Genomic DNA, 53,952 nt, shown 5'->3' on the forward strand with positions numbered 1-53,952 from the left:
CTGCGGGCCTTCAAGCTGACCGAGATCGCCATCGAGCGGCTCCAGCAGTGCCCGCAGCCCTGGCGCTCGGAGGTGGCCCGGACCCTGGTGGACCACGTGCGCATGCGCGACTGGCTCCACGTGCTGGCGGTGCCACTGCTGCTCCTGGTCGACGCGGAACACCAGCCGCCTGGCCTGGCCCAGCACATCGGCCTGGCCGAATGGCAGCCGCGCGTGGCCACGGGGCGGCTGCAGGACCATGCGGCGCAGTTGGCGGAGCAGGTGGGCCTGCAGCGCTGGGAGCTCGAGATCGACCAGGCGCTGCACGCGCTGGAAAGCCCGCCCGTGCTGGCGGCGGCCAGCGTCGACCCCATCACCTGGACCCTGGAGCACCCCGCGCATCGGCGCGCCGTGCCGCATTCGCGTTCGTTCCTGCGCGAGCGCGACTTCGACCGGCACCTGGTCGAGCTGGCGCACGAGATCACGCACGTGCTGAGCTACCTGGGGCACCTGGGGGGCGCCCTCACCTGCCTGCGCCTGGCCAACCACGACAACGAGGGCACGCTGTGGTCGCTCGCCGTGCAGCCCGGCACGCCGCGCGAGGAGTTGCTGCGCCGCGTGGGCCAGGGGCCGGCGCCGCTGCCGGCGGGCGACGCCGGCCAGCTGATGCGGGCGGAGATCGGCGTCGAGCTGGCCGCCAAGGCGCGCGCCCTGCAGGACGTCTGGACGCCCTGGCTCGAAGGCCTGGCCGTGTTCGGCGAGACGGCGGCCGACCCGGCCGCCGACCCGAGCCGCATCCACCGCGTGGCCGAGGCCCTGCGCGGCATGGTCGACTTCATGGCCCAGGGCGACGGCACGGCCGCGCAGGTGCGTGCCCAGGTCGACGCGCATGTCCGCGAGTTCGAGCAGCGCTGCGCCCAGGCCATCGGCCGGCGCAGCCCCATGCGGCTCGACCAGGTGCTGCGGCACGACGGCAGGCCGTACTTCGCCGGCTACGTGGCCGTGCGCAGCGTGCTGGCCAGCTGGCGCCGCACGCTGGGCACGCCGCTGCATGGCGCCCAGGCATTCGACCTGCTGCTGCACGCCACGCGCTTTTCCACCTCGCCGGCCATTCCCGACCTTGCATTGCCCAGTGAAACATTCGAGCGCGCCGCACGCCACGCCATGGCCGACTGGGTGCGCGGCCTGGCCGATGTGGGCGCAGACGTGCTGGCGCTGTTCCTCGCGCCATCCTCGCCCGACGAAGGCGGCAGCACGCTGGTATGGGAAGGTTTCGCGCTGAGGGCCCCGGCCCCTGGCGACGCGCCGGTCGGCGAGAAGCAGGCAGCCTGGATCAGGGACCGCATGACGCAGGCACTGGCCAGCTGGAACACCCCCGAGGACGCGCAGACGCGCGCGGCCTGGGGCGGCAGCTGCGCCGCCCTGGCCGACAGCTATGCCATGGCCATGGCCGCATACCGCCGCAGCGCCCCCGCCGTGGCCATGCAGCAGCGGCTGGAGACCCTGGTCGACGAGCGCATCACCATGGGCGGCCTGCTGCCGATCGGCCGCACCGACGCGTCGTTCCACTTGGTCGTCGATCCCGATGCGGCCGAGGCCGCGCTGACGCTGCAGCTGCGCACCACCGACGCCCATGTGGAGACGGGCAGGCCGTCGTCGAACCTGCTGTGGCAGCCGATCCCGGTGGACGACGCGCAGGCGGTGGCGCAGCGCCATGCCGACACCGCCGAGCCGCGCATGCAGGTCACCCGCGTCATCGACCTCATGGGACTGGTGGTGCCAGGCCAGCCCACGCACCTGCTCGCGATGCGCTACGGCGACTGGTTCGCCGTGCGCGGCACCACGCCGCAGGCCGATGCCGCGTTGCAGGCCGATGCCGGGCGGGCCGCCCACCTGCGCGCCATGCTGCGCATGCGGCTGCACCCGACGCCGGCCGAACGCATGGTCGGCGAGCAGTTCTTCGCGGAAGACGGCGCGCTGCAACGCACGTTGCACTGGCTCGGCGAACCGGTGCCCTGGCACACCGAGGCCGATCCTGTCGACATGGCCCCTTGGGTTGCGCGGGTGGCCGACCGCACGCGCCGCACGCTGGACACCGGAATGCGGCGCGCCCGCGTTGCCGCGGCCTCGCACGCCATGCTGGCGGCGCTGCTGCCCGGCGCCGCGGCGCTCGCGCGGGGCCTGGTCGACGAGGGCTTCGCGCAGTTCACCGCCGGTGTGCCGCACCTGCGCAGCGACACCATCGACCTGCTGCTGGCAACCGCCCGCGCGCCGCTGGCTGGCACCGCCGCCGATGCGCTGGCGGCCGCGCTGCAGGCCCACGGCGTGCACCTTTTCCAACCCACCCCGGCCGGCTGGGACGTCTGCCCGGCCACCCCTGGACATCCGACATGACAAACCTGCTGGTCCTCGACGACACCATCTTCCAGAACGCGCTGCGCGCCGCGCGCGCCATGGGCAACGACACCCCGTTGCCGGTCGGCGTCCTGAACTCCCCGCTGGGCGACGACGCCAGCTACTGGGTGAACCGGCTCTGGGACGCGGCCGAGACCGCGCTGACGCGTGCCTACCGCGACGGGCGCGCCGCGGCACAGCCCCTGATCGACAAGCTGGCCGTCCAGCTGCAGGAGGCCGGCACCGCCGTCGCCGGCCGGTTCGCCGACATCAGCGCATCGCTCACCGAGAAGCTCAACGCCTACCTGCAGGCCGCCATCGACGGCGCGCTGGCCCGGGTGCGGCCCTTCATCACCATTGGCGGCGAGCGGCTGGCATTGCAGAAGGTCGGCGTGGAGCAGAAGATCAGCCTGTCTGGCTCGCTCAAGGCCTCGCTGGAAAGCCTGTGCGAGTTCGTGGCCGACGGCGAGTTCGCCATCTCGACGGAATACGCCTCGCACGCCGCGGGACCGCGCTGACGCGGCCGGGGATCAGGCCCGCCAATCCCCTTCTTATCGCGCCTTCGCGGCGGCCCCGGTTTTCCACAATGCGGCCCATCCCGAGCCACATCCATGGAATCCAGCAGCCAAGACCGCAACCTGCCCGCGTCCGAGCGCAAGCTCGAACAGGCGCGCAAGGATGGCCAGATCGCCCGTTCGCGCGACCTGGGCAACCTCGCGGTGCTGGGCGTGGGCGCCTTCGCGCTGCTGGCGCTGGCCCCCTGGATGTTCGGCCGCCTGCAGCTGGCGCTGCACCACCAGCTGCGCTTCGGCGCCGACACGCTGCTGCACCCGCTGCAGATGCTGGACCGCCTGCAGAGCATGACGCTGGCCGGCCTCGTGGTGGCGCTGGCGCTGGCCGCCATCGTGCTGGTGGCCGCCGTGGGCAGCACCATCGCGGCCGGCGGCTGGGTCATCACCACCAAGCCGATCACGCCCGACCTGAGCCGCCTGAACCCGCTCAGCGGCTTCGGCAAGATGTTCACCAAGGACAAGGTGGTGGAGACCGGCAAGCTGCTGGCCATCACCGTCGTGCTGGGCATCGTGTCCTGGCTGTACCTCAAGGGCAGCATCGAGACCGTGGCGATGATGGTGCTGCAGCCCTCGCCGCGCTCCATCGTGCTGCTGGGCGACTGGCTGACCAAGGGCGTGTCGCTGCTGCTGCTGGTGATCTTCGCCGTCGCCATGTTCGACGTGCCGATGCAGCTGTTCCTGCACAAGTCGCGGCTCAAGATGTCGCACCAGGAGGTCAAGCAGGAGCACAAGGAATCCGAGGGCAACCCGCAGCTCAAGGGCAAGCTGCGCCAGCGCGCGCGCGAGATCGCCAACCGCCGCAGCATCCAGGCCGTGCCCAAGGCCGATTTCGTGCTCATGAACCCGACCCACTTCGCCGTGGCGCTGCGCTACGACGAGAAGACCATGGCCGCGCCGCAGGTGATCGCCAAGGGCGCCGACCTGCTGGCCTTCCGCATCCGCGAGGTGGCGCAGCTGCACGCGGTGCCGGTGCTGCAGTCGCCCATGCTGGCGCGCGCGCTGTACGCGCATGCGGAGCTGGAGGGCGAGATCCCCTCGGCGCTGTACACGGCCGTGGCCCAGATCCTGGCCTACGTCTACCGCCTGAAGGCGGCGATGCGCGGCGAGGGCCCCATGCCCGAGGAACAGCCCGAACCCTTCGTGCCGCCCGAGCTGGACCCGCTGGGCAAGACGGTGGTGGCCGAGACCAGCGCCGGCGCCGCCGACCCGGACGCGCCGCTGGATGAACTGCGCCCCGTGGAGCCACGCTGATGCCAACCTCCCCGCAAGCCCTGCTCGCCACGCTGCAGCGCCACGGCAGCCATGTGCGCGGCATCGCCGCGCCGGTGCTGGTGGTGGCGATCCTCTCGCTCATGGTGCTGCCGATCCCGCCGTGGATGCTGGACACTTTCTTCACCATCAACATCGCGATGGCGCTGATGGTGATGATGGTGGCGGCCTACATGGTGCGGCCGCTGGATTTCTCGGCCTTCCCGGCCGTGCTGCTGCTGACCACGCTGATGCGGCTGTCGCTGAACGTGGCCTCCACGCGCGTGGTGCTCATGGAGGGCCACACCGGCGCGGGCGCGGCCGGCGCGGTGATCGAGGCTTTCGGCCACTTCCTGATCGGCGGCAACTTCGCGGTCGGCCTGATCGTGTTCCTGGTGCTGGTGGTGATCAACTTCATCGTGATCACCAAGGGCGCCGAGCGCATCGCCGAGGTCTCGGCCCGGTTCACGCTGGACGCCATGCCCGGCAAGCAGATGGCGGTGGACGCCGACCTCAACGCCGGCCTCATCGACGACAAGGAAGCCAAGCGCCGCCGCGCCGAAGTGGCCGAGGAAGCCGAGTTCTTCGGCTCCATGGACGGCGCCAGCAAGTTCGTGCGCGGCGACGCCATCGCCGCCATCCTGATCCTGGTCATCAACATCGTCGGCGGCTTCGCCATCGGCATGCTGCAGCATGGCCTGTCGGCCGGCCAGGCGGCCGACAGCTACATCCTGCTGGCCGTCGGCGACGCGCTGGTGGCGCAGATCCCCGGCCTGTTGATCTCGGTGGCGGCCGCGATGGTGGTCTCGCGCGTGGGCAAGGACAAGGACATCGGCAAGCAGATCGTGGCGCAGATGTTCGACTCGCCGCGCGCGCTGGGCATCACGGCCGGCATCCTGGCGCTGCTGGGCCTGGTGCCCAACATGCCGCACGTGGTGTTCCTGGGCGTGGCCTCGGTGCTGGGCTACCTGGCCTGGCGCATGGCCAACAAGCCCAAGGAGGGCACCTTGGTGGCCGGCCCGCCGCCCGCGCCGCACGACAACGAGGCCAGCTGGGACGACCTGCAGCCCGTGGACCTGCTGGGCCTGGAGCTGGGCTACCGGCTCATCACGCTGGTGGACAAGACCCGCCAGGGCGACCTGCTCAACCGCATCAAGGGCGTGCGCCGCAAGTTCGCGCAGGAGGTGGGCTTCCTGCCGCCGGCCGTGCACGTGCGCGACAACCTGGAGCTCAAGCCCAGCGCCTACCGCATCACGCTGCGCGGCGTGGTCGTCGGCGAGGGCGAGGCCTACCCGGGCATGTACCTGGCCATCAACCCGGGCGGCATCAGCACGCCGCTGATCGGCACCGCGACCACCGACCCCGCCTTCGGCCTGCCGGCCCACTGGATCGACGAGCGCCAGAAGGAAGCCGCCCAATTGGCCGGCTTTACGGTCGTTGATTCGGAGACCGTGATGGCCACCCATTTGTCACACTTGATGCAGGTGCAGGCGGCCCGTCTGCTCAGCCGCACCGAGACCCAGCAACTGGTGGAACACGTGACGCGCCTGGCTCCCAAACTCATCGAGGAAGTGGTACCGAAGATGGTGCCGCTCGCCACGTTCCAGAAGGTGCTGCAGCTGCTGCTGGAGGAATCGGTGCACATCCGCGACATCCGCAGCATCGTCGAATCGCTGGCCGAGCATGCCGGCAGCGTGAGCGATCCCCAGGAACTGGCGCGCCGCGTGCGCATCGCGCTGGCGCCGGCCATCGTGCAGCAGATCTACGGCCCGACCCGCGAGCTCAACGTGATCGCCATCGAACCCGCGCTGGAGCGCCTCCTGGTGCAGGCCCTGGGCAGCGCCGCCGGCCCCTCGCTGGACCCCAGCGTGGCCGAGCTGCTGACCAAGAACGCGGCCGACGTGGCCATGCGCCAGGAGGAACTCGGCGTGCCGGCCTGCCTCCTGGTGCCCGACCAGATCCGCAACGCCATCTCGCGCCTGGTGCGGCGCGTCGCCCCCCGGCTGCAGGTGCTGGGGCACAGCGAAATCCCTGAAACGCATTCCATCCGTATCGGCCCGATCCTCAGAGGTGCAAATTGAACATCCAACGCTTTACCGCCGCGACCTCGCGCGAAGCCCTGGCCAAGGCCCGGATGGCATTCGGTGAGGGCACGCTGATCCTGTCCAACCGCCAGACCGCCACCGGCGTGGAAGTCATGGCCACGGCCGAGGACACCGTCGGCACGCCGCCGGAGCAGGCCGCCGCCGCGCAGCCGCGCTCCACGCCGCGCCGCACGGCCATCGCCGCCGAGAAGACGCCCGTGGCCGAGGATGCCGAGCAGCTGGCCATGAGCACGCTGTCGTTCCAGGACTACGTGCGCGAACGCATGCTGCGCCGCCGCCACGAGGCCATGGAGGCGCCGGCTGCGCCCGCCGCCGCGCCCGCCAGGCCGGCGGCCACGCGCATGGCCGCCCCGTCCAGCGCGCCGATCGTGACCAGGGCCTCCTCGCTGGCCGAACGCGCCGAGCGCGAGGTGCAGACGCTGCGCAAGCCCGCCGCCTCGGCGCAGCTCGCCCAGCTGGCCCAGCGGCTGGAGGCCGCCAACGCGGCGCAGGCCGCCGCCGCTGCGGCCAAGCCGCCCGCCGCCAAGGCCACGCCGCACGCCCTGCCGTTCGTGAAGGAGGTGCTGCGCACGCGCCCGCAGGCCGTGCCCATCGCGCCCGTGGCGGCACCGGCCTCGCAGGGCATCGTCGACGAGCTGCACGCGATGAAGGAGATGATCGAGGAGCGCTTCAGCACGCTGGCCTGGCTGGGACAGGCCAAGCAGGACCCGATCCAGTCCAACCTCATGCTCAAGCTGATCCGCTCGGGCTACTCGCCCAGCCTGGCGCGCGCCTTGCTCGAACGCATGCCGGCCGAGGCATCGGCCGCTGAGGCCGTGCACTGGATCATCGAGGTGCTGCAGCGCAACCTGCACACCGATGCGCAGGCCGCGCCGCTGTATGCCGAAGGCGGCGTGTTCGCGCTGGTGGGCGCCACCGGCGTGGGCAAGACCACCACGGCCGCCAAGCTCGCCGCGCACTGCGTGCAGGTGCACGGCGCGGCCAGCGTCGGCCTGATCACGCTGGACACCTACCGCGTCGGCGCGCACGAGCAGTTGCGCAGCTACGGCCGCATGCTGGGCGTGGTGGCCCACCTGGCGCACGACCGTGCCGCGCTGCAGGACCTGCTGGGCCTGCTGGCCAACAAGAAGATGGTGCTGGTGGACACCACCGGCGTGGCCCCGCGCGACCCGCGCAAGCAAGGCATGCTGGACATGCTGGACCTGCCCGGCGTGCAGCGCCTGCTGGTGGTCAACGCCGGCGGCCAGGGCGACCAGCTCGACGACGTGATGGGCGCCTTCAAGACCGGCGGCGTTCAGCAGACCATCCTGTCCAAGGTGGACGAGGCGGTGAAGCTGGGCCCGGTGCTGGACGCCACCATCCGCCACCAGCTGCTGGTGCGCGGCATCTGCAACGGCCAGCGCGTGCCCGAGGACTTCGAGCGCGCCGACGCGGCCAAGCTGGTCGCAGCTTCCATGCGCAGCAACGTGCGCTCGGCCTACGACCCCAAGGCGGCCGACCTGAGCTTCATCTTCTCCACGGCCGGTGCCGCCCCGCTGCGTGCCGAGCGCGCCCATGCTTGACGCGTTCGCCGACCAGGGCGCCAGCCTGCGCCAGGCCCGCCCGCCGGCTCCGGCGCGGCTCATCACGCTGGTCAGCCAGGGCGAAGAGCGGCACGAGCAGGCCCTGCTGTGGCAGCTGTGCCAGGCGCTGCAAAGCTACGGCTATCCGCCGGTGGTGCTGGACGGCACCAGCCTGGAATCCAACGAACACCCGGGCCTGGTGGACCTGATGCAGCACACGCCCTGGGGCGCGCTGGGCGCGACCGAGGATTCGGACTGGGCCGTGATGCCCGCCGCCGCCGGCCTGCGCGCCTTGGGCCGGGCGCAGCCACGCCCGCTGGACCTGCTGGGATCGCTGTTCCAGGGCTGCGGCGTGCTGGTGGTCTACGCCCGCGCCGAACTGCTGATCCCGGTGCTGGCCGACAGCGCGGCCCAGCCGGTGCTGGCGGTGGCGCCGGGCCGGCACGCGCTGCTGCGCGGCTACCGCACGATCAAGCAGTTCCAGCAACAGGGCCGGCTGGCGCCTACGCTGGTCTCGCTGATCACCTCGTCGCTCAGGAATGCAGACCAATTGGCGCGTACAACCGGCCGAAGTCTGCAAAAATGCGCCCTGACCTTCCTGGGTTGCGAGACCGACATGATCACCGTGCGCAGCGAACCGCAAGCCGATCACCGCAGCGACGACGTGCGCCGGCTGGCGCTGCGCCTGCTGGAGAACGGTGCCGTTCCCTTCATGGCTTGACGCACGAGCCGTCACCGAGATGTACACCGCCAAAGGCCAACTCGACCGCGAGCACATGATCCGGCAGTACGTGCCGCTGGTGCGCCGCCTGGCGCACCACATGATCGCCAAGCTGCCCGCCAACGTGGAACTGGACGACCTGATCCAGGTCGGCATGATCGGCCTGTCCGAGGCGCTGACGCGCTACGAGGCGGCGCAGGGCGTGCAGTTCGAAACGTTTGCGACGCAACGCATCCGCGGCGCGATGATCGACGAGCTGCGCGAAGGCGACTGGATGTCGCGCGGCTCGCGCAAGAGCCAGAAGGACATCGAGCGCGCCGTGCAGCGCGTGGAGCAGCGCCTGGGCCGCAGCGCCAAGGAATCCGAGATCGCGGCCGAACTCGGCATGGCGCTCGGCGAATACCAGGAGCTGTTGAACAAGGTGCGCGGCACCCAGCTCGTGTACCTGGAAGACATGGGCGGCGACGAGGACGCCGAGGGTTTCCTGGACCGCCACACCGGCGACACCGAGGCCGACCCGCTGAACCTGCTGCGCAACGACCGCCTGCGCAGTGCGCTGGTCGAGGCCATCAAGTCGCTGCCCGAGCGCGAGCAGTACATCATGAGCATGTACTACGAGAAGGACCTGAATCTCAAGGAGATCGCCGCCGTGCTGGGCATCACCGAATCGCGCGTGTGCCAGCTGCACAGCCAGTCGGTGGCGCGGCTGCGCGCCAAGATGCGCGCGCACTGACAGCGAAAAACCCGCCGCGGCGGGTTTGCTGCGGGCGCGGCGGAACTCAGGATTGGCGGCGGCGCACCGCCGTCAGGCCCACCAGTGCCAGCCCGACCAGCGCCAGGGATGCGGGCTCCGGCACTTGGCTTGCCAAGGGCTGCACGCGCGCGGGCACGCTGCCCGTGATCATGTCCTGCGCGCCGCTGGCCACCAGCGTCATCACGTAGGCGCCGTCCAGCGCATCCGAGGTGTTGACCGCACCGATGAAGGTGTTGAGCCACGAGGCCGTGCTGCTGTCCGCACCGTAGGCGACGCCGAACTGGCCCGCTGCCCAGTTCCAGCCGCTGGTGTCGTACAGGCTCTCCCAGATGCCGACCTGGATGGCAGCAGCCACCGCGCCGCTGCGCGGGTTCAGCCAGGCGTAGGGGTCGCTGGTGCCGTAGCGCGTGTTGAGCACGCTGTTCACCGCCCCGAGGAAATCGAGCGTGCGGGCCGTGCCGCCGTCCAGGTTCACCGTGTAGTCGACCTTGCGGCCGCCCCAGACGGTTTCGTCCAGGTCGTAGCAGTAGGCGTAGAACTCCGACGCGCCGAGCACGAAGGTGGATGCCTGCACGCCGTTGAGGTTGGACAGCTTGCCGCTGAACATGCCGGCGGCGACGCCCAGCGTGCTCTTGCCATAGCGGATCGCCATGTTGTCGGAGCCGACGGCGAAGATGTTGTCATCGAAGCTCACGCGCACGGTGGCGGCGCCGCACGCCGCGGCGGCAGTGGCGAGGACGGCGAACGAGATCAGTTGCTTGATGGAATGCATGGTGCAAGCCATACAGCAGCATTTGTGCCAGCCGCAATCCAAATAATGGCGTGAACAAGCGCACGATATGTGCAGGCCGCGGCGCAAATCTGCGACATTTCTCACACCGGCATCTGTCGGCCGATTTGACATCTGCGTGGCCCACAAAGCAAAACGCCCCGCACTGCGGGGCGTTCTGCAGCCGAATAGCTTCAGCGCGCCGGGGCCGAGTAGATCTGCGGCGCGGCGCCGCTGAAGCCGGCGCGCCGCCCTGGCGCCTGGTAGGTCGGCTGCCTCTGCGGCAGCACCACGGCCAGGCTGCGCGCCACCACCATGGCGCGGCGCGCCAGTTGGTCGCGCTGCTGCACCAGCGCGCGCGCCAGCCGGGCCAGCCGGTCCGCCACGGCGCGGGGCACGGGCGTGGGCTGGTCGGCCGCGGCATGGGCCAGTTGCACCAGGGCCTGCCGGAACGCGAGCGCGCCGGCCTCATAGGCAGGTGCATCGCCTAGCAGCAGCAAATGGGTCAGGGAGTCGAGCTGGGCCTCGGCCTCGGCCAGCTGGTGGAGAAAGCCCTCAGCCACCATGGCGGTGGCCCCGGTTCAGGGCCGGGCGCGGGCCAGGCCTCAGTGGCCGGTGGTGCGGCCCTTGGGTTGCAGCATTTCCTGCGCATTGGCGAGCATCTTGTCGGCAATGGCCTCGGGATCGATCTGGTAGCTGCCATCGGCGATCGCCGCCTTGACCTCGTCCACCTTGGCCTGGTCGATGTCGCCGGCATCCGCGCGGCGCGTGGCTTCCAGCGTCTTGCCCAGCGTGGACATGCTCACCGAAGTGCCCGGCGCGGCCGCAGGCGTGCGGACAGCGGCCGCCTTCGCCTGGGCGGCGGCTTCCGTCTCTGGCCCGGGCCGCTTGGCCGGGGGGGTGATTCCCGGGTTCGGGTCGGGCGTCTGTCCGATCTTCATTGCACTCTCCATCGCCCCCGTGGAAGGGGCATCGTGCTGATGCTATCGGCAGTTTCCGGAGCGACTTGAGGGCCAACATGCGAATTCCTTGGCAAACCGGGTCACATGGACATTTCGACTGTACGGGCGTCCAGCACGGTGCCCGTGAGGATGCGGCCGTTGTCCATGCGCACGCGTGCCGCCTGGCCGACCACGCCGACCGTCAGGGCCTGGCCGTCCGAACTGATCGAGAAGCCGGAGCCCTGCGCCACCACACGCACCTGGGCACCGGCCTGGAAGGCCAGCGGCGCCCGCACCATCGACTGGCGGATGGCCTGCCCGGGCTGGTAGCTGCGCGTGGTGATCTGGCCCACCCACAGCGCCGGATCGGCCAGCACGGGCGAACGGTCCTCGGCCCAGTCGACCTCGCCCTGCTCGGCGTCTTCGGCCGTCAGCACGGCGCCCTGGGCCACCGGCCCGCGCAGCATCCAGGCCGGCCCGAAGGCCTTGACCGTGATCGGCAGGAACACGCTCCAGCGCGTCGTCCCGTCGACGCAGCGCAGGCCCAGCCGCGTGCGGCCCCACAGCCGTGTGTTGGGCGGCAGGTAGGGTTCGACCTGGGCGCAGGGCGCCAGCTTCAGCCGGCTGTCCAGCGCACCCACGCTGACTTCCATGCGCAGCGGGCCCTTGGCGTCGGCCGGCAACTGGGCCAGCGCCTGGTCCACCCATTGCTGGCTGATCTGTTCGTACTGCGCCCAGGCGGGGGCGCACAGCGCCGCCATCAGCGGCAGCGCGGCCTGGCGCAGCCTTCGTGCAAAGCCCATGGGGACACCTCCTGCAAGCTTGAATGGGACGACCGCAACTGTAGGCAGGCCGCCGCCGCGCGAAACCGCGAACTGCCCGCCAAACACGCCCCTCATCCCGGCTTCGCGCGGGCAGCGGACTTCCACAATTCCCGGCACCCCCTGCTCCGCCCGCACCTGTGGCGGAGCCAACCATTGCACGAGGTGATGCCCATGTTGGACAAATTGACCGGCACGCTGGACTTCCAGGCCCGCGCCCTGCTGCTGCGCTCGGAGCGCCAGCGCACCATCGCGAGCAACATCGCCAACGTGGACACCCCCGGCTTCGTCGCACGCGACTACAAGTTCGGAGACGCGCTCAAGAACGTGATGCACGGCGACAAGGGCTACGTGGTCTCCACCGGCCAGGCCCGCACGCAGGCCGGCCACCTGCCGTTCTCGCGCATCGGCGAACTGTCCGGCAGCAACGACCCCGAACTCGGCTACAGCGTGCAGGCCCAGCCCAACCTGGACCAGAACACGGTGGACCTGGACCGCGAACGCGCCAACTTCGTCGACAACACCGTGCGCTACGAGGCCGCGCTGCGCTTCATCAACGGCCAGGCCAAGACCATGCTGACGGCCATCCAGGGGCAATAAGGAGCCTTGCCATGTCGATGTTCTCGATCTTCGGCGTCTCGGGCAGCGGCATCAGCGCCCAGTCGCAGCGGCTCAACGTGGTGGCGTCCAACCTGGCCAACGTCGATGCCGTGGCCGGCCCGGACGCCCAGCCCTACAAGGCGCGCCAGGTGGTGTTCCAGACCACGCTGATGGGCGCCGACAGCGCCGCCGGCGTGTCCGTGCGCCAGGTCACCGAGAGCAACGCGCCGGCCCGCAAGGTGCTCGACCCGGACCACCCGCTGTCCGACGCCGACGGCTACGTGACGCACTCCAACGTCAACGCGGTCGAGGAGATGGTCAACATGATCTCGGCCTCGCGCTCCTACCAGAACAACGTGGAAGTCATGAACACGGCCAAGACGCTGCTGCTCAAGACGCTGCAGATGGGCCAGTGAGCCCGCGCCCACCAACCGAAAGCACACCATGGCCATCAGCACCGACGTCCTCAACGCCACCAACGGCACCACCACGTCCAGCACGGGCACCACCAGCAGCAAGAGCAAGAACGACTCGAGCGCGCAGGCGGTGCAGGACCGCTTCCTCAAGCTGCTGGTCGCGCAGCTGAACAACCAGGACCCGATGAACCCGCTGGACAACGCGCAGATGACCTCGCAGATCGCGCAGCTCAACACCGTCACGGGCATCGAGAACCTCAATTCCACCGTCGGCAACGTGCTGTCGCAGATGGCCTCGATGCAGGCGCTGCAGGGCGCGGCCATGGTCGGCCGCGAGGTGCTGAACGAGGGCTCCACGCTGCAGGTCAGCGACAAGGTGGGCCGCGGCGCGTTCGATCTCTCGGCGAGCGCCGACAAGGTCAAGGTGGAGGTGCGCACCGCCAGCGGCACCCTCGTCGACACCATCGAAATGAATGCGTTGCCGGCTGGCCGCCACACCATCGAGTGGGATGCATCGAAGTACAGCGGCAGCGAAGCGCTGAACTTCACCGTGACGCCGACCAGCAAGAACACCGTCACCGCCACCGCGCTGCAGCGCTCGCGCGTCGAGTCCGTCAGCAACGAGAACAACGTGCTGACGCTGCAACTGGCCGGCGGCAAGTCGCTGGCCTACAGCAGCGTCAAGGCCATCCTCTGAACCCCCAACGCCTCAGGAGCTTTCCATGGCATTCCAACAAGGTCTCTCCGGTCTGAACGCCGCCAGCAAGAACCTGGACGTGATCGGCCACAACATCGCCAACGCCAACACCACCGGCATGAAGGCCTCGCGCGCCGAGTTCGCCGAGCTGTACGCCAACGCGATGGGCACGGCCGGCGGCATCAACCAGGGCCTGGGCGTGGAGGTCAACACGGTCTCGCAGCAATTCACGCAGGGCAACCTGTCGGTGACCGGCAACTCGCTGGACGTGGCCATCAACGGCAACGGCTTCTTCCAGATCGACCAGCCCAACGGGGTGCGCGCCTACACCCGCGACGGCTCGTTCAAGCTGACCAAGGAAGGCCAGATCGTCACCAACGACAACGGCGCCCTGCTGGGCATCGTTGCCGACGCCAACGGCCTGATCCCGACCGGTGGCGCCATCGGCCCGCTGATGATGCCGGCCGGCGGCCAGATCGACGCCGCCCGCAGCACGAAGCTGGACCTGCGCTTCAACCTGGACGCCAGCGCCACGGTGCCGACCGGCACCGCACCCGCTGCGCTGACGCCGCCGATCGAGACCTACGGCACCTCGGCCGTGGCCTACAACGCGCAGGGCACAGCCGTTCCCATCAGCATCTACTTCACCAAGACCGCCAACAACAGCTGGGACGTGTGGACCGCAGTGGACGGCGGCGCCATGACCAACAGCGGCAGCATGACCTTCGGCAACGACGGCGAGCTGACCTCGTCGCCGACGCTGACGTCGCTGAACCTCACGGAATCGGACGGCACCACGACCTTCCCGGTCGCCATCAACCTGGAGCGCGCGACGCAGTACGGCTCCTCGCGCTTCGGCGTGACGAAGGGGCTGGCCGACGGCCAGACCTCGGGCCAGCTGACCGCCGTCAACATCAACGACAGCGGCGTGGTGCAGGGCGTCTACTCCAACGGCAAGACGCTGGCCGTCGGCCAGATCCAGCTGGCCACCTTCACCAACGCCCAGGGCCTGGCGCCGGTCGGCGGCAACCTGTGGCTGGCCACGGCCGCCTCGGGCATGACGCCCACCGCCACCGGCACGCCGGGCAGCGGCAACCTGGGCGTGGTGCGTGCCGGCACGCTGGAGGACTCCAACGTCGACCTGACCAAGGAGCTCGTGAACATGATGACCGCGCAGCGCACCTACCAGGCCAACGCGCAGACCATCAAGACGCAGGACCAGGTCCTGAACACCATCCTCAACATCCGCTAAGGCTGAGCCATGGACCACATCATCTACACCGCGATGACCGGCGCCCTCGCCGCCTCCGGACGGCAGGCGGTGTTGTCCAACAACCTCGCCAACGTCTCGACGACCGGTTTCCGGGCCGAGCTGTCGAACTTCCGTTCGGTGCCGCTGAACGGCCCGGGCTCCAGCAGCCGGGTGTTCGCGCTGGAGACCACGCGCGGCCACGACGAGAAGGCCGGCCCGGTGCAGCGCACCGGCCGCAACCTGGACGCCATGGCACGCGACAACGCCTGGTTCGCGGTGCAGGGGCTGGACGGCACCGAGGCCTACACGCGCGGCGGCTCCTTCGAGATCACGGCCGCCGGCACGCTCGTCACGCCGACCGGCCTGCCCGTGCTCAGCGACGGCGGCGCGCCCATCGACGTGCCGCCCAATGCCGAGATCACGCTGGGCTCGGACGGCAGCATCACGGCCAAGGTCGGCAACCTGCCGCCCACCAACATGGGCCGGCTCAAGCTGGCCACGCCGACGGCGGAAGACAAGCTCAAGCGCAGCGACGACGGGCTGTTCCGCACCACCTCGGGCGACCCCCTGCCGAGCGATGCGAACGCACGCATGGCCGCCGGAGCGCTCGAAGGCTCGAACGTGAATGCCGTGGAAACCATGGTCGGCATGATCCAGGTGGCGCGCCAGTTCGAAGTCCAGATGCGTCTGTTGCAACTCGCCGAAGCCGGCGACAAGAGCGCCAGCCAGTTGCTGGGCACCCAAGGTTAAGAAAGGTTCGCCATGATCAATTCGCTCTGGATCTCCAAGACCGGCATGGAAGCGCAGCAGACGCAGCTGGACGTCATCTCGCACAACCTGGCCAACGTCTCGACGACCGGCTTCAAGCGCTCCAACGCGGTGTTCGAAGACCTGATCTACCAGAACCTGCGCCAGGTCGGCGCCAACAACACCGAGGCCGAGCAGCTGCCCACCGGCCTGCAGCTGGGCCTGGGCGTACGCACCGTGGCCACCAGCCGGCAGTACTCGCAGGGCTCGCTGCAGCTGACGGAGAACCGCTTCGACGTGGCCATCAACGGCAACGGCTTCTTCAACGTGCAGCTGCCCGACGGCACCGTGGGCTACACGCGCGACGGCAGCTTCGAGGTCGACTCGCAGGGCCGCCTGGTGACCTCCAACGGCCTGCCGGTGGCCAACGGCATCACGATCCCGCCCAACACCGTCAACGTCACGATCAGCGAGACGGGCGTGGTCTCGGTGGTGCTGCCGGGCAACGCGGCGCCGCAGCAGGTGGGCACGATCGCCATGTCCAACTTCGTCAACCCGCCGGGCCTGGAGCCGCGCGGCCAGAACATCTTCACCGAGACCGCCGCTTCGGGCCAGCCCCAGGGCGGCACGCCGGGCACCAACGGCCTGGGCGTGATGCGCCAGAACTACCTGGAGACGTCCAACGTCAACGTGGTGCAGGAGCTGGTGACCATGATCCAGACCCAGCGCGCCTACGAGATGAACTCCAAGGCCGTGCAGACCTCGGACCAGATGCTGCAAAAGCTCGCGCAGCTGTAGGAGCGACCATGGCACGCACCTCCCTCAGGCTCTGGCTGTTGGCGCTGGCGACCTTCGCGCTGGCCGGCTGCGAGACGCTGCAGCAGACCCCCAAGGTCGAATTCCCCGATCCCGCCACGCAACGGCCCGTGGCCATCGCGCCGCAGGCACCGGCCGTGGCGACGGGCGGCCTGTACTCGCAGGTGCGCTACCGGCCGCTGTTCGAGGACCGCCGCCCGCGCATGCTGGGCGACACGCTCACGGTGCAGATCGTCGAGAGCCTGAACGCCAGCCAGACCAGCACCGCCTCGGTCGACAAGACCGGCAGCGTCAGCAGCGGCGTCACCGGCTTCCCGTTCCTGTCGTCCTCGCTGCTGGGCAAGCTCAGCGTGGGCGCCGAGTCGGAAAACAAGTTCGCCGGCAACGGCGGCACCAGCGCGGCCAACACCTTCAGCGGCACCATCACCACCACCGTGGTCGACGTGCTGCCCAACGGCCACCTCGTGGTGCTGGGCGAGAAGCAGATCGGCGTGAACCAGAACGTGGACGTGCTGCGCTTCTCCGGGACGGTGGACCCGCGCGCCGTGCTGCCCGGCAGCATCGTGCCGTCGACCTCCGTGGCCAACGTGCGCGTGGAGTCGCGCGGGCGCGGCCAGCAGCAGGACGCGATGGCAATTGGCTGGCTGGCGCGGTTCTTTTTGAGCGTTCTGCCGTTCTGAGGCTTCGCACAATCGTGGCAGCCCTCTTATCCCGAGCACTGCCATGACCTTCCTGCCACGCCTCCTGCTCCCGCTGCTCGCCGCCCTGGCGCTGCTGGCCATGCCGGCCCAGGCCATGCGCATCAAGGAAGTGGCCTCGGTGCAGGGCGTGCGCAGCAACCAGTTGACGGGCTACGGCCTGGTGGTGGGCCTGGACGGCACCGGCGACCAGACCACGCAGATGCCCTACACCACGCAGAGCCTGTCCAACTACCTGCAGCAGCAGGGCATCGTGCTGCCGGCCAACCAGGCCTCGCAGCTGCAGCTCAAGAACGTGGCGGCGGTGCTGGTCACGGCCGAGCTGCCCGCCTTCGCGCAGCCGGGCCAGGCCATCGACGTGACGGTCTCGTCCATGGGCAATGCCAAGTCGCTCAAGGGCGGCACGCTGATCGTCACGCCGCTGCGCGGTGCCGACGGCGAGGTCTACGCGCTGGCCCAGGGCAACCTGGTGGTGGCCGGTGCCGGCGCTGCCGCCGGCGGCAGCAAGGTGCAGATCAACCACCTGTCGGCCGGCCGCATCCCGGGCGGCGGCCAGGTCGAGCGCAGCGTGCCCACGCCGCTGCAGGACGGCGACCACATCACGCTGGGCCTGGATGCCTCGGACTTCCAGACCGCGCGCCGCGTGGCCAGCGTCATCAACGAGAAGCTGGGCCAGGGCCTGGCGCAGGCGCTGGACGGCCGCACGGTGCAGGTGCGCGCGCCCACCACGCCGCATGCGCGCGTGAACTTCATCGCCGAGCTGGAGGAGCTGCGCTTCGACAAGGCCGTTCCCTCGGCCAAGGTGGTCATCAACTCGCGCACGGGCTCCATCGTGCTGAACCAGGCCGTGACGCTGGGGCCCTGCGCCATCGCGCACGGCAACCTGTCGGTCAGCATCGCCACCACGCCGGTGATCAGCCAGCCGGCGCCGTTCTCGCAGGGGCAGACGGTGGTCACGCAGCAATCGGACATCTCGGTCAAGCAGGAGCCGGGCAAACTGCTGCAGCTGCAGGGCGCGCCCCAGCTGGGCGACGTGGTGCGCGCGCTGAACGCGCTGGGCGCCACGCCGCAGGACCTGCTGGCCATCCTGCAGGCCATCAAGGCCGCGGGCGCCCTCAATGCCGAGCTGGAGGTGATTTGAGATGTCGCTCTCGCCGCTGGTCACCAACAACAACGCGCTCGCCGCCGATGCCCGCTCGCTGGATTCGCTGAAGGCGCAGGCCGGCAAGGACGGCGCCGGCGCCGTCAAGGAAGCGGCCAAGCAGCTCGAATCGCTGTTCATGCGCGAGCTGATCAAGAGCATGCGCGACGCGACCATGAAGTCCGGCCTGTTCGACAGCCCGCAGAGCGAGATCAGCAAGGACCTGCTGGACCAGCAGCTGTCGGTCTCCATGTCCGGCCTGCCGGGCGGGCTGTCCGCGGCCATCGAGCGCCAGCTCTCGCGCCACACGGTGTCCATGGACAACACGCGCGTGCTGCCGCCGTCCGAGGATGCCGGCAAGGTGTCGCGCGCCGGCGCCGGCAGCGGCGGCAGCGCCAAGCACGGCTTCGTGCAGCAGCACCAGGATGCGGCCGAGCGCATCGAGCAGCAGAGCGGCATCCCGGCCAGCTACATGATCGGCCAGGCCGCGCACGAGACGGGCTGGGGCAAGCGCGAGATCAAGCACAGCGACGGCAGCACCTCGTTCAACCTGTTCGGCATCAAGGCCGGCCCGGGCTGGACCGGCAAGGTGGCCGAGGTGACGACCACCGAATACGTGAACGGCGAGGCGCGCAAGGTCAAGGCCAAGTTCCGCGCCTACGACTCCTACGAGGACTCGTTCCGCGACTACGCGCAGATGATCACCAACAGCCCGCGCTACGAGAAGGTGCTCAGCAAGACCGCCTCGCCGCTGGCCTTCGCCACCGAACTCAAGCGCGCCGGCTACGCCACCGACCCGGACTACGCCGGCAAGCTCAGCCGCGTGATCAACAGCACGCTGCAGGTGCAGCGCGCCTTGAACGCCTAGAAGCGGCTGCGGCATGAGCAACATCCTCAACGTCGGCGTCCGCGCGCTGCAGGCCAACCAGGCCGCGCTGTCGACCACCGGCCACAACATCGCCAACAACGCCACCGTGGGCTACTCGCGCCAGGTGGTCAAGCTGGCGACGGTGGAGGGGCAGTATTCCGGCGGCGGCTACATCGGCAAGGGCGTGGAGGTGGCGGCCATCGAGCGCGTCTACGACGCCTACCTGTCGCGCCAGGCTGCGCTGACCAAGTCGGTGTCGGCGCAGGACGTGGCCCGCGCCGAGAAGCTGCTGCAGCTCGAAGGACTGTTCAGCACCGGCACCACGGGCCTGGGCGCATCCGTCAGCGAACTCATGAACGCGTTCTCGGACGTGGCCAGCGCCCCGACCGACCTGACGGCGCGCACCGTGGCGCTGACACGCGCCTCGGAAACGGCCTCCCGCTTCAACGACACGGCCGCGCAACTGGCCAACCTGCAGCGCGGGCTGACCGAGGAACTGCAGAACAGCGTGGCGACCGTGAACACGTTGGCCGCCAGCATCGCCGACGTGAACCGCCAGATCCAGGCGGTGTCCGGCCTGAACGAGTCGCCCAACGACCTGCTGGACCGGCGCGACCAGCTCATCAGCGAGATGAACAAGTACGTCCAGACCACCACGCTGGAGAACAACGACGGCACCGTCAACGTGTTCGTCGCGCAGAGCCAGCCGCTGGTGCTGGGCACGCGGCCGATGGAGCTCAAGGTGGCGAACGACCCGCTGGACGCCACGCGCACCGAACTGCGCCTGGTCAACGGCAACACCGAGCTCAAGCTGCAGGACACGATGCTGGCCGGCGGCTCGCTGTCGGGCCTGATGCGCTTTCAGAACGAAGACCTGGCCGAGGCGCAGAACCTGCTGGGCCGCATGGTGGTGTCGCTCACCACCGTCATCAACGACCAGCACAAGCTGGGCCTGGACCTGGACGGCGACGCCGGCAGCGACCTGTTCACACCGGTGACGATGGCCGACGGTGCGCCCTTCGTCAACAACGCCGGCTCGGCGACCATCGGCATCAGCGTGGCCAACGCGAGCCAGCTGCGCGCGTCCGACTACCGCGTGACCTTCACCACGCCGACCGACTACACGGTGACGCGGCTGTCCGACAACGCCACGGTGGCGGTCGACCCCGGCCCGCCGCCCACCGCGGACGGCCTGGCGCTGAACATCGGGGGCGGCGCGGCGGCCACCGGCGACAGCTTCCTGCTGCGGCCCTATGCCCAGGCCGCCGGCAACATGCACACGCTGTTCGCCTCGCCGCGCGACCTGGCCGTGGCCAGCCCGGTGCAGGCCAACATGGGCACCACCAACACCGGCGGCCTGACCGTGGGCAAGCTGGCCGCGGGCTCGGTGCCGGTGCCGGCGAACGTGACCATCACCTTCACGAGCGGCACCCAGTACACGCGCTCGGACGTGCCCGGAACCTTCGCCTACAGCCCGGGCACGCCGATCACCTACGACGGCAACACGCCGCCCGCCTGGACGCTCACGATGACCGGCGCGCCGCAGGCCGGCGACACGCTGACGGTGGGCGCCATCAACCCGGCCTATGCGCCGCTGGACTCCGGCAACGCCAAGGCCTTGATGGACCTGCGCGACATGAAGCTGTTCGACGGTGCGCCGCTGACGGACGGCTATGCCTCGCTGATCGCCAGCGTGGGCGTGCGGGCGCAGAGCGCGCAGTATTCGGCCGATGTGTCCAAGTCCATCGCCGACGGCATGGAAGCGCAGCGCGCCGGCGTCTCGGGCGTGAACCTGGACGAAGAAGCCGCCAAGCTGATCCAGTACCAGCAGGCCTACCAGGCATCGGCCAAGATGCTGCAGGTGGCGCAGAGCATCTTCGACAGCCTGATCTCGACCATCGCACGCTGAGAGCAGAGAGGCCATGGCCAATACCTTCACCCGCCTGGGCACCGCCAACACCTTCGACGCTGCGCGGCAGACGCTGCAGACGCGCCAGTCCACGCTCGCCGACCTGCAGGCCAAGCTGACCGAGGGCAAGCGCGTGGTGCGCCCCAGCGACGACCCGACCTCGGCCGCGCAGGCCGAGCGCGCGCAGACGCGCATCGCCCGCATCACGGTGGAGCAGCGCGCGCTGGAGACGCAGAAGAGCGCCATCGCGCTCGGCGAATCCACGCTCGGCGATGCGACCACGCTGCTGCAGCAGTTCCGCGACCTGCTGGTGCAGGCCGGCAACGGCGCCAACAGCCCGACCGAGCGCGAGACCATCGCCAAGCAGCTCGTGGGCCTGCGCGACGAGCTGGTCACGCTGGCCAACCGCAAGGACGCCAACGGGCTGCCGCTGTTCCATGGCCTGGGCAGCACGTCCGCGCCGTTCGAGGTCAGTGCCGACGGCACGGTGCCCGACCCCGACTACAGCTTCAACGGCCTGGCGGGCCAGGTCGGTGCCAACGACGTGGCCATCCCCGGCACGCTGGACGGGCGCGCCACCTGGATGGACGTGCCCGAGAGCAACGGCGTGTTCAAGGTCAGCCTGGGCGCGGGCAACACCGGCCGGCTGTACGCGGATGTGGGCCTGGTCAAGGACGCCTCGCTGATGGGCAGCGAGGGCACGGACTTCTCGCTGACCTTCCACGTGGACGCGGCCACCGGCGCCATGCGCTACGACGTCACCAACAACACCACCGGCGTGGTCACCACGGGCCAGCCCTACAAGGAGAACCAGACCATCACGCTGGGCGGCATCTCCATGGTGGTCAAGGGCGTCCCGGCCGAAGGCGACCAGCTGGAGGTCGATGCCACGGTGCCCAGCGAGCGGCCCAGCATCTTCGGCGTGCTCGACCGCGCCATCGCCGGCATGTACGAGCCCGGCAGTTCGATCAAGGGCGCCTCCAGCACCAACGCCAACTTCAACCACGAGCTGGCGATCTCGCTGGCCCAGGTGGACACCAGCCTGGAACGCATCGGCGCCATGCGCGGGCGCGCGGGCGACCTGCTCAACCGCGCGGACCGCATCCACGACACCCAGGAAGACCGCAACGTGCAGGCCGAGGGCGACCGTTCGCGTGCCGAGGACATGGACATGATCCAGGGCCTGTCGGACTTCCAGAACCAGCAGACGAGCTACCAGGTCGCACTGCAGACCTACGCCTCGATCCAGAAACTCTCGCTGTTCGACTTCATCCGGTGACATGAAACCACCCCGTTGGGCTGGCTCACTTCGTGCAGCCAGCCGATACCCCTCAAGGGGCGCACCCGGCGGCCTGGCGGAGCCAGTTCCGCGGCTGCGCTGACATGGCCTGCTCCGCGGCCACTGGACCAGTGGCTTGCCGGCGGGGTCTGTCTTGTGCGGATGGCGTGCCGGCACAATGCACACTTGAGATTTCAGGTCGCGAGGAGACATGACGCAATCGGTCGTCGGCAGCATCACCCTGGGCTACCGCCCGCTCTGGAACCAGGCCCGCGAGCTCCAGGCCGTGCAGCTGTTCGTCGAGGCGGCCCAGGGCGGCGCCATCGACGCCGTGCATTTCGTGGCCGCGCTGCAGGAACTCTCGTCCATGGCCACGCCGCAGCTGCTGCTGTCCATGCAGAACAAGCGCCTGCTGTCCGACATGCTGGCGCATGCGCCGGCCGGCGACTACTGGATCGAGGTGCGTGGCGAGTGGCTGGCCGAGCCTGACATCTACGAGCGCGCCCAGGCCGCCCACGCGCGTGGCCTGCAGCTGGTGTGGCGCGGCGCGCTGGAGGATTGGCCGAAGGCGCCGCTGCAGCCCTGCTTCTTCCTGCGCATGCTGAGCATGTCGCCGCTGACGGCGGCCACGGTGCTGCAGGCCACCGCCGCCGGCCGGCCGGTGGACCTGTCCGTCGCGTCCGGCCAGATCATCGAGGGTGTGCAGAGCCGCGCGCTGGCCGACCTGTGCCTGGACCGTGCCGGCGCGCTGGCGATCGCGGGCTGGCCGTCCGAAGACGTGCTGCACGCGCACCGCCACCAGCCCGTGGCGCCCGACGGCGAGGTGATCCGCCGCGCCGGCAAGGCGGTGGACCAGGACCAGTCGATGGAGCAGATCGAGGCCGTGGTGCGCGAGGAACCGGTGCTGGCCTACCGCTTCCTGTCGTTCACCAACTCGGCCGCCATGGCCGGGCGCGGCGGCATCGACTCCGTGCGCCACGGCCTGATGATGCTGGGCTACGGCGCGCTCGGCCGCTGGCTGGCCGACCAGGGCGCGCACGCCGCCACCGACATCGACCTGCGCCCGGTCAAGGCCCAGATGGTGCTGCGTGCGCGGCTGACCGAACACCTGCTGAACGCCGGCGCCGAAGACAGCCTGCGGCGCGAGGTCTACCTGTGCGGCCTGTTCGCCGAGCTCGACCTGCTGCTGCACGAGCCGCTGGGCGTGGTGCTGAACCGGCTGCCGCTGTCCGAGCGCATCTACGCCGCCGCCGTCAAGCGCAGCGGCCCCTACGCCCCGGCCCTGCAGGCGGCGCGCGCCATGGAGGGCGACGACACGCCCGCGCTGCGCGCGGTCTGCCGCGCCCACGGCATCGGGGTCGAGGAGGCCAACCGGCAGTTGCTGCGGGCGCTGGTGGGGGCGCGGCGCTAGGGGGATGTTCGTGGGGTCGGTCGCCGCCCTGCGGCAAGCGTCAGGCCACTTCCCCGGCTGCCGCGGTGACGACACCGGCACCGCATGCATCGGTTGGCCGGTGCAGCTCTTCGGCGGGGCAAGGGCCGCGTGGCAGAAAAGTACGGCCAATCGAGATTGAACCTGCCCCGTCGGCCGCAGGGTCAATCTTTGCGCACCGGCACCCGCGTCGTCATGTCAACGCGCCGCGCGCATCCACGCGCAGCAGCTCGGCCACCTCGCCCTGCACCAGCCCGCCGCGCACGCCCACCAGCGTGTCGTGCAGGTTCACGGTCGGGTCGCAATGGCCCGGGATCAGCCACACCGTCTGCCCCAGCGCCGGCAATGCCTGGCCGTCGTCGGCGTGCAGCAGGCCGTGCTCGTCGCCGCCGTTGGCATAGCGCCAGGGCGCCTCGCCACCCCCATCGCCGGGATCTGGCCGGTGCACCAGCGGCAGGCCCGAATCGATCGCGTGGCTCTTGTGGCCTGCGTCGCAGACCGCATGCCGCGCACTGCGGCTGACCACCTGGGACTTGACGAACAGCGCATGCTCGAACACCGGTTGCGCGGGGTCGGCCTGGTTGCCGGCGTACTCGGCGTCCATGAACAGGAAGGAGCCCGATTGCAGCTCGCCATAGATGCCGCTGCCGGCCTCGTGCACCATGGTGCCCGTGCCAGCGCCCGTGACCAGCGGCACGGCCAGGCCGGCCGGCGCGAAGGCGGCCAAGGTGTCGCGCACCAGCTGCAGCGCGGCGGCGATGGCGCTGCGTCGCTCGTCTGCGCCGCGCAGGTGCTGCGCCTTGCCGTGGTAGGCCTGCAGGCCCGCGAAGCGCAACGCCGGGACGGCGGCGATGCGCAGCGCCAGCTGCGCCGCCTCGGGGCCGGGCGGCAGGCCGCAGCGGCCCTGGCCCACGTCGATCTCGACGAAGACGTCGATGGCATCCTGCGCACCGGCCAGCGCGGCGGCGAGCCGGTCCACGCCTTCGTGGCTGTCGGCCGCGATCGCCAGCCGGCCGCCACGCTGCTGCAGACTGCGCGCCAGCCGCGCCACGCGCGCGAGCTTGGCCGGCGCGATCACCTCGTTGCTGATGTACAGGTCCTGCACGCCGGCGGCGGCCAGCGCCTCGGCTTCGGAGGTCTTCTGCACGCAGGCACCCACGGCACCGGCCGCCACCAGGCGCTGCGCGAGCGCGGCGCACTTGTGCATCTTGGCGTGGGGGCGCCAGCGCACGCCGTGCTGGCGCGCGAATGCGGCCATGCGCGCGATGTTGCGCTCCATCGCGTCGAGGTCGAGCACCAGTGCGGGCGTGTCGATGGCGGACACCGCGTCGCCGATCTGCGCGGCCTGGGTCATGTGCCGATCTCGTCGAGCGCGGCGTTGTCCAGGTGGGCGGTGTCGGCCCAGCCGACCAGCGTCACGGCCTCGGGCGTCCACAGCAGGCGGTTGATGGCGGCATTGCCCAGCGCCCAGGTGCGCGGCGCCTGCAGTTCCTGGCCGGTGGCGGCGCGGTACAGCACGTCCATCACGCCGCCGTGGCCGACCAGCACGATCTGCCCGCCCGGGTGGCGCGACGCGAGCCGGTTCAGCGTGCCGACGATGCGTTCGCGAAAGCGCAGCAGCGATTCGCCGCCCGCGGGTTCGAAGGCGGGGTCGCGCTTGCGCCAGAGCAGGGCCTCGTCGGGCCAGGCCGCCTCGATCTCGGCGAAGGTGCGGCCCTCGAACGTGCCGAACGCCCGCTCGCGCAGGCCCACGTCGGCCAGCACCGGCAGGCCGGCCACATCGGCCACGGCCTGCGCGGTCTGGTGGGCGCGGCCCAGGTCGCTGGCGTAGATGGCCGCCAGTTGTTCGCCGGCCAGCGCCGCGCCGACGCGGCGCGCCTGCCAGCGGCCGGTGTCGTTGAGCGGGATGTCCAGGTGGCCCTGGATGCGGGTGTCCACGTTCCAGGCGGTTTCGCCGTGGCGGATGGCGATGATGCGGGTGGCGTCCATGCGGAATTCTAGGAGGCCGGCACGCGCGGCCACCACCGGCCACCACCGGCCACCAGCGGCCGCCACCGGGCACCGGCGGCCGTCAACGGCTTCAACGGCCTTCAGCGGCTTTCAACGGGCTCGGCAGCCGCCGGCCCGGGCAACAGCCGCGCCAGCAACGCGGCCACATCGTGCTGCAGGGCCGCGATGGCCGTCGCGTCGCCGGACAGGTGCTTGAGCAAGGCCTGCTGGAACAGCCCGTCGATCGTGGCATAGGCCAGCGCCGGGCTGGGCAGGCCCTGCGTGGCGCCGGCCAGCGCGGCCAGCCGCGCGATGACGTTCCAGACCATCTTCTCCAGGCTGGCCTCGATCACGGCCACGTCGTCGCGGAACGCCGCCTCGAACATGGCCTGCGCGCGCAGGTCGTACCACAGGCGGTGCAGCGGGGCCTCGTCGCGCAGCGTGTCGCCGAGCAGGGCGAGGAACGCCTGCCGCAGCCCGGCGGCATCCTGCGCCTGGGCGACGATGCCGTCGTAGCGCGTGACGCAGCGCGCCTTGTACTGGCGCACGCTGCACAGGATCAGGTCGGTCTTGTCCTGGAAGTAGTAGTGCAGAACCCCGTGGGAGAACGCCGAGTTCTGTGCGATCTCGCGCAGGCTGGTGCGCGCGTAGCCGAGCGCGGCCAGCGTCTGCAGCGTGGCCTCGCCCAACTCGGCGCGGCGTTGCTCGAACTTCTCCAGCGGGACCTTGGGTGTGCGCATGGCGCGCAAAGATAGCACAGCGCTTCAGGTGGAAACCCCATGTTCTTGACACTTGTCCAGTTTTATTCTGACAACTGTCAAGACAACATAGGAGACACGCAATGACGGGCTACACACTGCAGGGCCGCCGCGCCCTGGTCACCGGCGGCGCCCAGGGCCTGGGCGCCGGCATGGCGCAGGCCTTGGCGCGGGCCGGCGCGGCCGTGATGGTGGGCGACCTGCGCGAGGCGCAGGGGCGCGACCTGGCAGGCAGCCTGCGCGCGGCCGGCGGCCAGGCCGGCTTCGTGCGCATGGACGTGACGCAGGAGGCCGACTGGGCCCGCGCCACCGAGGCCACCATCGCCGAACTGGGCGGCTTCGACATCCTCGTCAACAACGCCGGCATCGAGATCACCGCGCTCATCAGCGAGGTCGAGGCCGAGAGCCTGCGCCGCATGTTCGACGTCAACGTGGTCGGCACGCTGCTGGGCATGAAGCACGCGTTCCGCGCGATGCGGCCCGGCGGCGCGGCCGGCCAGGGCGGCGCCATCGTCAACATTTCCTCGGTCGCCGCGACCATCGCATTCCCGGCGATCGCCGGCTACTCGGCCACCAAGTCGGCCGTGGACCGCGCCACGCGCGTGGCGGCCATGGAGTCCGGCAAGCTCGGCTACGGCGTGCGCGTGAACTGCGTCTACCCCGGCCTGGTGCCGACCGAGATGGGCATGCAGCTGGCCGCCGACGTGGTGGCCGCGGGCCTGTTCCCCTCGGCCGAGGAGGCCGTGGGCGGCATCGTCGGACAGACACCGCTGGGCCGCCTGGGCGAGGTGGCAGACATGGCCGATGCCGTGGTGTTCCTGTGCTCCGACGCATCCCGTTTCATCACCGGCATCGGCCTGCCCGTCGACGGCGGCATGGGTATGTAAGAACAACCTCGGAGCAGACAACATGAGCCACAAGAAACCCGTCATCGTCTACGGCGCCTCCGGCTACACCGGCCGCCTCGTCTGCGAATACCTGCGCGAGTACGGCATCCCGTTCATCGCCGCCGGCCGCAGCCAGGAGAAGCTCGAAGAAGCCATGCACGCCCATGTGCCCGGCATCGAGACCGCCGACCACGAGGTGGTGCAGGTCGAGCACAGCACCGAGGCGCTGACCGCGCTGTTCAAGGGCGCATCGGTGGTGCTCAACACCGTCGGGCCGTTCGCCAAGTTCGGCCATGAGGTGGTGCAAGCCTGCCTGGCCAGCGGCTGCCACTACACCGACACCACGGGCGAGCAGGACTGGCTCATCACGCTGGACCAGGAGTACGGCGCCAAGTTCGCCAAGGCCGGCCTGCTGCTGTCGCCGGGCCTGGCGCAGATGTACACCACGGGCGAGATCGCGGCCCAGCTGTGCCTGCAAACGCCTGGCCTGGACACGCTGGACATCGCGGTGTTCTGGGGCGGCAGCCCGACCATCGCCTCGACCCAGACCATCCTGGTCAACGCCGCCACGAGCAAGGCCTTCCACCTGCAGGGCAAGCAATACGTGGAATGGCAGCCCGATGCCGGCCTGTACCAGCTGGCCATCCCGGGCCAGCACGAGATGGCGCTGGCCCTGCCCTGGGGCGGCACCTCGCACCCCGTCTGGTTCAAGCGCGACCCGCGCGTGGCCAACGTCAAGGTGCTGGGCGGCGTGTTCAACAAGCCCTTGATGCTGGGCGTGCCCAAGATCGTCGAGGCCGCGCTCAAGGCCACCGAGGGCATGAACGAGGCCGACCGCTACGCCGCCCTGTCGCAGACCGCCGCCGGGGTGATGAACACGATGCCGCCGCGCGAGAACCCGCGCATCAACAAGTCGGTCGATTCGGTGCATGCCTCCGGGCCGCTGGGCCGCGCGCACTGCGTGATCTACGGCAATTGCAACTACAAGCAGACCGGCTTGCTGCAGGCCTTCGCGGCCAACTGGCTGCTGCAGCAGCCGCCGTTGCGCGCAGGCTTCGCCTCGGGCTGCCAGGCCTTCGGCCACCACGCGCTGCTGGGCGCGCTGCGGCATTTCGGCCTGGTGCAGGCGCCGGTGCTGACGGTCCACGCCTGATCGGCAACGCCATGCGATTGGTCGACTATCTCGACAAGGGTGCGCAACTCGGCGCCGGGGCACCCTGCTTCACCATGGGCGACCAGGACTGGAGCTACGCCCAGGTGCAGGCGCTGAGCCACCGCGTGGGCCACGGCCTGGTGCGCGCCGGCGTGGCGGCCGGCGACAAGGTGGCCGTGCTGTCCGGCAACGACGCCACGGCCTTCGGATGCGTGTTCGGCGTCTCGCGCGCGGCGGCGGTGTGGTGCCCCGTCAACCCGCGCAACGAGATCGCCGAGAACCGCTTCGTGCTGCAGGCCTTCGACTGCGTGGCACTGCTGTTCCACAGCGCCTACGCGCCCATGGTCGCGGCCATGCGCGCCGAGCTGCCGGGCTTGAAGGCGTTGGTCTGCATCGACCGGCCGCTGGCTTTCGCGCCCTCGCTGGCCGACTGGCTGCAGGGCGTGCCGGACGGCCCGCTGGAGCGCACGCCGGTGGACGACCTCGTGATGCTGCCCGGCACCGGCGGCACCACGGGCCAGCCCAAGGGCGTGATGCTGTCCGGCCGCAACCTGGAGGCCATGACGGCGCTCACGCTGATGGGCTATCCGTTCCACGGCCGGCCCACCTACCTGGCGCTGGCGCCGCTCACGCACGCAGCAGGCGTGCTGTGCCTGCCCATGCTGGCGCTGGGCGGGCGCATCGTGATCATGCCCCGGCCCGACCTGGACGACTTCCTGGCACTGGTCGAGCGCCATGGTGTGACCCACACCTTCCTGCCGCCCACGCTGATCTACATGCTGTTGCTGCACCCGGGGCTGGCGCAGGCGAAGCTGGGCTCGCTGCAATGCTTCTGGTACGGCGCCGCGCCCATGGCCACGGCCCGGCTGCAGGAGGCGCTGCAGCGCATCGGCCCGGTGATGGCACAGCTGTTCGGTCAGACCGAGGCGCCGATGATGGTCTCGATGATGGCGCCGCGCGAGCACTTCCACGCCGACGGCAGCATCGCCACCGAGCGACTGGCCTCGGCCGGCCGGCCCGGTCCGCTGGTGCAGGTGGCCATCATGGACGAGGCCGGCCGGCTGCTGCCCACGGGCGGGGTCGGCGAGATCGTGGTGCGCGGCTCGCTGGTCATGCTGGGCTACTACAAGAATCCGCAGGCCACGGCCGAGGTCGGCAAGCACGGCTGGCACCACACGGGCGACATCGGCCGGTTGTCCGAAGACGGCTACCTCTACATCGTCGACCGCGCCAAGGACATGATCATCAGCGGCGGCTTCAACGTCTATTCGGCCGAGGTCGAGCAGGCGCTGCTGCAGCACCCTGCCATCCAGGACAGCGCCGTGGTCGGCCTGCCCGACGACAAGTGGGGCGAGCGCGTGGTCGCCGTGCTGCAGCTGGCGCCGGGCCAGGTGCTGGCACCCGAGGAGGCCCAGGCCTTCGTCAAGGCCCGGCTGGGCAGCGTGAAGGCGCCCAAGCAGGTGGAGGTCTGGCCCGAGCTGCCGCGCTCCAAGGTCGGCAAGGTGCTCAAGAAGGAAGTGCGCGCCGCGCTGCTGGCGCGCCAGGCCGCATAGCGCGGCGGGCTATGCTGCCCGCATGCACAGCATCCCCCTCATCGACATCGCCCCGCTGGCCGGCACCGACACCGCGGCGCGCCGGGCCGTCGCACAGGCGGTCGGCCAGGCCGCCCGCGGGATCGGCTTCTTCGCCATCACGGGCCACGGCGTGCCCGATGCGTGCACGGCGGGCGTGTTCGCGGCCGCGCAGGCGGTGTTCGCGCTGCCGGCGCAGGCCAAGCACGACCTGGCCATCGCGCGCCATGGCCACAACCGCGGCTACGTGGGCCTGGGCGTGGAAGCGTTGGACGAGGCCACGGCACCCGACCTCAAGGAGGCGTACAACCTCGTCTGGACCGACGGGGCCACGCGCCCGCACAACGTCTGGCCGCCCATCGACGGCTGGCGCGCGCAGGCGCAGGCCTATTTCGATGCCGCGCTGGCGGTCGGCCGCCGGCTCCACCGCGCGTTCGCGCTGGACCTGGGCCTGCCCGAAGACTTCTTCGACGACAAGCTCGACCGCCCGCAGGCCACGCTGCGCCTGCTGCACTACCCGGCCTGTTTCGATGCCGACGCGCCCGCGGGCCGGGCCGGCGCCGGGGCCCACACCGACTATGGCAACGTGACGCTGCTGGCCACCGACGGCGTGGCCGGGCTGCAGGTGCAACGGCGGGGCGGCGGCTGGACCGACGTGCCTGCGCTGCCCGGCGCGCTGGTCTGCAACATCGGCGACTGCCTGATGCGCTGGTCCAACGACGTGTACCTGTCCACGCCGCACCGCGTGCTGCCGCCCGCGCGCGAGCGCTACTCCGTGGCCTTCTTCCTGGACCCGAACCCCGATGCGCTGGTCAGCGCCATCCCGGCGTGCGTGCCGGCGGGCACGCTGCCACGCCACCCGCCGGTGACGGCCGGCGAACACCTGCGCCAGCGCCTGGCCGCCACGTACGGGGGCGGGCCGGGCGGCTGATCACTTCTTGATCGGAATCTCGATGTTGACCTGCCGCACGCCGGCCGGCGGCTGCGGAAAGCTGCTCAGCGCGGCATCGAACATGGGCGCCAGCAGGTCGGGGTCGTTGGGCCAGCGCGACTCGTGCACGGCGCGCGTCTCGTAGACCACCTGCTGGTTCGACAGGTCGCGGATCACCACGCTGACCTGGCGCTGGGCGTAGCTGCGGTCCCACATGTCGTAGCGGTAGTTCCAGTACGGGCCCCAGCCATAGAAGCCGGCGCCCCCGGCCCAGCGCCGGCCGTAGTACGGGCCCCAGGGGCCGAAGCGGCTGTACAGCCACGGGTCGACGATCTGGGTGCTGCCCACCACATCGCTGCCAATCAGCACGCTGTAGCGCGCCGCGCCATCGTTGCGCACCCAGCCGGCCTTGGCCAGCGCGGGCTCGGCCGCGGCCTCCAGCTGGGCCTGCGCGCCCACGGCCGACTGCTGCGACGGCAGCCGCTCGAACCGGTAGGTGGCGGGCGCCGGCACGGTGCGCAGCTCGGAAAAGGTCTGCACCTGGTTGTCGACCACGTAGCTCGTGGCGCAGCCGGACAGCAGCACGGTGGCCGCAACGGCCAACGCCATGGCCATCCGTTTGTGGACTCGCATTTCGACGCGCATGTCAAAGCCTCCTCAACGCACTGTCCCGCTCAGAGCCGGACGATCTGCAGCAGCGGTGCGACGGGTGGCGCGATGTCTTCCGCGTCGAACGCCTTGTCGCCCGCGGGATCGGGCACGCCCGTGGTCTTCAGACCCTTGAAGTCGTAGCGGGTTCCGTCCATCAGGTGGGACGGCACGACGTTTTGTAACGCCGTGAACATGTTCTCCACCCGGCCCGGGTACCTCTTCTCCCACTCCTGCAGCATGGCCGCGACCTGCTTGCGCTGCGCGTTCTCCTGGCTGCCGCACAGCGTGCACGGGATGATGGGAAAAGCGCGGTGCGCGGCCCAGCGCACCAGGTCGCGCTCGGGCACGTAGGCCAGCGGGCGGATCACGATGTGGCGGCCGTCGTCGCTGACCAGCTTGGCCGGCATGCCCTTGAGCTTGGCGCCGAAGAACATGTTGAGGAAGAGCGTCTGCAGGATGTCGTCGCGGTGGTGGCCCAGCGCGATCTTGGTCGCGCCCAGCTCGTCGGCCACGCGGTACAGGATGCCCCGGCGCAGCCGGCTGCACAGGCCGCAGGTGGTCTTGCCCTCGGGAATCACACGCTTGACGATGCTGTAGGTGTCCTGCTCCTCGATGTGGAAGGGCACGCCCTGGCTGCGCAGGTATTCGGGCAGCACGTGCTCGGGAAAGCCGGGCTGCTTCTGGTCGAGGTTGACGGCCACGATGTCGAACGAGATCGGGGCGCGCGCGCGCAGCTTGAGCAGGATGTCCAGCATGGCGTAGCTGTCCTTGCCGCCGGACATGCAGACCATGACCTTGTCGCCCTCCTCGACCATGTTGTAGTCGACGATGGCCTGCCCCATCAGGCGGCACAGGCGTTTCTCGAGCTTGTGGGTCTCGCGCTCGATCTTCAGGGAGGGCTCGGGCGAAGGCGCAACGGCAGTGTCTTCGGCGGTCCAGGCGGCAGTCATAGGGTGTCCTCAGGGCAAGGGCGGGATTTTCCGCCAAGCCGGGCCCGGCGCGCTGCGCCGGGGTTTTGCCAGCTGGCTACCACTGGCCGGCTTCGACCCGGATCGCCACTTCGCAGTCCGGGAAGATCTGCAGCTTGGCGATCTTCACGCGCACGCCCAGCACGCCGGGCAGCAGCATCAGGCGCTGGGCCAACTTGCCGATCAGGCTCTCCAGCAGGTTCACATGCTCGGCCGTGCACTCGTCGATGATGATCTGGCGCACCTTGCGGTAGTCCAGCACATGGGTGATGTCGTCGTCGCGCGGGCGCAGCGGCTGGGTGCCCAGGTTGAGCTCGGCGTCGACGAGGATGGGCTGCGGCGCGGTCTTCTCGGTGTCGAGGATGCCCAGATTGGCATCGAAGCGCAGCCCTGTCAGGTGCAGGGTCTGGTTGCCGGCGGCGTTGATGGTCATGGCTGGTCAGCGGGAAGGGACAGGGGCTTGGCGCGGAACACCTCCACGCCGACGGCCTCGCAATCGGGGTAGACGTCCGGCTTGCTGGTGGACAGGTGCACGGCCTGCACGCCCGGGTGCGCCAGCAGGCGCTGGGCCAGGTCGTCGCACAGCGTCTCCTGCAGCACGATGTGGCCCTGGGCGATGCGTTCGGCCACGACGGCGCGCACGAAATCGTAGTCCACCACCTCGTCCAGCCGGTCGTGCGCGGGCGTGGACTGCGCGTACGGCACGTACAGCGCCACGTCGATCCACAGCCGCTGCGGCGCCGACTGCTCGAACGCGTGCGCGCCGATGCGCACCTGCACCTCGTGCCGGCGCAGGAACAGCTTGCGGCAGTGCTGCAGCAGGGCCAGGCCCTCAGCCCCTGCCGTCAGCACCGTGCGCCTCCTTGAACCATTCATCGACGACGAACATCACATCCCGTTCCAGCGGTACCAGATGCTGGCCATTGTCCACACACACCGTGGCCCCGGTGATGGCCGGCGTGCGGGCCAGGAACAGGCAGGTCTGCGCCACGTCGGCCGGATCGATCGGCCGGCGCAGGAGGTTGACGCGGCTGGCCCGCGCGAAGTTGTCGGCGCTCTGCGGCCCGCTCAGGTACATGAGGCCCGGCGCCACGCCGCACACGCGCACGGCCGGGGCCAGGGCCTGGGCCTGCAGCACGACGGCGCGCTCCAGCGCCAGCTTGGACACCGTGTAGGAGAAGTAGTCCGGGTTCAGGTTGCTGACCTTCTGGTCCAGCACGTGCACCACGCAGGCGTCGGGCCGCGGGCGGTGCACCAGCTGGCGCGCCAGTTCGCGGCCCAGCAGCAGCGGCGCGAGCAGGTTCACGTCGAGCTGGCGCCTGGCCCCGGCGGGCTCGAAGTCCAGGCCGGTGTCGGGCTCGAACAGCGATGCGTTGTTGACCACGGCGCGCAGGCCGCCGCCGCGCGCCGCGATCTCCTGCATCATGGCCACCGCCTGCAGCGGGTCCGCCAGGTCGGCCCGCACCGTGTCCACCGACCGGCCGGCCGCGCGCAGCTCTGCCTGCAGGGCCAGGGCCGCCTCGTGCGAGCGCTGGAAGTGGCACCACACATGCCAGCCCGCGTGGGCGAACGCCCGCACCAGCTCCGCGCCCAGGCGCTGGCTGCCGCCAGTCACCAACACTTCATCCGCCATGTTGCGTCAAGCCTTTTGTATGCCGTGGAGGACGCGGGCACGGGCCGCATAATCGGCGCCGCGCCCGACCGGCGCACACGGCCAGCGCATCCGCGCGCCGGCGCTCTCGCACCCTTCGTCCCCATGGCGTCCACATCCGTTCCCGCTGGTTCCCCTGGCGGACTGCTCCAGATTATCCAGCGCAGCATCCTCGGTGCCGGCGGCTGGCTGCCCTTCGACCGTTTCATGGCGCTGGCCCTGTACGCCCCCGGCCTGGGCTACTACGCCAATGCGGGCCGCAAGTTCGGCGCCATGCCCGAGGGCGGCAGCGACTTCGTGACGGCGCCCGAGCTGTCGCCGCTGTTCGGCCGGGCATTGGCCGTGCAGGTGGCCGACATGCTGGAGCACACCGGCACCGACGAGGTCTTGGAATTCGGCGCCGGCACCGGCGCGCTGGCCGCGCAACTGCTGGAGCACCTGGGCAACCGCGTTCGCCGCTACACCATCGTCGACCTGTCGGCCGAGCTGCGTGCGCGCCAGCAGGCCCGCCTGGCCATGCACGCCGGCAGGCTGCACTGGGCCGATGCGCTGCCCGCGCAGATCGACGGCGTACTGGTCGGCAACGAGGTGCTGGACGCCATGCCCGTGCAGCTGCTGCACCGCCTGGGCGGCCAATGGCACGAGCGCGGCGTGGTGCTGCAGGGCGATGCGCTGGCCTGGGACGACCGGCCGACCGCGCTGCGCCCGCCCATCGACATCCCCGGCCCGCACGACTACCTCACCGAGATCCACCCGCAGGGCCAGGCCTTCGTGCGCACGCTGGCCGGCCACGTGCGGCGCGGCGCGGCGCTGCTCGTCGACTACGGATTCCCCGAAGCCGAGTACTACCACCCCCAGCGCAGCACCGGCACGCTGATGTGCCACCAGGCCCACCGTGCCGATGCCGATCCGCTGGCAGACCTGGGCGCCAAGGACATCACCGCCCATGTCGACTTCAGCGGCATCGCCGTGGCGGCGCAGGACGCCGGCTGGGACGTGCTGGGCTACGCCAGCCAGGCCCGCTTCCTGATCAACTGCGGCCTGCCCGCGCTCATGGAAGCGGCGCCGCTGGCCCAGCGCGCGATGGCGCACCGCCTCATCGCCGAGCACGAGATGGGCGAGCTGTTCAAGGTGCTGGCCCTGTCCCGGGGCGTGGAACCTTGGGACGCGCCCGGTTTCGCCCGGGGCGACCGCAGCCATACGCTGTAGACACCATGCTGCGCTGGCTGCTCGTGGTCTTTCTCGCGCTGATGCTGATCAGCTGGCTGCAGCCCTTGCTGGGCAAGCTCGGCTTCGGGAAACTTCCGGGCGACTTGCGCTTCCGACTGTTTGGGCGCGAATGGTTCGTGCCGCTGACCAGCACCCTGCTGCTGAGTGCCGTGGTCAGCCTGATTTCCAAGATTCTTTGAGACAAGTGCACATGAAAGCCTGCATCGACATCGGCGGCACCAAGGTGGCCGTGGGCCTGGCACCGGCCGGCGCCAAGCCCGAAATCATCGCGCGCCAGAGCGAACCCACCGCCAAGACCGGCACGCCGCTGGCCTTGTCGCAACAGATCGAGCGCCTGCTCGATGCGGCCTGCGCCGAAGCCGGGGTCGATCCGGCGCAGGTGCAGTCGGCCGGCGTCTCCTCGGCCGGCCCCTTCGTCAAGCGCGACGGCCGCATCGAACTGGCCACGCCCAACATCTGCGGCGGCCTGGCCGGCCCGGCGCGCGGCCTGCCGAACGACTGGACGAGCGTGCCCGTGGAGGCCCCGTTGGCCCGCCGCTTCGCACGCCTGCGCGTGGAGAACGACTGCGTCGCCGCGCTGGAGGCCGAGCGCCGCTGGGGTGCGCTGCAGGGCGTGGACGACTGCGCCTACGTCACCTGGAGCACCGGCATCGGCGTCGGCCTGTGCGTCGATGGCCGCGTGCTGCGCGGCAAGAACGGCAATGCCGGCCATGCCGGCCACAGCTTCGTGGTCGAGGACACGCACGCGCTGTGCGGCTGCGGCAATGTCGGTGACGTGGAATCTCTGGTGGCCGGCAACGCCATCGCGCGCCGCTTCGGGCACGACGCGGCCCATTGGCTGGGCCGCGCCAGCGCCGGCGATGCCGCCGCGCAGCAGACCGTGGACGGCCTGTGCAGCATATTGGGCCGCATGCTCTACAACCTCGTGGCCACGCTGGACCTGCAACGCATCAGCCTGGGCGGCAGCGTGTTCTGGCACCACCGCGCGTATTTGCTGCCCAAACTGCAGGCGGCCGTCCAGGCGCATTTTCCGGCGCTCACGCAGGGGGTAATCCTTGCGCAGGCCGGATTGCAGGACCAGGTGGGCGATTATGCGGCGCTGGCCTTGGTGCCCGACTGAGGCAAAGCGGCCCGCGCATAATCCCCAGAACGGGGGCGAGAAATTCCGTTTCTGCAGCGGATTGATTTATCCCTATAATCCGCCCGCCTGCCAACGGTTCGGCAGGATTCATGGACGGAAAAGATGACCACCTACAAGGAATTGCTGCAGCAGCGCGAAAATCTCGAGAAGCAGATCGAGGAAGCGCGCCAGCGTGAAAATCAGTCCGCAATCGACAAGGTGCGCGCCCTGGTTGCCGAGTTCGAATTGACGCCCGACGACGTGTTCGGCCGCAAGAGCGCAAAAAGCAGCACCGCCGGCCAGAAGGTCGCCCCCAAGTACCGCGACAAGGCCACCGGCGCCACCTGGACGGGCCGCGGCAAGCCGCCGAAGTGGATCGACGGCAAGAACCGCGAAGAGTTCCTGATCGGCTGATCGCCGCGCGGCCGCGGCGCATGTGCATGCGCCCGGCCGAATCCCGGTCAATCCCGGTCAATGCTGGCCGGTTTCGGCCCATAATGGCCCCGCAGGCTGCCTCAGGCCTGCGCCAGATATTCCTCCAAAGCCGCCACGCGCGCCTTTTGGATTCTTGCCCCGATTTCCGGCCCCTTGCAACCTTGCGCCAAGGCTTCGGCTGAAATCCTGTCGGTCGCCACCGCCAGAACCGATTGCATACATTGCTGCAGGCGCACGCGCTGCGGATAGGCTTGATTTTCCAGCCCCGCCCGGCCACGCGCGTCGCATTCGCAGGCCAGCAAGGCCTGCTCGAATCGGGCGGGCTTGCGGATGGCATCGCAACGTTCGAGAAGCCGCATCAGTGCCGCGGCGCCCAATTCTCCGCTGCGGTGGATATTGCCGTGCTCGCGCGCCACCACATCGGCCAGGTCCCGGCATTCGGTCGGCACGCGCAACCTTTCGGCCAGCCGGTGCAGCAGCTTGGCGCTGCGCTGCTCGTGGCCGTGGTGGCGCGGCAACAGTTCAGCCGGTGTGGTGGCCTTGCCCAGGTCGTGGCACAGGCAGGCAAAGCGCACGGGCAGCGGCGCGTCCAGGCGGGCGGCCATGTCCAGCACCAGCATCAGGTGCACGCCGGTGTCGACTTCGGGATGGTGCTCGGGCCGCTGCGGCACGCCCCACAGCGCATCGACTTCGGGCAGGAGGCGCGCCAGCGCACCGCAGCCGCGCAGCACCCCGAACATGCGCGAGGGCTGCCGCTCCATGAGGCCGCGCCCCAGTTCCTGCCAGACGCGCTCGGGCACCAGCGCGTCGACCTCGCCGTCCTCGACCATCCCGCGCATGAGCAGTTCGGTGGCCGGCGCCACCGTGAAGTCGGCAAAGCGCGCCGCGAAGCGCGCCAGCCGCAGGATGCGCACCGGGTCTTCGCGGAACGCATCGGAGACATGGCGCAGCACGCGCCCCTGCACATCGGCCGCGCCGCCGAAGGGGTCGACCAGGCAGTCCACGCCGTGCGCGTCGGCCGGCTGGGCCATGGCGTTGACGGTCAGGTCGCGGCGCGCCAGGTCCTGCTCCAGCGTCACGTCGGGCGCGGCGTGGAAGGCAAAGCCGTGGTAGCCGCGTGCGGTCTTGCGCTCGGTGCGCGCCAGCGCGTATTCCTCGCGCGTCTGGGGATGCAGGAACACCGGGAAGTCCTTGCCCACGGGCAGGTAGCCGGCGTCCAGCATCTGCTGCGGCGACGCGCCCACCACCACCCAGTCGCGGTCGTTCACGGGCAAGCCCATCAGCGCGTCGCGGACCGCGCCGCCCACCTTGTAGATCTGCATCGCCGCAGTGTAGGCCGCACATCTGGTGACACTTGTTCACCGAACAGAGGTCGTACGCTGCGCGCCCCGCGACGTTGAAACCGCATGGAAGCCACCGACACCGCCACCGCGCTGAACCGCTTCGGCCTGGGCGCTCGCCCTGGCGACAGCCTGTCGGCCGACCCGCATGAGGCGCTGCTGGCGGCCCTGGCCCGGCCCGTGCCCGACGCGCCGGCCTGGGCTGCGCAGCCCGGCCAGGCGGAGCTGCTCGCCGCCGTGCAGGCGCTGCAGGCCGCGCAGCGCCTGCCCGACCCCGAACAGCGGCGCGACGCGGCCACGGCCCAACGCCGCGTGCTGCGCGGCTTCTACGACGCGGCCGTCCACGCGCGCCTGCAGACCGCGCTGGCCAGCCCCGAGCCGTTCACCGAACGCCTCGTGCATTTCTGGTCCAACCACTTCGCGCTGTCGGTCGGCGAAGCCGCCATCACGGGCCTGGCCGGCAACTTCGAGGCCGAGGCCATCCGGCCCCACGTGCTGGGGCGCTTCGAGGACCTGCTGCTCGCCGCCGAACGCCACCCCGCCATGCTGCTCTACCTGAACCAGGCGCAGTCGGCCGGCCCGGGCAGCGCCGTGGCGCTGCGCGCCAACGCGAGGGCCGGCACCGCACGGCGCGGCCTCAACGAGAACCTGGCGCGCGAGATCCTGGAGCTGCACACGCTGGGCGTGCGCAGCGGCTACACGCAGCAGGACGTGGGCGAACTCGCGCTGGCGCTGACGGGCTGGACCGTGGCCGGGCTGCGGCCGGGCCAGGACGGTGCGCAGGCGGGCTTTCGCTTCGATGCGGCGCTGCACGAGCCCGGCGCGCGCCAGGTGCTCGGCCGCACCTACGCGGACGATGGCCTGGCCCAGGGCACGGCCATCCTGCGCGACCTGTCCGGCGCGCCGGCCACGGCGCAGCACCTGGCCACCAAGCTGGCGCGGCATTTCGCGGGCGACGCGCCGCCCGCCCCGCTCGTCGAACGGCTTGCACACGCCTTCCTGCGCAGCGGTGGCGACCTGCCCGCCGTGTACCGCGTGCTCATCGCTTCGCCCGAAGCCTGGGCCGCGCAGCCGCTCAAGTTCAAGACGCCTTGGGAATGGCTGGTCTCGGCGCTGCGGGCGCTGGACCGCCAGGACCTGTCCGGCACGCCTGCCGCCGCCCTGCTCGACAGCCTGGGCCAGCCGGTCTGGCGGCCCGGCGCGCCGGCCGGCTGGGACGACACCGCCGCCACCTGGGCGGCGCCCGATGCGCTGGTGCGCCGCGTGGAGCTGGCCCAGCGCCTGGCCGCGCGCAGCGCCGCGACGCTGGACGCCCGCGCCCTGGCGCCGCAGGTGCTGCCCGGCACGCTGGGGCCCGCCACGCGCGCCGCCCTGGCGCGCGCCGAAAGCCCGGCCTCGGCGCTCGCGCTGCTGCTGGTCTCCCCCGATTTCCTCCGCAGGTGAACCCCATGAACGCCACCCGCACGCCTGACGGCGACCGCACCGCAGGCGAAGCAACTCCGATGCACACCCGCCGCGCCTTGCTGCGCCACGGCGCCCTGGCCGCCACCGCCTGGCTGGCCGCCCCACGGCTGCTGCTGGCCCAGGCCGACACCCCACGCCGCCTGGTGTTCGTGCTGCAGCGCGGCGCCGCCGACGGCCTGCACACCGTGGTGCCCTGCGCCGACCCGGGCTACGCACGCCTGCGCGGCGCGCTGGCCATCGACCCGGCCGAGGCCATCCGGCTGGACGGCAGCTTTGCGCTGCATCCGGCGCTGCAGGACATCGGGCGGCTGTACGCAGAAGGCCAGGCGCTGTGCGCGCACGCCGTCGCATCGCCCTACCGCGCGCGTTCGCATTTCGATGGCCAGAACGTGCTGGAGACGGGCGGCAGCGCGCCATACCAGTTGCGCGACGGGTGGCTGAACCGGCTGCTGGGCCTGCTGCCCCGGCACGGCCAGGAGGCCGTGGCCCTCGCGCCCATGGTGCCGCCGGCCTTGCGCGGCCCGCACGCCGTGGCCTCGTACGCCCCGTCCGGCCTGCCGCCGCCGAAGGACGACCTGCTCACGCGCGTGGCGCAGCTCTACGCGGACGACGCGCAGCTGCACGCGCTGTGGTCCACCGCCATGGACGCGCGCGGCATGGCGGCGGCGACGGACATGGCCGGCGGGCGCGCGCGCCGGGACGCCGCCGCGCTGGGACGGCTGGCCGCCGGCTTCCTGGCCCGCGCCGACGGGCCGCGCATCGCGATGCTGGAGACCGACGGCTGGGACACCCACCAAGGCCAGGCCGGGCGCATGGCCACGCAGCTGCGCGCGCTGGACACCCTGGTGGCCGCACTGCGCGACGGCATGGGCCCGGCCTGGCAGCACACCGTGGTGCTGGTGGCGACCGAGTTCGGCCGCACCGCCGCCGCCAACGGCACCGGCGGCACGGACCATGGCACGGCCAGCGCCGCGCTGCTGCTGGGCGGTGCCGTGCGCGGCGGCCGCGTGCTTGCTGATTGGCCGGGCCTGGCGCCCGCAGACCTGTACGAAGGCCGCGACCTGCGGCCCACGCTCGGCCTGGATGCGCTGTTCGCGGCCACGGCGGCCGAGTGCTTCGGCCTGGACACGGAACGCGTGGCGCGCACGCTGTTCCCCGGCCAGGCCGTCCGCCTGCCCGGGCTGCCGCTGCTGCACGGCTGAGGCCGTACAGTTGCGGGCTTGCCCGCGGCGCCCAAGCCGCCATCTCCTGCCCATGACCTCCCCTCTGCTGATCCTCAAGGCCGGCGCCACCTTTCCTGCACTGGCCCGGACGCTCGGCGATTTCGACGACTGGATCCGTGCCGGCCTGGGCACGCCCGGGCTCGACATCCACGTGGCCGACGCCCGGCGCGACACGCTGCCCGCGCCGCAGACGCTGGCCGGCGTGGTCATCACCGGTTCGCACGCCATGGTGACCGACCGCGAGCCCTGGAGCGAGACGGCCGCCGCCTGGCTGCGCGGAGCCGTGCAGGCCGGCCTGCCGGTGCTGGGCATCTGCTACGGGCACCAGCTGCTGGCACATTGCCTGGGCGGGGAAGTCGGCTACCACGCGGGCGGCATCGAGGTGGGCTCGGTGGCCGTGCAGCTGCAGCCGGCGGCGGGTGCGGATCCGGTGTTCGGCGACCTGCCGCCCGTGTTCGCGGCCCAGGTCGTGCACCGGCAGTCCGTGCACGCGCTGCCCGACGGGGCCGTGCAACTGGCGGGCAACGCCTTCGAGCCCAACCAGGCATTCCGCGTGGGGCCGGCGGCCTGGGGGGTGCAGTTCCACCCCGAGTTCAGCGCCCCGGCCATGCGCGCCTATGTCGAGCGGCTGGCGCCGGAGCTGCGCGACGAGGGGCACGACCCGGCCGCGCTGGCAGCCGGCGTCGTCGACACGCCCGCCGCCGCACGTGTGCTGCGCAACTTCGCGCGCCATGTGCAGGTGACAGCTAGGCCGCAGACTCCAGAAAGCCCAGGAAGCGGCATTCGGCCGCGCTGAGCCCGGCCTTGCGGCGCGGCGCGGTCTCCAGGCAGGCCGGCGGCGGCGCCTCCTGCAGCAACAGCGCCAGCACGGCGGGGTGCACATAGGCCTTGCGGCACACCGCCACGGTGTTGCCGAGCTTGGCCGCCACCTCGGCCAGCAGGGCCTTGGCGGCCATGCGCCGCGCTGCCTGCGATGCTTCGGGCGCACAGGGCCGGCTGCGCGCCAGCGCCAGTGCGTGCACGCTGGCATGCCAGGTGCGGAAATCCTTGGCCGTGAAGTCGCCGCCGCTGGCGGCGCGCAGGTAGGCGTTCACGCCATCGGAATCGATGAGGTGCCGCTCGCCCGCATCGTCCAGGTACTGGAACAGCTCCTGGCCCGGCAACTCCTGGCAGCGGCGCACCACGCGGGCCACACGCGCATCGTCCAGCGCCACCGCATGCTCCACGCCGCTCTTGCCCTTGAAGCGCAGCCGTACGGCGCTGCCGCGCACCTGGGCATGGCGGGCGCGCAGCGTGGTCAGGCCGTACGAGCCGTTCTCGCGCGCGTAGACATCGTTGCCCACGCGCGCGAGCGTGGTGTCCAGCAGCCGCACCACGGCCGCCAGCACGCAGTCGCGCTGCAGCGGGCCCGCCAAGGCGAGGTCGCGCCGCACGGCAGCGCGGATGCGCGGCAGCACCTGGGCGAACGCCTGCAGCCGCGCGTACTTGCCCGCGTCCTGCGCGAGATGCCAGTCGGCGTGGTAGCGGTACTGCTTGCGGCCGCGTGCGTCGCGGCCCGTGGCCTGCAGGTGCCCGTTGGCGCGCGTGCAGATCCAGACCTGCGTATAGGCCGGCGGGATCGCCAGCGCCCGGATGCGCTGCAGGTGCGCCGCATCGGCCAGGCGCGCGCCGTCGGGCCGCTGGTAGCTGAAGCCCTTGCCGCTGCGCCGGCGCGTGATGCCGGGCAGTCCATCGTGCACGTAGACCAGGCCCGCGGGCACGGCGGAATCTGCGGTGAGGACGGCGGTGACGACGGCGGAGGACATGGAACTGCATGCTGCAGCGCCGGGCGTGGGCCGTTTGTCGGAAAGCCCGGTCAAGGCGTGTCGGCGGCGTGCGGCACGGAATGTGCTCGCCAGCGAAATGTGCACAATTTTTATCGAAAAGTGCACAAAGCCGGTGCGCCAACGGTGGCGCGCCATGTCCCACGCCCTCGCTGGAGATCCGCATGGACCTGCTGCACCGTTCCCCCCGCCGGCATGTGCTGGCCGCCCTGGCCACCCTGTGCACCGCATTGGCGCCCCTGCCCTGTGCCTGGGCGCAGGAGGCCGCCGCCTACCCCGACCGCCCGGTCAAGATCGTCGTGCCGTTCCCGCCCGGTGGCGCGGCCGACGTGTACGCGCGCCTGGTGGGCCAGAAGCTGGCCGAGGCCTGGGGCGGCAAGCAGACCGTGGTGATCGACAACCGCGCCGGTGCCGGCGGCGTGATCGGCACCGATGTGGCGGCCAAGGCGCCGGCCGACGGCAGCACCTTCCTGATGGTGACCATCGGCCACGCCGTCAACCCTTTCATGTACAGCAAGCTGCCCTACGACACGCGCGCCGACCTGGTGCCCGTGGGCGTCGTGGCCGTGGTGCCCAGCGTGGTCGTGACCGGCCCGGCCCTCAAGGGCAAGAGCATGCAGGACCTGGTCGCCATGGCCAAGGCCAGGCCCGGCGAGCTGCAGTACGCCTCCTCGGGCGTCGGCACCACCAGCCATGTGGGCGCGGCGCTGCTCGAATCCATGTCGGGCGCCCACATGCTGCACGTGCCCTACAAGGGCGCAGCGCCGGCGCTGCAGGACGTGATGGCGGACCGCGTGGCGCTGTCGGTGGACATCATCACGTCCTCGCTGCCCCTCGTGAAGAGCGGCAAGCTCAACGGCGTGGCCATCACCAGCGCCAGGCGCTCGCCGCAGCTGCCCGACGTGCCCACCGTGGCCGAGAGCGGCCTGCCCGGCTACGACTTCGTGTCCTGGTACATGCTGCTGGCCCCGGCGAAGACGCCCGCCCCCATCCTGGAGAAGGTCAACGCCGCGCTGCGTGCCATGGCCCAGGCGCCCGACTTCCGCGCGCGCGTGGAGGGCACCGGCGGCGAGGTGGCCAGCATGACGCTCAAGGAGTCCAGCGACTACCTCAACGCCGAGTTCACGCGCTGGGCCAAGGTGGTGAAGGACCGCAACATCAAGGCCGAGCAGTGAGCCCGCGCGACTTCATCGGCTACGCCAACCGCCCCCCGGCCGTGGCTTGGCCGAACCAGGCGCGCGTGGCGGTGTCCTTCGTGCTGAACTTCGAGGAGGGCGCGGAGTTCTCGGTCGCCGATGGCGATGCGCGCAACGAGTCGGTGTACGAGGTGATCGACCCGCGCACCGGCTGGGACCCCTGCATCGACAGCCACTTCGAGTACGGCACGCGCGCGGCGTGGTGGCGCATCGCCGACACCTTCGCGCGCTTCGACGCGCCCATGACGGTCAGCGCCTGCGGCCGCGCCGTGGAGCGCAGCCCCTGGCTGGCGCAGGACGCGGTGGCGCGCGGCCACGAGCTGTCGGCCCACGGCTGGCGCTGGGAGAGCCATGCCGGCATGGCGCCCGGGCGCGAGGCGGCCGACATGGACGCCTGCATCCGCACCTTCGAAGCCGTGTGCGGCAAGCGCCCGGTGGGCTGGCACACGCGCTCGGCCTGCACCCCGGCCACGCGCGTGCTGCTGGCCGAACGCGGCTTTCTCTACGACAGCGACGCCTACAACGACGACCTGCCCTACTTCGTGCCCGCGGCCGGCCGCCGCCACCTGGTGCTGCCCTATGCCTTCGACACCAACGACATGCAGTTCCAGCACACGCAGCGCTTCGCCACGGCCGGCCAGTTCGCCGAGTACTGCTGCGACGCCTTCGACTGGCTGGCGCAGGAAGGCGTGCGCGCGCCGCGCATGCTGTCCATCGGCCTGCACCTGCGCATGATCGGCCGGCCCGCGCGCATGAAGGCGCTGGCGCAGATCCTGGCCCATCTGCGCGCGCAACCGGGCGCCTGGATCGCCACGCGCGAGCAGATCGCGCGGCACTGGATCGCGCACGCGCCGGCGGCCGAAAGCCGCTGATCGGCTGCGCTACATTCGCTGGATGCACCCCCAGGAACAGGCCATCCACGCGACCTTGGCGCAAACGCTGCTGGCCGGCCGCCTGGCGCCCGGCACGCAGTTGATCGAGACCCGGCTGGCGCAGATCTTCGGCGTCTCGCGCGAGCGCGTGCGCAAGGTGCTGCACCGGCTCGGCCACGAGCGGCTGCTCGACCTGGTCCCCAACCGGGGCTGCTTCGTCTCCAACCCCACGCTGGTGCAGGCGCGCGAGATCTACGAGGCGCGCCGCATCGTCGAGGGCGGCCTCGCCGGCCGGCTCGCGGGCCGGCTGTCGGCCGCGCAGCTGGCCGCGCTGCAGGCGCACGGCGCGCTCGAGCATGCGGCCCTGCACGCGCAGGACCGCGCGCGCTCGATCCAGCTCAGCGGCGAATTCCACCTGCTGCTGGCCAGCTTCGCCGACAGCCCCTTCGTGCTGCGCGCGCTGCAGGAACTGGTCAGCCGCACGGCCATGCTGGTGGCCTTCTTCGAGCCGGCCGCGTCGTCGTCCTGCGCCTGCGAGGAGCACGACGACATCGTGCAGGCCCTGGCCGCCGGCGACGCCGCCCGCGCCATGAAGGCCATGCACGTGCACCTGTCGCTGATCGAGACGCGGCTGCAGCCGCGCGCGCAGGCCGCCCCGGCGGCCGATGCCGACGCCGAGATCGCGCGGGCGTGGCAAACCGCGCAGCAGGTGGCAGCATGAGCGCCGCGCCGGGCCACCCCGAGCAGGTCCGCACCGCCGGCGACGCCGGAGATGCTCCCGAGCGCACGCTGCACCTGTCGATCGGCGGGCGCGTGCAAGGCGTGTACTACCGCGCCAGCATGGCGGAGCAGGCCCGCCACCTCGGCGTGCGCGGCTGGGTGCGCAACCGGCACGATGGCAGCGTCGAGGCCCTGGTGCAGGCCGCGCCCGAGGTGCTGGACGCACTGCTGGCCTGGTGCCGGCGCGGCCCGCCGGCCGCGCGCGTCGACGGTGTGCAGGCCACGCCGGCCAGCGACACCGGCGTATTGCCGCCCGGCTTCGAGACGCGCCCGACCGCCTGAGCTCAGGGCCGCGACAGGCCCAGGAAGTGCTCCAGCATCTGGAAGTGGTCGTCGTGGAACTGCTCCTCCAGTTCGGCGAGTTGCGCGATCGGCACCCACTGCGCATCGCGCGCATCGTCGCCGGCCTGCACCGCGGGCAGCGCGCGCTCGCCCAGGTCGAAGTAGTGCGCGTGCGTGACGACGCGGCCGCGCTGGCTGCGGTCGGGCCGGTCGAACACCGTGACGGCCTTCAGGCACTGGCGCAGCGCGGGCTCCAGCATCGCCAGGCCGGTTTCTTCCTCCAGCTCACGCACCGCCGATTGGTAGACCGTGTCGCGCTGCTCCAGGAAACCGCCCGGCACGGCCAGCAGGCCCAGGCCGGGCGCCTGGCCGCGCCGGATCAGCAGCACGCGGCCCTGGCAGCGGATCACCGCGTCCACCGTGACGAACACCGGCGGATACGGTGAGCCGGCCCACTCGGCGCGCCCGCGCGCCAAAGCCTGCCATTCGGCGCACAGGCCCGGCAGGTGGCCCTGGTCGAGCCAGTCGCGCAGGAACTCCTGCGTGTTGGCGTGCAGCAGCGGCGCCATGCGCAGCAGCGCGGCCTGCGCGCCCGCGGGGCCGGCGCCGAGCAGCGCATCGCGCACGGTGCGCGCGTCGTAGGCACCGAAGCCTGGCACGGCCCACAGCTTCCAGGCCGGGAAGTCGCGCACCCAGGCGCTGCTGGCGTCCTTGAAGTGCCCCGCCAGCAGCACCCGGCCGCCCTCGGGCAGCGCCGCGGCGGCCTGTGCGCGCACGCTGTCGGCCCAGCGTTGCTCGTCGTGGTGGTCGCGCAGCGGCTGCACGTCCACGCGCTCGCGCAATTCCTCGGGCAGGGCCTGGCGCAGCATCTCGGCGCGCTCCTGCCAGGTCCAGGGCTGGGCCGGCGTGCGCGCCTGGTGCGCCGAGCCCAGCAGCACCAGGCAGCGGCGCGCCTGCGCCAGGGCCTGCTGCAGCACGGCGCGGTGGCCCAGGTGGAAGGGCTGGAAGCGGCCGATGCACACGGCCAGGTCGTAAGCGGAAACGGGCATGGGCAACTCCGAAGCAGCAGGCCATTGTGCGCAAAGGCCACCGGGCAGCCCGCAAAAACCGTGGCGGGACGCCGGGCGTCCTACAAGGCGGCCGGCAGGCGCATGGCGCGCAGGCGACTCCGCGCAGGCCGCGCTGTCCTACGCCCGGGCCCGCGCAGGACCGACTCTGCAGCCCTGCCCCGCCCCTAAGCTGGACCACAGCCGGCGCCCCGTCGGCCTTCCAACCACGCAACAGGAGCAAGCCATGAAAGCATCCACCGCCCTGACCTCTCTCGTCGCCGCAGCCTCGCTGGTCGGCGCCATCGGCCTGGCCTATGCCCAGACCAGTGGCGGAACCTACCAGACGCCGCAGCAGGCCCAGATGGGCTCGGTCGACGGCACGCCCAACAACAACAGCAACATGAACAACGCGACCACGCAGATGCCGCAGGCCATGCCGGCGCCGATGCAGGCCACGCCGGACATGAACGCCCAGCCGCAATTGCCGCCGCAAGCCGACCGCAATTGAGCGGCGTGACCCCTGCGCACCGTGCCAGCCGATCGCTCCCCACAGCGCGAGGACGCGCTGGCAGGCCTGAAATACGGCCTGCTGCTGGGGTGCGCCGTGCTGGCGCTGGTGCTGCCACCGGCCGGCCACCGCCAGTCTGCTGCGGCGGCCATCTCCCCACCATTCCCGTCTTCGGCCGTACTCACGCGCGCCGCGCCTGAGGCGTTGCAGGCACCGCGCCTGGCCGACCTGCGCGGCAAGGAAGCTTCCGAGGCCGTGCGGCGCGTCGCAGATTGGGCGACCGATTCCGGCGACAACCAGGGGCTGCATTTCGTGGTCCTGGACAAGCGCAACGCCAAGGTCTTCCTGTTCCGCCCCGACGGCACCCTGCGCGCCGCCACCCCCGTGCTGCTGGGCTCCGCCCCCGGCGACCTCACCGTCGACGGTGTGGGCGGCAAGCCCATCCACGCCGTGCTGCCCGAGGAACGCACCACGCCGGCCGGCCGCTTCGTGGCCCAGCCCGGGCGCAACACCACGCCAGAGGATGTGGTGTGGGTGGACTACGCCGCCGCCGTCTCCATGCACCGCGTGCGCGCCACCGACCCGCGCGAGCGCCGACTCGAGCGCCTGGCCTCGCCCAGCGTGGAGGACAACCGCATTTCGTACGGCTGCATCAACATGCCCGTGGCCTTTTTCGAGCAGGAACTGTGGCCAGTGTTCCAGGCCGCCCGCGGCATCGTCTACGTGCTGCCCGAGGTGTTGCCGCTGCAACAGGTGTTCGCGGGGCTGTACGACCCGGTCGCGCGCCACGCCGCGAGCCTGCGCTGATCGCCGCCATGCTGCCGCCCGTCGCCGCATCGCTGTAGGACCATCGCGCACGCCCTTGTGGGCCTGCGCCTACGCCGCTAGCATGCGGCGCGATGCAAACCTTCCTGCTGCGCTGCACCATCGCCCTCGCTTCGGCCACCTTCCTGGCCCCGGCCGCGCATGCCGCGCCGGCACCGTTCTCGGCCGATGCGAAGCATGTTTCCGAGTGGGTCCTGCAGTCGGGCGACAACGCCGGCCTGCCGTTTGCGCTCGTCGACAAGAAGGCCGCGATGCTCTACCTGTTCGGCGCAGATGGGCAATTGCGCGCGGCATCGCCGGCGCTGCTGGGTGCCGCGCCCGGCGACAGCGGCGCCCCGGGCCTGAACCAGCGCGACCTGTCCACGCTGGCCTTCCACGAACGCACCACGCCGGCAGGCCGCTACGCAGCCCAGCCCGGCCGCAACCTGCAGGGCGAGCCGGTGGTGTGGATCGATTACGGCGCCGCGCTGGCGATCCACCGGCTGCGGCCCGGCCCGGCACATGAACGCCGTGCAGAACGCCTGCGCTCGGCCACGCCGGCCGACAACAAGATCTCGCTGGGCTGCGTGGTGGTGCCCGTGGCGTTCTACGAGCAGCAGGTCGCGCCGCTGCTGGGCCAGGGGCGCAGCGTCGTCTACATCCTGCCGGAGACCATGGCCGCCAGCGACGTCTTCGGCTGGCAGTAGACCGAGGCGGCCTGCTGCGCGAACACGGCAGGCGCCGTCTCGCGGATGGCATCGCCCGCAGGCGCCAGCGCGAAATTCAGGGCCGAGCAGTGCAGCACGCGCGTGGCACGGCCCGCGCCATCGACCTCTGTCACGATGCCGACGTGGCCGTACTTCGCATCGGCCGGCTTCGGATACACCACGAGGTCGCCCGCCGCAGCCTGCGCGCGCAGCAGGAAGCCGCGCTGCGCGCCCTTGGCGTCGGCCCAGATGCTGTCGGTGTTGATCCATTCGCCCGCGGCCGTGCGGCGCGGGATGCCCAGCGCCCAGCACACGAAGCCCGAGCAGTCGCAGGCGGGCAACACCAGGGTCGGGTCGTTCAGGTCCAGCCCGGCCGCCTGGGCCAGCGGAGCCAGTTCGGCCCGCTGGCTGGCCGGCAGGCCGGGCCACTGGCGGCCCACTTCCAGCGGCGTCGTGCAATCGGGTGCGCGCGGGTCCACACCGCCACTGCCGGCCCAGTACAGGGTCTTGCGCCGGAGCATGGAACGGGCGCGGGCGATCAGCTGGGCGGCATCGGTCATGGCTGCCACCTTAGCGCGCCGGGCCGCCATGCGCCATCCCGCCTCCACGCGATGGCGGCGCCGCAAGCGGCTGGCAGAATGGCCCCGCCCCCTGGAGGAATGCATGGCCATTGAGGTGCTGATCGTCGAGGACGAGCCCGAGTTCATGCGGCGCTTTGCCGATGCCGTGCTCGGCGATGCCGGGCTCGCCCTGCTCGGCGCCGTGTCCAACGGCCAGGCCGCCAAGGCCGTGCTGGACCAGCAGCGGCCCGATGTGCTGCTGGTCGACCTGGGCCTGCCCGACATCAGCGGCATCGAGGTCATCGCGCATGCGCAGCAGCGCCATCCCGACTGCGACGTGCTGGTCGTCACCATGTTCGGCGACGACGCCCACGTGGTGGCCGCCATCGAGGCCGGCGCGGCCGGCTATCTGCTCAAGGATGCCGCGCCCGAACGCATCGCGACCGCGGTGCATGAGCTGCATGGCGGCGGCGCTCCGATCAGCCCGGGCATCGCGCGGCGCATCCTGTCGCGGCTGCGTGCCGGCGCACCGGCCGGCACGGCCTCGCGCCCGCAGCCCATGGAAAGCAGCTCACCGCTCACCACGCGCGAGACCGAGCTGCTGCGCATGGTGGCCAAGGGCCTGAGCTTCGAGACCATCGGCGAGCTGCTGGAGATCTCGCCGCACACGGTGGTCGCGCACGTGAAGAAGATCTACCGCAAGCTCGCCGTGCACTCGCGCGGCGAAGCGGTGTATGAAGCTTCGCAGCTGGGTCTGCTGTAGCGCGCTGCTGCTGGCCGCCTGGCTGGTGGCCGGCGTGGCGCAGGCACAGACGCTGGAGCCCGGGCAGGCCGAGCTGCTGCGCGCCGACGATGCCGAGCCGCCAGACCCGGGCGATCCGCGCTGGCAGACCGTGGCGCTGCCCGATGCGCAGCAGACGCCGGTGGCCTGGTACCAGCTGGTCTTCACGCTTCCGGCCGACGCTGCCGAGCATCTGCAGCAGGACGCGTGGATGCTGTACCTGCCCTACTTCTACGGCGGCGGCCGCGTCTGGCTCAACGGCCAGCTGATCGGCGCCGTGCCCGAGACCACCGAGCACACCCGCGTGCGCTGGGAGCGCCCGCACCTGCTCGCGCTGCCGCCCAGCCTGCTGCACAACGGCGCCAACCGGCTGCAGCTGCGTGTGGCGGCCTCGCAGGCACCTGCCGCCGCCATGCTGCCGCGCCTGGTGCTGGGCCCGCAGAGCGCGCTGCAGGAGCAGTTCGACCTGCGGCTGTTCTTCGTGCGCACGGTGCCGGTCATCACCGTCGTGGTGTCGCTGGTGGCCGGGCTGTTCTCGCTGTACATCTGGCTGCGCCGGCCGCAGGAGCAGGTGTACGGCATCGCCGGGCTGGTGGGCGTGGTCTGGGCGCTGCGCACCACGACCTTCGTGTTCGACATGCTGCCGGTCTGGGCCTGGCCGATCTGGCGGCTGCTCTACCACGCCAGCAACGGCGGCTTCATCGTCCTGCTGGCCGTGTTCGCGCTGCACCTGGCGCGCTGGCAGCCGCGCTGGCTGGTGCGCGCGCTGCTGGGCTGGTGGGCGCTGGGCCCGCTGGTGTACGTGTTCGGCGGGGCCAGCATCGGCGCGGAGCAATGGGTGGCGCGCTGGTGGGTGGCCGGCCTGATCCCGATCGGCGTGATGGGTGCCCTGGTGGCCGTGCTGGCGGCGTGGCGCCGCCCTTCGGCCGAGCGCGCGCTGATCGCGCTGGTCTTCGTGCTGACGCTGCTGTCGGGCGTGCACGACTACCTGGTGGCCTGGCAGTCGCCCTGGTTCCGGGCGCTGCTGCCGCAATGGAGCGCGCACCGCTTCTTCCTGCTGCACTACGGCGCCAACCTGCTGCTGCTGACCATGGGCGGGCTGATCACGCTGCGCTATGTGCGCAACCTGCGCGCGCTGGAGGATTCGCACCGCACGCTGGAGGCGCGCGTGGCGCAGCGCGAAGGCGAGATTGCCGCGAGCTATGCGCGCATCGCCGCGCTGCAGCGCGAGCAGGCGGCCACCGACGAGCGCCAGCGCATCATGCAGGACCTGCACGACGGCCTGGGCGCGCAGCTGTTCACCTCGCTGCTGCGGGCCGAGCGCGGCGCCCTCGATGCGCCGCAGATGAGCGGTGTGCTGCGCGCGGCCATCGACGAGATGCGCGTGGCGCTGGATGCGCTGGGCTCGGACGACGGCGACTTCACGGCCGCCTGGACCGACTTCCGCTTCCGCTGGGACGCCCGGCTGCGCGAAGCTGGCCTGGCGACGCGCTGGCGGCAGGAGCTGCCGGAGGAGACCCTGGTCCTGCCGCCGCACAGCACCTTGCAGGTGCTGCGCATCGCCCAGGAGGCGCTGACCAACGTGCTCAAGCATGCGCAAGCGCGCGCGGTGGAGGTCACGCTGGCATGGCGCGGCGGCCTGCTGCAGCTGGAGGTGGCCGACGACGGCGTGGGCATGGCGGCACCCGGCGGCGCGGGCCACGGCCTGGTCAACATGCACGCACGCGCGGCGCGCCTGGGTGGCCGGCTGCAGCAGGTGCCGCGCCCGCGTGGCTGCTGCTGGCGGCTGGAACTGCCCCTCGCGCAAACACGCGATGGGCTGCCGCACTGACGGCATTCCCGCCGCTGCCGCGGCTTCCTAGAGTCGGTGCACACGCGCCACCGTCCGGCGCCGGAGACTCCGCCATGCACCTGTGCCCCCTGGCCGCGCGGCCAGCCCATCGCCGATGACGTCGCCCTGGTCCATGGGCATGCCGGACGGCCCGCTCGCCGTGATCGCCTGGGCTTACCTGCTGACCAATGCCGTGCGCGTGTTCACCTATGTGCCGCAGATCGTGACGGTCTGGCGCTGCCAGGACGGCGCCCGCTCGCTGTCGCTGCTGACGTGGTGGTCCTGGGTGCTCTCGCACATCACGGCCATTGCCTATGGCGTGCTGGTGGTGCGCGACCTGCCCTTCCTGCTGATCACGCTGATCAACCTGGCGGGCTGCGGCGCCGTGGCGGGCATCGCGATGCGCCGGCGCGCGCAGTGGCGGCGCCGGGCGCTGTACAGCGCCTGATCAGAGCTTGGAGAAGTCGGGCTTGCGCCGCTCCATGAAGGCGCCGAAGGCCTCGCGCGCGGCCGGCTCGGACAGCATGCGGCGGAACAGCGCGCCCTCCTCGTCCATGCGCGCGTGCACCTGGTCGGCATGGTCCTGCTTGAGCAGGCGCTTGGTCGCCACGAGCGAGGCCAGCGGCTTGGCCGCCAGCTTGGCGGCCATGGCCTGGGCCAGCCGGTTGGCCTCGGACGGCGGCACCACGCGGTTGACCAGCCCCACCTCCTGCGCGGCCTCGGCCATGAAGGGTTCGCCCAGCAGCAGCGCCTCGGCCGCGCGGTGGTAGCCCATCATGCGCGGCACCAGCAGGCTGGAGGCCGCCTCGGGCACCAGGCCCAGGTTCACGAAGGGCATGGAGAAGGCCGCGTTGTCGCCCGCCACGACCAGGTCGCAGTGGAACAGCATGGTCGTGCCCACGCCCACGGCCGGGCCGCAGACGGCGGCCAGCAGCGGCTTGGAGAACCCGGCGATGCCGTGCAGGAAGCGGAAGACGGGCGCGTTCTCGCCGGACGGCGGCGCGTTCAGGAAATCGCCGATGTCGTTGCCGGCACTGAAGATGGTCTCGTGCCCCTGCAGCACCACCGCGCGCTGCGCGGGGTCGGCATCGGCCGCGGCCAGCGCATCGGCCAGCGTGGCGTACATCGCGGCCGTCAGGGAATTCTTCTTGTCGACGCGGTTGAAGGTGATGGTGGTGACGCCGGCCTCCGCGTGGACCAGGATGTCTTCGCTCATGGCGCTCACTCCTTGTAGTAGACGATTTGATGGGAAGTGGCCAGCAGTTCTCCGGCCTCGTTCCAGAGCTGGACGGCCTGGTCGAAGAAGCCGTTGCTGAACGCCTGGGCCCGGGCCTGGCCGAACACGTAGCCCGTGCCGCTGCGCGCGAGCATGGCCGCATCGGCGTGGAAATAGGTGGTGATCGACACGGTGCCGGCCGGCACGCGCGTGGCACGGCGCAGCCAGACGCGGGGGTAGAACACGTCGGCCAGCGAAGCCACGGACAGGAAGTCCAGCGGCCGGCCGGGCTCGTCGCGCACCCACAGTTGCGTGAGGCTGTCCTCGCCGCTGCCGTCCCAGGTGCGCGGCAGCGCGCCGCGCACGGAGCGCATGTCGTAGCGCTCGAGCCATTCCACGCCGAACGACTGCAGCCGCTCGGCCTCGCCTGGCCGCGGCGCGGCCGGCATGGGCG

The 53,952-nt window shown here is 71.1% G+C and carries 58 protein-coding genes (2 of these 58 cut by a window edge); 40 read left to right on the forward strand and 18 right to left on the reverse strand.

Annotated features, from left to right (window positions below):
* From ASF44_RS10510 to ASF44_RS10540, 7 genes are all read left to right on the forward strand, one after another.
* Positions 1-2,373: the 3' portion of a hypothetical protein gene (locus ASF44_RS10510; RefSeq protein ID WP_056899174.1), read on the forward strand. 648 nt of this gene lie to the left of the window's left edge; 2,373 of the gene's 3,021 nt are visible here — the last part of the coding sequence; its start codon lies beyond the left edge, outside the window; the stop codon is at positions 2,371-2,373.
* On the forward strand, positions 2,370-2,891 hold the full coding sequence (locus tag ASF44_RS10515) for a hypothetical protein (protein WP_056899175.1): 522 nt from the start codon (positions 2,370-2,372) through the stop codon (positions 2,889-2,891). Before ASF44_RS10510 ends, ASF44_RS10515 begins: the two co-directional genes overlap by 4 nt.
* A 93-nt stretch (positions 2,892-2,984) precedes the next feature.
* Positions 2,985-4,196 carry a flagellar biosynthesis protein FlhB gene (locus ASF44_RS10520; protein ID WP_056899176.1) on the forward strand — a complete coding sequence of 404 codons (1,212 nt, stop codon included), beginning with the start codon at positions 2,985-2,987 and terminating at the stop codon, positions 4,194-4,196.
* Positions 4,196-6,274: a flagellar biosynthesis protein FlhA gene (gene flhA / locus ASF44_RS10525; protein ID WP_056899177.1), complete on the forward strand. Its 2,079-nt coding sequence runs from the start codon at positions 4,196-4,198 to the stop codon at positions 6,272-6,274. Before ASF44_RS10520 ends, flhA begins: the two co-directional genes overlap by 1 nt.
* Entirely contained in the window at positions 6,271-7,860 is a 1,590-nt protein-coding gene (flhF, locus tag ASF44_RS10530; RefSeq protein ID WP_056899178.1) for a flagellar biosynthesis protein FlhF, read from the forward strand. The genes flhA and flhF overlap by 4 nt, the downstream gene beginning before the upstream one ends.
* The gene (locus ASF44_RS10535) at positions 7,853-8,581 is read left to right on the forward strand and encodes a hypothetical protein (RefSeq protein WP_156374439.1); all 729 of its coding nucleotides are present in this window, start codon (positions 7,853-7,855) and stop codon (positions 8,579-8,581) included. The genes flhF and ASF44_RS10535 overlap by 8 nt, the downstream gene beginning before the upstream one ends.
* 19 nt (positions 8,582-8,600) lie before the next feature.
* The gene (locus ASF44_RS10540) at positions 8,601-9,314 is read left to right on the forward strand and encodes an RNA polymerase sigma factor FliA (RefSeq protein WP_056899180.1); all 714 of its coding nucleotides are present in this window, start codon (positions 8,601-8,603) and stop codon (positions 9,312-9,314) included.
* A 46-nt stretch (positions 9,315-9,360) separates the two neighbouring features.
* Here the strand turns inward: ASF44_RS10540 and ASF44_RS10545 are convergent, their stop codons facing one another.
* From ASF44_RS10545 to flgA, 4 genes are all read right to left on the reverse strand, one after another.
* A complete protein-coding gene (locus ASF44_RS10545; RefSeq protein WP_056899181.1) occupies positions 9,361-10,107 on the reverse strand; it encodes a PEP-CTERM sorting domain-containing protein in 747 nt (248 codons plus the stop codon).
* Between the two features lie 191 nt (positions 10,108-10,298).
* The gene (locus tag ASF44_RS10550; RefSeq protein ID WP_056899182.1) at positions 10,299-10,670 is read right to left on the reverse strand and encodes a hypothetical protein; all 372 of its coding nucleotides are present in this window, start codon (positions 10,668-10,670) and stop codon (positions 10,299-10,301) included.
* A gap of 39 nt (positions 10,671-10,709) precedes the next feature.
* Positions 10,710-11,045 carry a flagellar biosynthesis anti-sigma factor FlgM gene (gene flgM / locus ASF44_RS10555; RefSeq protein ID WP_056899183.1) on the reverse strand — a complete coding sequence of 112 codons (336 nt, stop codon included), beginning with the start codon at positions 11,043-11,045 and terminating at the stop codon, positions 10,710-10,712.
* Positions 11,046-11,146: 101 nt separating this feature from the next.
* Positions 11,147-11,848, reverse strand: a complete 702-nt coding sequence (gene flgA, locus ASF44_RS10560; protein WP_056899184.1) for a flagellar basal body P-ring formation chaperone FlgA — start codon at positions 11,846-11,848, stop codon at positions 11,147-11,149.
* Between the two features lie 192 nt (positions 11,849-12,040).
* Between flgA and flgB the strand changes: the two genes are divergently transcribed.
* From flgB to ASF44_RS10620, 12 genes are all read left to right on the forward strand, one after another.
* Complete coding sequence (flgB, locus tag ASF44_RS10565) at positions 12,041-12,466, forward strand: flagellar basal body rod protein FlgB (RefSeq protein WP_056899296.1); 426 nt, start codon at positions 12,041-12,043, stop codon at positions 12,464-12,466.
* Positions 12,467-12,477: 11 nt separating this feature from the next.
* On the forward strand, positions 12,478-12,882 hold the full coding sequence (gene flgC / locus ASF44_RS10570) for a flagellar basal body rod protein FlgC (RefSeq protein ID WP_056899185.1): 405 nt from the start codon (positions 12,478-12,480) through the stop codon (positions 12,880-12,882).
* Positions 12,883-12,910: 28 nt separating this feature from the next.
* On the forward strand, positions 12,911-13,579 hold the full coding sequence (locus tag ASF44_RS10575; RefSeq protein WP_056899186.1) for a flagellar hook assembly protein FlgD: 669 nt from the start codon (positions 12,911-12,913) through the stop codon (positions 13,577-13,579).
* A 25-nt stretch (positions 13,580-13,604) separates the two neighbouring features.
* Complete coding sequence (flgE, locus tag ASF44_RS10580) at positions 13,605-14,831, forward strand: flagellar hook protein FlgE (RefSeq protein ID WP_056899187.1); 1,227 nt, start codon at positions 13,605-13,607, stop codon at positions 14,829-14,831.
* A gap of 9 nt (positions 14,832-14,840) precedes the next feature.
* On the forward strand, positions 14,841-15,581 hold the full coding sequence (gene flgF, locus ASF44_RS10585) for a flagellar basal-body rod protein FlgF (RefSeq protein WP_056899188.1): 741 nt from the start codon (positions 14,841-14,843) through the stop codon (positions 15,579-15,581).
* Positions 15,582-15,593: 12 nt separating this feature from the next.
* The gene (flgG, locus tag ASF44_RS10590) at positions 15,594-16,376 is read left to right on the forward strand and encodes a flagellar basal-body rod protein FlgG (protein WP_056899189.1); all 783 of its coding nucleotides are present in this window, start codon (positions 15,594-15,596) and stop codon (positions 16,374-16,376) included.
* A gap of 8 nt (positions 16,377-16,384) precedes the next feature.
* The gene (locus ASF44_RS10595; RefSeq protein WP_056899190.1) at positions 16,385-17,074 is read left to right on the forward strand and encodes a flagellar basal body L-ring protein FlgH; all 690 of its coding nucleotides are present in this window, start codon (positions 16,385-16,387) and stop codon (positions 17,072-17,074) included.
* Positions 17,075-17,117: 43 nt separating this feature from the next.
* Complete coding sequence (locus ASF44_RS10600; RefSeq protein WP_056899191.1) at positions 17,118-18,233, forward strand: flagellar basal body P-ring protein FlgI; 1,116 nt, start codon at positions 17,118-17,120, stop codon at positions 18,231-18,233.
* 1 nt (position 18,234) lies between these two features.
* A complete protein-coding gene (gene flgJ / locus ASF44_RS10605) occupies positions 18,235-19,101 on the forward strand; it encodes a flagellar assembly peptidoglycan hydrolase FlgJ (protein ID WP_056899192.1) in 867 nt (288 codons plus the stop codon).
* A gap of 13 nt (positions 19,102-19,114) precedes the next feature.
* Positions 19,115-21,010 carry a flagellar hook-associated protein FlgK gene (flgK, locus tag ASF44_RS10610; protein WP_056899193.1) on the forward strand — a complete coding sequence of 632 codons (1,896 nt, stop codon included), beginning with the start codon at positions 19,115-19,117 and terminating at the stop codon, positions 21,008-21,010.
* A 13-nt stretch (positions 21,011-21,023) separates the two neighbouring features.
* The gene (gene flgL, locus ASF44_RS10615; RefSeq protein ID WP_056899194.1) at positions 21,024-22,289 is read left to right on the forward strand and encodes a flagellar hook-associated protein FlgL; all 1,266 of its coding nucleotides are present in this window, start codon (positions 21,024-21,026) and stop codon (positions 22,287-22,289) included.
* A 211-nt stretch (positions 22,290-22,500) separates the two neighbouring features.
* Complete coding sequence (locus tag ASF44_RS10620; protein ID WP_056899195.1) at positions 22,501-23,700, forward strand: HDOD domain-containing protein; 1,200 nt, start codon at positions 22,501-22,503, stop codon at positions 23,698-23,700.
* A gap of 211 nt (positions 23,701-23,911) precedes the next feature.
* On the opposite strand, the gene ASF44_RS10625 is transcribed toward ASF44_RS10620, so the two are convergent.
* The 3 genes from ASF44_RS10625 to ASF44_RS10635 form a co-directional block, all read right to left on the reverse strand.
* A complete protein-coding gene (locus ASF44_RS10625; RefSeq protein WP_056899196.1) occupies positions 23,912-25,072 on the reverse strand; it encodes a DSD1 family PLP-dependent enzyme in 1,161 nt (386 codons plus the stop codon).
* The gene (locus ASF44_RS10630; protein WP_056899197.1) at positions 25,069-25,707 is read right to left on the reverse strand and encodes a histidine phosphatase family protein; all 639 of its coding nucleotides are present in this window, start codon (positions 25,705-25,707) and stop codon (positions 25,069-25,071) included. Before ASF44_RS10630 ends, ASF44_RS10625 begins: the two co-directional genes overlap by 4 nt.
* Before the next feature lie 101 nt (positions 25,708-25,808).
* Complete coding sequence (locus ASF44_RS10635; RefSeq protein WP_056899297.1) at positions 25,809-26,447, reverse strand: TetR/AcrR family transcriptional regulator; 639 nt, start codon at positions 26,445-26,447, stop codon at positions 25,809-25,811.
* Positions 26,448-26,548: 101 nt separating this feature from the next.
* Here ASF44_RS10635 and ASF44_RS10640 point away from each other — a divergent pair, with 101 nt between their 5' ends.
* Genes ASF44_RS10640 through ASF44_RS10655 form a run of 4 tightly spaced genes read left to right on the forward strand, consistent with a single transcriptional unit; the run spans position 26,549 to position 31,007 of the window.
* Positions 26,549-27,352, forward strand: a complete 804-nt coding sequence (locus ASF44_RS10640) for an SDR family NAD(P)-dependent oxidoreductase (RefSeq protein ID WP_056899198.1) — start codon at positions 26,549-26,551, stop codon at positions 27,350-27,352.
* Between the two features lie 22 nt (positions 27,353-27,374).
* Positions 27,375-28,505 (forward strand): DUF5938 domain-containing protein, encoded by a 1,131-nt coding sequence (locus tag ASF44_RS10645; protein ID WP_056899199.1) that lies wholly within the window; start codon positions 27,375-27,377, stop codon positions 28,503-28,505.
* 11 nt (positions 28,506-28,516) lie between these two features.
* Positions 28,517-30,058, forward strand: a complete 1,542-nt coding sequence (locus ASF44_RS10650) for an AMP-binding protein (RefSeq protein WP_056899200.1) — start codon at positions 28,517-28,519, stop codon at positions 30,056-30,058.
* Between the two features lie 22 nt (positions 30,059-30,080).
* Positions 30,081-31,007: an isopenicillin N synthase family oxygenase gene (locus ASF44_RS10655; RefSeq protein ID WP_056899201.1), complete on the forward strand. Its 927-nt coding sequence runs from the start codon at positions 30,081-30,083 to the stop codon at positions 31,005-31,007.
* Here the strand turns inward: ASF44_RS10655 and ASF44_RS10660 are convergent, their stop codons facing one another.
* The 5 genes from ASF44_RS10660 to ASF44_RS10680 form a co-directional block, all read right to left on the reverse strand.
* A complete protein-coding gene (locus ASF44_RS10660) occupies positions 31,008-31,652 on the reverse strand; it encodes a DUF4136 domain-containing protein (protein ID WP_235579184.1) in 645 nt (214 codons plus the stop codon).
* 29 nt (positions 31,653-31,681) lie between these two features.
* Positions 31,682-32,608 carry a tRNA 2-thiocytidine(32) synthetase TtcA gene (ttcA, locus tag ASF44_RS10665; protein ID WP_056899203.1) on the reverse strand — a complete coding sequence of 309 codons (927 nt, stop codon included), beginning with the start codon at positions 32,606-32,608 and terminating at the stop codon, positions 31,682-31,684.
* A gap of 76 nt (positions 32,609-32,684) precedes the next feature.
* Positions 32,685-33,059, reverse strand: a complete 375-nt coding sequence (locus ASF44_RS10670) for a dihydroneopterin aldolase (protein WP_056899204.1) — start codon at positions 33,057-33,059, stop codon at positions 32,685-32,687.
* Positions 33,056-33,478, reverse strand: a complete 423-nt coding sequence (locus tag ASF44_RS10675; protein WP_235579185.1) for a dihydroneopterin aldolase — start codon at positions 33,476-33,478, stop codon at positions 33,056-33,058. The genes ASF44_RS10670 and ASF44_RS10675 overlap by 4 nt, the downstream gene beginning before the upstream one ends.
* A complete protein-coding gene (locus tag ASF44_RS10680; protein WP_056899206.1) occupies positions 33,459-34,259 on the reverse strand; it encodes an SDR family oxidoreductase in 801 nt (266 codons plus the stop codon). Before ASF44_RS10680 ends, ASF44_RS10675 begins: the two co-directional genes overlap by 20 nt.
* 123 nt (positions 34,260-34,382) lie before the next feature.
* Here ASF44_RS10680 and ASF44_RS10685 point away from each other — a divergent pair, with 123 nt between their 5' ends.
* The 4 genes from ASF44_RS10685 (at position 34,383) to ASF44_RS10700 (ending at position 37,041) form a co-directional block, all read left to right on the forward strand.
* On the forward strand, positions 34,383-35,486 hold the full coding sequence (locus ASF44_RS10685) for a class I SAM-dependent methyltransferase (RefSeq protein ID WP_056899207.1): 1,104 nt from the start codon (positions 34,383-34,385) through the stop codon (positions 35,484-35,486).
* A gap of 5 nt (positions 35,487-35,491) precedes the next feature.
* Positions 35,492-35,686, forward strand: a complete 195-nt coding sequence (locus ASF44_RS10690) for a DUF2905 domain-containing protein (RefSeq protein ID WP_056899208.1) — start codon at positions 35,492-35,494, stop codon at positions 35,684-35,686.
* Between the two features lie 11 nt (positions 35,687-35,697).
* A complete protein-coding gene (locus tag ASF44_RS10695; RefSeq protein WP_056899209.1) occupies positions 35,698-36,627 on the forward strand; it encodes an ROK family protein in 930 nt (309 codons plus the stop codon).
* Positions 36,628-36,750: 123 nt separating this feature from the next.
* Positions 36,751-37,041: an H-NS family nucleoid-associated regulatory protein gene (locus ASF44_RS10700; protein ID WP_056899210.1), complete on the forward strand. Its 291-nt coding sequence runs from the start codon at positions 36,751-36,753 to the stop codon at positions 37,039-37,041.
* A 101-nt stretch (positions 37,042-37,142) separates the two neighbouring features.
* Here the strand turns inward: ASF44_RS10700 and ASF44_RS10705 are convergent, their stop codons facing one another.
* Positions 37,143-38,384 (reverse strand): multifunctional CCA addition/repair protein, encoded by a 1,242-nt coding sequence (locus ASF44_RS10705; protein WP_056899211.1) that lies wholly within the window; start codon positions 38,382-38,384, stop codon positions 37,143-37,145.
* A gap of 84 nt (positions 38,385-38,468) precedes the next feature.
* Here ASF44_RS10705 and ASF44_RS10710 point away from each other — a divergent pair, with 84 nt between their 5' ends.
* Genes ASF44_RS10710 through ASF44_RS10720 form a run of 3 tightly spaced genes read left to right on the forward strand, consistent with a single transcriptional unit; the run spans position 38,469 to position 41,885 of the window.
* The gene (locus tag ASF44_RS10710) at positions 38,469-39,845 is read left to right on the forward strand and encodes a DUF1800 family protein (RefSeq protein ID WP_056899212.1); all 1,377 of its coding nucleotides are present in this window, start codon (positions 38,469-38,471) and stop codon (positions 39,843-39,845) included.
* A gap of 59 nt (positions 39,846-39,904) precedes the next feature.
* Complete coding sequence (locus ASF44_RS10715) at positions 39,905-41,068, forward strand: DUF1501 domain-containing protein (RefSeq protein WP_056899213.1); 1,164 nt, start codon at positions 39,905-39,907, stop codon at positions 41,066-41,068.
* Positions 41,069-41,120: 52 nt separating this feature from the next.
* Entirely contained in the window at positions 41,121-41,885 is a 765-nt protein-coding gene (locus tag ASF44_RS10720; RefSeq protein WP_056899214.1) for a glutamine amidotransferase, read from the forward strand.
* Here the strand turns inward: ASF44_RS10720 and ASF44_RS10725 are convergent.
* Positions 41,836-42,894 (reverse strand): DNA topoisomerase IB, encoded by a 1,059-nt coding sequence (locus ASF44_RS10725; protein WP_056899215.1) that lies wholly within the window; start codon positions 42,892-42,894, stop codon positions 41,836-41,838. The two genes, ASF44_RS10720 and ASF44_RS10725, sit on opposite strands and share 50 nt — an antisense overlap.
* Before the next feature lie 182 nt (positions 42,895-43,076).
* Here ASF44_RS10725 and ASF44_RS10730 point away from each other — a divergent pair, with 182 nt between their 5' ends.
* The 4 genes from ASF44_RS10730 to ASF44_RS10745 are packed head-to-tail and all read left to right on the forward strand — an operon-like array spanning position 43,077 to position 46,042.
* A complete protein-coding gene (locus ASF44_RS10730) occupies positions 43,077-44,087 on the forward strand; it encodes a tripartite tricarboxylate transporter substrate binding protein (protein ID WP_056899216.1) in 1,011 nt (336 codons plus the stop codon).
* Positions 44,084-44,980, forward strand: a complete 897-nt coding sequence (locus ASF44_RS10735) for a polysaccharide deacetylase family protein (protein ID WP_156374441.1) — start codon at positions 44,084-44,086, stop codon at positions 44,978-44,980. The genes ASF44_RS10730 and ASF44_RS10735 overlap by 4 nt, the downstream gene beginning before the upstream one ends.
* 22 nt (positions 44,981-45,002) lie before the next feature.
* Entirely contained in the window at positions 45,003-45,701 is a 699-nt protein-coding gene (locus tag ASF44_RS10740) for a GntR family transcriptional regulator (protein WP_056899217.1), read from the forward strand.
* Positions 45,698-46,042, forward strand: a complete 345-nt coding sequence (locus ASF44_RS10745) for an acylphosphatase (RefSeq protein ID WP_082524672.1) — start codon at positions 45,698-45,700, stop codon at positions 46,040-46,042. The genes ASF44_RS10740 and ASF44_RS10745 overlap by 4 nt, the downstream gene beginning before the upstream one ends.
* Positions 46,043-46,044: 2 nt before the next feature.
* On the opposite strand, the gene ASF44_RS10750 is transcribed toward ASF44_RS10745, so the two are convergent.
* Complete coding sequence (locus ASF44_RS10750; protein ID WP_056899218.1) at positions 46,045-47,091, reverse strand: NUDIX domain-containing protein; 1,047 nt, start codon at positions 47,089-47,091, stop codon at positions 46,045-46,047.
* A gap of 244 nt (positions 47,092-47,335) precedes the next feature.
* Between ASF44_RS10750 and ASF44_RS10755 the strand changes: the two genes are divergently transcribed.
* The 3 genes from ASF44_RS10755 to ASF44_RS10765 all read left to right on the forward strand — a co-directional run bounded on the left by ASF44_RS10755 (position 47,336) and on the right by ASF44_RS10765 (position 49,110).
* Positions 47,336-47,599: a hypothetical protein gene (locus ASF44_RS10755; RefSeq protein WP_056899219.1), complete on the forward strand. Its 264-nt coding sequence runs from the start codon at positions 47,336-47,338 to the stop codon at positions 47,597-47,599.
* Between the two features lie 21 nt (positions 47,600-47,620).
* Positions 47,621-48,406: a hypothetical protein gene (locus ASF44_RS10760; RefSeq protein WP_200930590.1), complete on the forward strand. Its 786-nt coding sequence runs from the start codon at positions 47,621-47,623 to the stop codon at positions 48,404-48,406.
* A 92-nt stretch (positions 48,407-48,498) separates the two neighbouring features.
* Positions 48,499-49,110, forward strand: a complete 612-nt coding sequence (locus tag ASF44_RS10765) for a L,D-transpeptidase (protein ID WP_082524673.1) — start codon at positions 48,499-48,501, stop codon at positions 49,108-49,110.
* On the opposite strand, the gene ASF44_RS10770 is transcribed toward ASF44_RS10765, so the two are convergent.
* Positions 49,059-49,670, reverse strand: coding sequence for a CHAP domain-containing protein (locus ASF44_RS10770; protein WP_056899221.1), 612 nt, complete (start codon positions 49,668-49,670; stop codon positions 49,059-49,061). The genes ASF44_RS10765 and ASF44_RS10770 overlap by 52 nt on opposite strands.
* Positions 49,671-49,773: 103 nt before the next feature.
* On the opposite strand from ASF44_RS10770, the gene ASF44_RS10775 reads away from it, so the two are divergent.
* From ASF44_RS10775 to ASF44_RS10785, 3 genes are all read left to right on the forward strand, one after another.
* Positions 49,774-50,433 carry a response regulator transcription factor gene (locus ASF44_RS10775; RefSeq protein ID WP_056899222.1) on the forward strand — a complete coding sequence of 220 codons (660 nt, stop codon included), beginning with the start codon at positions 49,774-49,776 and terminating at the stop codon, positions 50,431-50,433.
* Positions 50,405-52,282, forward strand: coding sequence for an ATP-binding protein (locus ASF44_RS10780; RefSeq protein ID WP_056899223.1), 1,878 nt, complete (start codon positions 50,405-50,407; stop codon positions 52,280-52,282). Before ASF44_RS10775 ends, ASF44_RS10780 begins: the two co-directional genes overlap by 29 nt.
* A gap of 115 nt (positions 52,283-52,397) precedes the next feature.
* Positions 52,398-52,730, forward strand: a complete 333-nt coding sequence (locus ASF44_RS10785) for a hypothetical protein (protein ID WP_056899224.1) — start codon at positions 52,398-52,400, stop codon at positions 52,728-52,730.
* Here ASF44_RS10785 and ASF44_RS10790 read toward each other — a convergent pair whose 3' ends face one another.
* Together ASF44_RS10790 and ASF44_RS10795 are read right to left on the reverse strand one after the other, a co-directional pair.
* Entirely contained in the window at positions 52,731-53,498 is a 768-nt protein-coding gene (locus ASF44_RS10790) for an enoyl-CoA hydratase (protein WP_056899225.1), read from the reverse strand. It lies immediately after the preceding gene.
* 5 nt (positions 53,499-53,503) lie between these two features.
* Positions 53,504-53,952, reverse strand: partial view of an acyl-CoA thioesterase II gene (locus ASF44_RS10795; protein ID WP_056899226.1) — the 3' portion only. 370 nt of this gene lie beyond the right edge of the window; only the last 449 of its 819 coding nucleotides appear in the window; its start codon lies beyond the right edge, outside the window — the gene reads right to left on this strand; it ends in the stop codon at positions 53,504-53,506.

This window comes from Pseudorhodoferax sp. Leaf274 (assembly GCF_001422445.1).
Lineage (GTDB): Bacteria > Pseudomonadota > Gammaproteobacteria > Burkholderiales > Burkholderiaceae_C > Pseudorhodoferax.

Excerpts from the sequence above, each read along its gene's own strand:
- ASF44_RS10515 (WP_056899175.1), top strand. The coding sequence starts at position 2,370 with ATGACAAACCTGCTGGTCCTCGACGACACCATCTTCCAGAACGCGCTG.
- ASF44_RS10520 (WP_056899176.1), top strand. The coding sequence starts at position 2,985 with ATGGAATCCAGCAGCCAAGACCGCAACCTGCCCGCGTCCGAGCGCAAG.
- flhA (WP_056899177.1), top strand. The coding sequence starts at position 4,196 with ATGCCAACCTCCCCGCAAGCCCTGCTCGCCACGCTGCAGCGCCACGGC.
- ASF44_RS10535 (WP_156374439.1), top strand. The coding sequence starts at position 7,853 with ATGCTTGACGCGTTCGCCGACCAGGGCGCCAGCCTGCGCCAGGCCCGC.
- ASF44_RS10540 (WP_056899180.1), top strand. The coding sequence starts at position 8,601 with ATGTACACCGCCAAAGGCCAACTCGACCGCGAGCACATGATCCGGCAG.
- ASF44_RS10545 (WP_056899181.1), bottom strand. The coding sequence starts at position 10,107 with ATGCATTCCATCAAGCAACTGATCTCGTTCGCCGTCCTCGCCACTGCC.
- ASF44_RS10550 (WP_056899182.1), bottom strand. The coding sequence starts at position 10,670 with ATGGTGGCTGAGGGCTTTCTCCACCAGCTGGCCGAGGCCGAGGCCCAG.
- flgM (WP_056899183.1), bottom strand. The coding sequence starts at position 11,045 with ATGAAGATCGGACAGACGCCCGACCCGAACCCGGGAATCACCCCCCCG.
- flgA (WP_056899184.1), bottom strand. The coding sequence starts at position 11,848 with ATGGGCTTTGCACGAAGGCTGCGCCAGGCCGCGCTGCCGCTGATGGCG.
- flgB (WP_056899296.1), top strand. The coding sequence starts at position 12,041 with ATGTTGGACAAATTGACCGGCACGCTGGACTTCCAGGCCCGCGCCCTG.
- flgC (WP_056899185.1), top strand. The coding sequence starts at position 12,478 with ATGTCGATGTTCTCGATCTTCGGCGTCTCGGGCAGCGGCATCAGCGCC.
- ASF44_RS10575 (WP_056899186.1), top strand. The coding sequence starts at position 12,911 with ATGGCCATCAGCACCGACGTCCTCAACGCCACCAACGGCACCACCACG.
- flgE (WP_056899187.1), top strand. The coding sequence starts at position 13,605 with ATGGCATTCCAACAAGGTCTCTCCGGTCTGAACGCCGCCAGCAAGAAC.
- flgF (WP_056899188.1), top strand. The coding sequence starts at position 14,841 with ATGGACCACATCATCTACACCGCGATGACCGGCGCCCTCGCCGCCTCC.
- flgG (WP_056899189.1), top strand. The coding sequence starts at position 15,594 with ATGATCAATTCGCTCTGGATCTCCAAGACCGGCATGGAAGCGCAGCAG.
- ASF44_RS10595 (WP_056899190.1), top strand. The coding sequence starts at position 16,385 with ATGGCACGCACCTCCCTCAGGCTCTGGCTGTTGGCGCTGGCGACCTTC.
- ASF44_RS10600 (WP_056899191.1), top strand. The coding sequence starts at position 17,118 with ATGACCTTCCTGCCACGCCTCCTGCTCCCGCTGCTCGCCGCCCTGGCG.
- flgJ (WP_056899192.1), top strand. The coding sequence starts at position 18,235 with ATGTCGCTCTCGCCGCTGGTCACCAACAACAACGCGCTCGCCGCCGAT.
- flgK (WP_056899193.1), top strand. The coding sequence starts at position 19,115 with ATGAGCAACATCCTCAACGTCGGCGTCCGCGCGCTGCAGGCCAACCAG.
- flgL (WP_056899194.1), top strand. The coding sequence starts at position 21,024 with ATGGCCAATACCTTCACCCGCCTGGGCACCGCCAACACCTTCGACGCT.
- ASF44_RS10620 (WP_056899195.1), top strand. The coding sequence starts at position 22,501 with ATGACGCAATCGGTCGTCGGCAGCATCACCCTGGGCTACCGCCCGCTC.
- ASF44_RS10625 (WP_056899196.1), bottom strand. The coding sequence starts at position 25,072 with ATGACCCAGGCCGCGCAGATCGGCGACGCGGTGTCCGCCATCGACACG.
- ASF44_RS10630 (WP_056899197.1), bottom strand. The coding sequence starts at position 25,707 with ATGGACGCCACCCGCATCATCGCCATCCGCCACGGCGAAACCGCCTGG.
- ASF44_RS10635 (WP_056899297.1), bottom strand. The coding sequence starts at position 26,447 with ATGCGCACACCCAAGGTCCCGCTGGAGAAGTTCGAGCAACGCCGCGCC.
- ASF44_RS10640 (WP_056899198.1), top strand. The coding sequence starts at position 26,549 with ATGACGGGCTACACACTGCAGGGCCGCCGCGCCCTGGTCACCGGCGGC.
- ASF44_RS10645 (WP_056899199.1), top strand. The coding sequence starts at position 27,375 with ATGAGCCACAAGAAACCCGTCATCGTCTACGGCGCCTCCGGCTACACC.
- ASF44_RS10650 (WP_056899200.1), top strand. The coding sequence starts at position 28,517 with ATGCGATTGGTCGACTATCTCGACAAGGGTGCGCAACTCGGCGCCGGG.
- ASF44_RS10655 (WP_056899201.1), top strand. The coding sequence starts at position 30,081 with ATGCACAGCATCCCCCTCATCGACATCGCCCCGCTGGCCGGCACCGAC.
- ASF44_RS10660 (WP_235579184.1), bottom strand. The coding sequence starts at position 31,652 with ATGCGCGTCGAAATGCGAGTCCACAAACGGATGGCCATGGCGTTGGCC.
- ttcA (WP_056899203.1), bottom strand. The coding sequence starts at position 32,608 with ATGACTGCCGCCTGGACCGCCGAAGACACTGCCGTTGCGCCTTCGCCC.
- ASF44_RS10670 (WP_056899204.1), bottom strand. The coding sequence starts at position 33,059 with ATGACCATCAACGCCGCCGGCAACCAGACCCTGCACCTGACAGGGCTG.
- ASF44_RS10680 (WP_056899206.1), bottom strand. The coding sequence starts at position 34,259 with ATGGCGGATGAAGTGTTGGTGACTGGCGGCAGCCAGCGCCTGGGCGCG.
- ASF44_RS10685 (WP_056899207.1), top strand. The coding sequence starts at position 34,383 with ATGGCGTCCACATCCGTTCCCGCTGGTTCCCCTGGCGGACTGCTCCAG.
- ASF44_RS10690 (WP_056899208.1), top strand. The coding sequence starts at position 35,492 with ATGCTGCGCTGGCTGCTCGTGGTCTTTCTCGCGCTGATGCTGATCAGC.
- ASF44_RS10695 (WP_056899209.1), top strand. The coding sequence starts at position 35,698 with ATGAAAGCCTGCATCGACATCGGCGGCACCAAGGTGGCCGTGGGCCTG.
- ASF44_RS10700 (WP_056899210.1), top strand. The coding sequence starts at position 36,751 with ATGACCACCTACAAGGAATTGCTGCAGCAGCGCGAAAATCTCGAGAAG.
- ASF44_RS10705 (WP_056899211.1), bottom strand. The coding sequence starts at position 38,384 with ATGCAGATCTACAAGGTGGGCGGCGCGGTCCGCGACGCGCTGATGGGC.
- ASF44_RS10710 (WP_056899212.1), top strand. The coding sequence starts at position 38,469 with ATGGAAGCCACCGACACCGCCACCGCGCTGAACCGCTTCGGCCTGGGC.
- ASF44_RS10715 (WP_056899213.1), top strand. The coding sequence starts at position 39,905 with ATGCACACCCGCCGCGCCTTGCTGCGCCACGGCGCCCTGGCCGCCACC.
- ASF44_RS10720 (WP_056899214.1), top strand. The coding sequence starts at position 41,121 with ATGACCTCCCCTCTGCTGATCCTCAAGGCCGGCGCCACCTTTCCTGCA.
- ASF44_RS10725 (WP_056899215.1), bottom strand. The coding sequence starts at position 42,894 with ATGTCCTCCGCCGTCGTCACCGCCGTCCTCACCGCAGATTCCGCCGTG.
- ASF44_RS10730 (WP_056899216.1), top strand. The coding sequence starts at position 43,077 with ATGGACCTGCTGCACCGTTCCCCCCGCCGGCATGTGCTGGCCGCCCTG.
- ASF44_RS10740 (WP_056899217.1), top strand. The coding sequence starts at position 45,003 with ATGCACCCCCAGGAACAGGCCATCCACGCGACCTTGGCGCAAACGCTG.
- ASF44_RS10745 (WP_082524672.1), top strand. The coding sequence starts at position 45,698 with ATGAGCGCCGCGCCGGGCCACCCCGAGCAGGTCCGCACCGCCGGCGAC.
- ASF44_RS10750 (WP_056899218.1), bottom strand. The coding sequence starts at position 47,091 with ATGCCCGTTTCCGCTTACGACCTGGCCGTGTGCATCGGCCGCTTCCAG.
- ASF44_RS10755 (WP_056899219.1), top strand. The coding sequence starts at position 47,336 with ATGAAAGCATCCACCGCCCTGACCTCTCTCGTCGCCGCAGCCTCGCTG.
- ASF44_RS10765 (WP_082524673.1), top strand. The coding sequence starts at position 48,499 with ATGCAAACCTTCCTGCTGCGCTGCACCATCGCCCTCGCTTCGGCCACC.
- ASF44_RS10770 (WP_056899221.1), bottom strand. The coding sequence starts at position 49,670 with ATGACCGATGCCGCCCAGCTGATCGCCCGCGCCCGTTCCATGCTCCGG.
- ASF44_RS10775 (WP_056899222.1), top strand. The coding sequence starts at position 49,774 with ATGGCCATTGAGGTGCTGATCGTCGAGGACGAGCCCGAGTTCATGCGG.
- ASF44_RS10780 (WP_056899223.1), top strand. The coding sequence starts at position 50,405 with ATGAAGCTTCGCAGCTGGGTCTGCTGTAGCGCGCTGCTGCTGGCCGCC.
- ASF44_RS10785 (WP_056899224.1), top strand. The coding sequence starts at position 52,398 with ATGACGTCGCCCTGGTCCATGGGCATGCCGGACGGCCCGCTCGCCGTG.
- ASF44_RS10790 (WP_056899225.1), bottom strand. The coding sequence starts at position 53,498 with ATGAGCGAAGACATCCTGGTCCACGCGGAGGCCGGCGTCACCACCATC.